Below are 48,385 nucleotides of genomic sequence, written 5' to 3' on the forward strand. Positions count from 1 at the left end.
GGAAGTTAAGCTCTCTAGCGCCGATGGTAGTTGGGACCTTGTCCCTGTGAGAGTAGGACGTCGCCAAGCAACTAAAAACACAAGTCTTTTGACTTGTGTTTTTTTGTATTGTTAAAAAGAATGGGAAAGAAGTAATGGTAATACAAACACGTTGCCCAAGAGTTAATCATATTATATAAGAGATGGGTGTATATTTTTCTGGAAATTGTTAAGGATTAGAAGTATAAAATAGGTTCACTTAAATAGGGAGGGAAGGTTATGAAATTACAAAGTGAAGTTTGTATTGTTTGTGAGACAAAAAGAAAAGAAGGTATATATGTTTATAATAATTTAATATGTTATGAATGTGAAAAGGATATGGTGAATACAGAGACAGATGATCCGAAATATATACATTATTTAAAGCAACTTCGAAAATTAGAAGTATCATATTTTTAAATAGGCATATGCCTATTATTTTTTTTGTTCTGTATAATAGATGGAGAATGAATAATAAGGAAGAGATGTAGATGAATCAAAATCATATGCCTTTATATGAGGCGTTAATCGAGTTTAAAGAAAGAGGGCCGTTATCCTTTCATGTCCCAGGTCATAAGAATGGTTTAAACTTCCCTCAGAAGGCAATAAGAGAGTTTAAAGATATTCTATCTATTGATGTAACTGAGTTAGCAGGACTAGATGATTTGCATAGTCCGTTTGAATGTATAGATGAGGCACAACAATTATTGGCTGAAGTGTATGATACAAAGAAAAGTTATTTTTTAATTAATGGTTCAACAGTCGGGAACTTAGCGATGATTTTGTCTTGTTGTGGGGAACATGATATTGTTCTTGTACAAAGAAATTGTCATAAATCAATTATTAATGGTTTAAAACTAGCGGGAGCAAATCCCATTTTTTTAGATCCATGGATTGATGAAACTTATAATGTACCAGTGGGAGTTCGTAATGAAATTATTAAGAAAGCAATTGGAAAATATCCAAATGCGAAAGCACTCATTCTAACGCATCCTAATTATTATGGTATGGGGATGGATTTAGAGGCAAGCATCGCTTTTGCACATGCACATGAAATCCCTGTTTTGATAGATGAGGCACATGGGGCACATCTTTGTTTAGGAGAACCATTCCCGAAATCAGCGTTAACATATGGTGCAGATATTGTAGTGCATTCTGCACATAAGACATTACCCGCAATGACAATGGGTTCCTATTTACATATAAATAGTCACTTAGTAGACGAAGAGAAGGTTACTACTTATTTAAGTATGCTACAATCTAGTAGTCCATCGTATCCAATTATGGCTTCCTTGGATATAGCACGCTTTACAATGGCGCGTATAAAAGAAGAAGGTCATGGTGAAATTGTTGAGTTTTTACGGAGATTTAAGGAACGGTTACGTTCTATTCCCCAAATCGCCATTTTAGAATATCCGTTGCAAGACGAGTTAAAGGTTACCGTACAAACTCGTTGTCAGTTATCAGGGTACGAATTACAGTCCGTATTTGAAAAGGTCGGTATATATACAGAGATGGCTGATCCGTACAATGTCCTATTTATTTTACCCCTGCAAGCAAATGAGGGGTATATGAAGGTTATAGAGATGATCCGAGTAGCATTGCAACATTATGACGTGAAAGACAAGAGGGAATCTATTCGTTATACTTATAAAGGTGAATTCTCTCCGTTGCCGTATACGTATAAACAACTAGAAAGATATGGAACAAGGATAGTATCTATAGAAGAGGCTGTTGGAATGATAGCGGCGGAAATGGTGATTCCGTATCCACCTGGGATTCCATTGGTTATGTATGGAGAGAGAATTACTTCAGAGCATAAAGAGCAAATTATGTATTTAGAGAGAGCAGGAGCTCGTTTTCAAGGTAATACGAAATATATGAAAGTGTATGATATAGAAAGTAGGTTTTAGGATGAAGGGATTATTTGTAACAATTGAAGGCCCAGAAGGTTCAGGTAAAACAACGTTAATTAAAAGCTTATTGCCATATTTTGAACAAAAAGCACAAAAGGTAATGGCGACAAGGGAACCAGGTGGTATTGCAATTTCTGAGGACATTAGGACGATTTTACATAAACAAGAATATACGATGATGGAAGCACGTACAGAAGCGCTTCTTTATGCTGCTGCGCGCAGACAACATTTAGTAGAAAAAGTTATGCCAGCACTTAATGAGAACTATCTCGTGTTATGTGATCGTTTTATAGATAGTTCTTTAGCATATCAAGGCTATGCAAGAGGATTGGGTATGGATAAGGTATTTGAAATAAATCGTTTCGCAACAGAGGACTGTATGCCTAGTTTAACAATTTATCTAGACATTGAGCCTGAGGTTGGCTTGGCTCGGATTGAAAAAGATGCAGGACGTGAAGTAAATCGACTAGATATGGAAGATATCTCTTTCCATAAACGTGTGCGCGAAGGGTATTTACAAGTTGTAGAACGTTTCTCGGAGCGTATTGTATTGGTAAATGCTGATCAGCCGATGGAAAAACTTATAGAAGAAGTTGTTCAGATTATAGAAGATAAATTGTTATAATAGAAGGAAAGAATGAAATAAGTGAGGTATGCATTATGATGAAGACGTGGGAGCAGCTTTCTGCTATACAACCCATCGGTGTAAAAATGTTGATGAATAGCATTGCAAAAGAGCGTATATCCCACGCTTACTTGTTAGAGGGAGGGAAAGGTACGGGAAAGTTTGCGACAGCAATTCAAATGGCAAAGAGTTTCCTCTGTTCTCAGCGGAATGGAGTAGAGCCCTGTCATGTATGCACAAATTGTAAGCGAATTGATTCAGGTAACCACCCTAACTTACATATTGTAAAACCAGACGGATTATCTATTAAGAAGCAGCAAATTCATGATTTACAAGAAGAGTTTTCAAAAACAGGATTAGAGGCAAATAAAAAGTTATATATTATTGAGCACGCAGATCGTATGACGGCAAATGCGGCAAATACACTTTTGAAATTTTTAGAAGAACCAAGTAGTGATACAACCGCTATTTTACTTACTGAACAAAGTCATCAAATTTTAAATACGATTTTATCTCGTTGCCAAGTTGTTACGTTTAGACCGTTACCTACAGAATCTTTAATTAGAAGATTACAGGAAGAAGGTATTACAGCATCTTTATCGACACTTGCTGCTCAACTCACAAATAGTTTTGATGAAGCTTTAGCTTTATGTAGTGATGAATGGTTTGCACAAGCACGAGCTTTAGTGATAAAATTATGTGAAGCGCTCGAAAAAGATAAAACCTCTATTTTTTTTGTACAAGAAAAATGGGGAAAACACTTTGGAGAGAAAGAACAATTACAGCAAGGGTTAGATATGTTACTCCTTATTTATAAGGATTTACTATATGTTCAACTTGGAGAAGAAGATCGTCTTGTTTTTCATGAGCAGAAAGAGATGTTTGAATCGTTTTCCTATGCTCAGAAGCGCATTGTATCAGCTCTCTTTAATATATTAGAGGCAAAAAATAGAATCAACGCTAATGTAAATGCGCAGCTTGTGTTCGAACAGTTAGTGTTGCGGTTGCAGGAGGGATGACCGTTTTGTATGATGTAGTAGGTGTTCGCTTTAAGAAGGCCGGAAAGGTATATTACTTTGATCCAAATCAGTTCGATATCTCTGAAAATGAGTTTGTTATTGTAGAAACGGTAAGAGGTATTGAATACGGAAAAGTAGTTATTACCAAAAAGCAAGTTGATGAAAACGACGTTGTATTACCGCTAAAAAAGGTTATTCGTATTGCAAATGAAAATGATCGTACCATTGTTGAAGAGAACAAACATGCTGCAAAAGAAGCATATCAAGTCTGTCAGCAAAAGGTAGTAGAGCATAATCTTGATATGAAACTTGTAGATGTAGAGTATACATTCGATCGTAATAAGATTATTTTCTATTTTACTGCGGATGGTCGGATTGATTTCCGCGAACTAGTGAAGGACTTAGCGGCAATTTTTAGAACAAGAATTGAACTAAGACAAATTGGTGTTCGTGATGAAGCGAAGATGCTAGGTGGTATTGGTCCATGTGGTCGTATGCTTTGTTGTTCTACTTTTTTAGGAGATTTTGAACCTGTATCCATTAAAATGGCAAAGGATCAAAATTTATCATTAAATCCTGCAAAAATCTCTGGTTTATGTGGTCGCTTAATGTGTTGCTTAAAATATGAGAATGATGAATATGAGGCAGCAAAGGAACAACTTCCTGATTTAGATCAACGTATACAAACCCCGCATGGTACTGGCCGTGTGATCGGATTAAATATTTTAGAAAGATTAATTCAAGTGGAACTAGTAGACAAGGAACGGATAGTAGAATATACGTTAGATGAGTTAGTGAATAAAGGGGTCGTTTCGAGTCAAACCACAGATTAATGAGGTGGGTGCTTGTGGAGAAAAAAGATATTTTTGAATCGGTTTCTAGTATGGAAGAGCAAATTGGACATTTATACAAACAGTTGGGAGAGTTAAAACAGCATCTTGCAGAGTTGTTGGAAGAAAACCAGCATATAAAAATGGAAAATAACAATTTGCGACACCGTTTTGAAGAAGTGCAGAATAAAGAAAAACAAAAAACTCAAAAGCGTAAAGAAGTGAAGCCGAAGACAGATATTGGTGAAGGCTATGACAATTTAGCGAGACTGTATCAAGAAGGTTTTCATATTTGCAATCTACATTATGGAAGTGTACGTAAAGAGGGAGATTGTTTGTTCTGTCTGTCATTCTTAAATAAAAAGTGAAATTACCTTTCCAATTATAATTGGAAAGGTAATTTTTTATACATGAAATAGGGTAGGTTAAGGGTAAGAAAAGGAGCAGTATATGAATTTATATGAAGATGAACGTTTAGATTACTTATTAGCGCAAGACATGAAGATTATACAAAGCCCATCAGTATTTAATTTTTCTTTAGATGCTGTTTTACTGGCAGATTTTGCATGGGTACCAATTCAAAAGGGGAATTTACTTGATTTGTGTACAGGTAACGCAGTTGTCCCCCTTCTATTAAGTACAAGAACAAAAGGAAAGATTACTGGTGTGGAAATTCAAGAACGCTTATATGATATGGGAGTAAGAAGTGTTCAATATAATGGGCTGGAAGAAAGAATTCACCTCATACATGGAGATTTGAAAGATATGCCAGAGAAACTCGGACGTCATCAATATGATGTTGTTACATGTAATCCACCATATTTTCAAACACCTCAAACTTCAGAGAAAAATATGAATGAACATTTAGCGATAGCTCGTCATGAAATTATGTGTACATTAGAAGATGTTGTATCTGCAAGTAGTCAGTTAGTAAAACAAGGTGGGAAAGTGGCGTTTGTACATCGTCCAGGGCGATTACTCGACATTGTCACATTAATGCGTAAATATAAAATTGAACCAAAGCGTGTGCGATTTGTTTATCCTAAGGTTGGAAAAGAAGCAAATACATTGTTAATTGAAGGAATTAAGGATGGAAATGCAGATTTAAAAATTTTACCACCTCTCGTTGTATATGAGAACAATAACGAATATACAAAGGAGATACGTTCAATTTTATATGGAGAAGAATAAGCATTTTTTTTATGTGGTAGAGTGCTCTGATGGAAGTTATTATGCTGGATATACAAACCATATAGAAAAACGAATACAGACTCATAATAGCGGCAAAGGAGCTAAGTATACACGCGTCAGGCTTCCTGTCGTTTTAAAATATGTAGAGACCCATGATGATAAACGTACAGCTATGCAAGCGGAGTATTACTTTAAGCAATTAACGAGAAAACAAAAAGAGGCATATATGCAAAAAGGAGAACGCTATGTGGCAACAAAAAAGCTTTCAACAAAATGAAAAGGGAGTTTTATATTTAGTACCAACTCCTATTGGAAATTTAGAAGATATGACATTTCGTGCAATCCGAATTTTAAAAGAAGTGGATTTAATTGCTGCTGAAGATACGAGACAAACGAAAAAACTTTGTAATTATTTTGAAATTGAAACACCTGTCACGAGTTATCATGAGCATAATAAAGAAGTAAGTGGAAAGAGAATATTAGAGAAGTTAGAGGATGGAAAGAATGTAGCACTTGTTAGTGACGCTGGTATGCCGTGTATTTCTGATCCGGGTTACGATATTGTTGTTGAGGCAGTAGCTGAGCAATATCATGTAATTCCGCTTCCTGGAGCAAATGCAGCCCTTACAGCATTAATTGCATCCGGTCTTGAAACAAAGCAGTTTTATTTCTATGGTTTCTTGCAGAGAAACAAAAAGGAACGGAAGATGGAGTTAGAAAAGCTTCGTTATGTACAAACTACAATGATGTTTTATGAAGCGCCTCATCGTTTAGATGATACTTTAATTTCGATGCAGGAAGTGTTGGGAAATAGAGAGATTGTATTGTGTCGAGAGTTAACGAAAAAATTTGAGGAATTTATTCGAGGGACAATTCAAGAAGCAATTGAGTGGACGAAGCAAAATGAAGTACGTGGTGAGTTTTGTATTTTAGTAGCTGGTTCAACAGAAGAACCTGCTCCAGAAGAACAATGGTGGGAATCTCTTTCAGTATATGATCATATTGAACACTATATAAATGAAAAAGGTATGAATTCAAAAGAAGCGATTAAAACAGTCGCTAAAGATCGAGATTTGTCGAAAAGAGATGTATATCAAATCTATCATGTCGATAAAAAATAAGCTTCTCATAATTGAGAAGCTTATTTTGCTGTTTCGATATAATCTTGAAGTTCGTTTAAGATTTGCTCAGCGCCTTCTTTGCTTAAGATGATTTTACCTTCAGCTAAAGAAAGGTTACCGTCAGATACTTCACCAGTTACTTGGCAAGTCATGTTTGGTTTATATTTCTTTAAGATGATTTTTTCGTCATCAACATAGATTTCAAGAGCGTCCTTTTCTGCAATACCTAAAGTACGGCGTAATTCGATTGGAATTACTACACGACCTAATTCATCAACTTTACGAACAATACCAGTAGATTTCATAATTTTTTTCCTCCTAAATAAATAGTTTATAAGTTTCGAGTCTATTTTTAGATTCGTCATTTTTCGACAAAATACCCTATGGACATATGATACCAATCATTTACATTTCCGTCAATTCTTAAATTCTATATTTTTTAAAAAGATTTATAGATTTCTTATTTCTTATATATAATAGATTGAGAGGAAATTCCACAATTATTTACAATATTTTCAGAAAAAAATAACAAATTTCAAGTGGAGATTGTATATTTTTTTGAAATATGAGCAATAGATGATAAAGATATCGAGCATTAAGACCCAGAATTCAAAATTAGGTTGGCTTAAAGAAGATAATTGAGATTCGGGCTGCTCGTAAAAGCCCGATTGATGTGGGCTAATAATCAGTGGGGATGAAGAAAAACCCCACTGATTAAAGTTTCACTTTATATATGAGTTTTTGATATACTGTTTATAAATACATATGAGGTTATTCGGGAGGTCCAAAACAATGACAGAGGAAAATAAGTCCTTTTATATTACTACCCCAATTTATTATCCAAGTGGAAAATTACACATTGGACATGCTTATACGACAGTAGCAGGAGATGCAATGGCACGATATAAGCGTATGCAAGGATATAATGTGCATTATTTAACAGGAACTGATGAGCATGGACAGAAGATCCAAAAGAAAGCAGAAGAGTTAAATATTACGCCACAGGCATATGTTGATAATATTGTTGCAGGAATTAAAGAGCTTTGGGAGAAGATGGATATTTCTTATGATGATTTTATTCGTACAACTGAAGATCGTCATAAAGATGTTGTCGAAAAAATCTTTAAGCAATTAGTAGATCAAGGTGACATTTATCTTGATGAATATGAAGGTTGGTATTCTGTACAAGATGAGACGTTCTATACAGAGCACCAATTAGTAGATCCAATTATGGAAGGTGACAAAGTAGTTGGAGGAAAAAGCCCAGATAGTGGTCATGATGTAGAACTTGTTCGTGAAGAATCTTATTTCTTTAGAATGGGTAAATATGTCGACAGACTATTAAAGTTCTATGAAGATAATCCACATTTCATTCAGCCGGAGTCTCGTAAAAATGAAATGATTAATAATTTTATTAAACCAGGATTAGAAGATTTAGCAGTTTCTCGTACTTCATTTGACTGGGGAGTTCGTGTTCCTGGTAACCCAAAACACGTTATTTACGTATGGGTTGACGCATTATCTAACTATATTACGGCGTTAGGTTATGGAACAGCAAATGAAGAGAAATATAAAAAATTCTGGCCTGCAGATGTGCATTTAGTTGGGAAAGAAATCGTTCGTTTCCATACAATTTATTGGCCGATAATTTTAATGGCATTAGATTTACCTCTTCCAAAGAAAGTCTTTGCTCATGGCTGGATTTTAATGAAGGATGGAAAGATGAGTAAGTCAAAAGGAAACGTAGTAGATCCAGTTACATTAATCGATCGTTATGGATTGGATGCATTACGTTATTACTTACTTCGTGAAGTTCCATTTGGATCTGATGGCGTATTTACACCAGAAGGATTTGTGGAGCGTATTAATTTCGACTTAGCAAATGACTTAGGTAATTTATTAAATCGTACAGTAGCTATGATTGATAAGTACTTTAACGGAGAAATCCCTGCATTTAAAGCAAATGTAACAGAATTTGATGAAACGTTAGTAGCGTTTGCACAAGATACTTTGAAAAAAGTAGAAGAAGCAATGGAGAATATGGAGTTCTCTGTAGCGTTAGGATCTATTTGGCAATTGGTTAGTCGTACGAATAAATATATTGATGAAACACAACCATGGGTATTAGCAAAAGATGAGAATGATCGTGAAAAGTTAGCTTCTGTAATGGCTCATTTAGCAGAAGTACTTCGTCAAACAGGTATTATGCTTATGCCATTCTTAACAGTAGCACCAAGCAAGATGTTTGCTCAGCTTGGCCTTACTGATGAGGCTCATAAATCTTGGGAAAGTTTATCTACAATTGGCTGTATTCCAGCTGGAACAAAAGTAGAAAAAGGAAACCCAATTTTCCCTCGTTTAGAAATAGAAGTGGAAGTAGAGTACATTAAAGAACAAATGAAAAGCTCTGCCCCTAAAGTAGAAGAGAAAAAAGAAGAAGAGCCGAAGGCAGAAGAAATTACAATTGATGATTTCTTTAAAGTAGAATTACGCGTAGCTGAAATACTATCTGCTGAACCTGTGAAAAAAGCAGACAAGTTGTTAAAAATTCAACTAGACTTAGGCACAGAAAAGCGTCAAGTTGTTTCTGGAATTGCAAAATTCTATTCGCCAGAAGACCTAAAAGGTAAAAAGGTTATTTGTGTAACAAACTTAAAACCTGTAAAATTACGCGGTGAATTATCGCAAGGTATGATTTTAGCGGGTGAAGAGAATGGCGTATTGTCATTAGCATCAATTGACCAAAATCTACCAAATGGTACAAAAATCAAGTAATTAAGACAAGAAAAGAGATGTTTCACGTGTAACATGTGTGAAGCGTCTTTTTTCTTTTTACATTCTCTATTTTTGCATTAAGATTGTAGTATTGTTATCGTTAAGTTATTAAAGAACTTATTTTTGTAGAATAAACTTGATTTCAATATAAAAGGAGTTATGTATTATGTTGTTTGATACACATTCGCATTTGAATGCAGAGCAATTTGAAGAAGATTTGCAAGAAGTTATTGCCCGAATGAAAGAAGCGGGAGTTACTTATACAGTTGTTGTTGGTTTTGATGAAGTAACGATAAAAAAGGCGATGGAATTAGCTGAAGCTTATGATTTTATTTACGCTGCGGTTGGATGGCATCCAGTTGATGCAATTGACATGACAGAAGAACATTTAGCTTGGTTAGAAGAACTTGCTTCTCATCCTAAAGTCGTTGCACTTGGAGAAATGGGTTTAGATTATCATTGGGATAAGTCTCCAAAAGAAATACAGAAAGAAGTATTTCGTAAACAAATTGCATTAGCGAAAAAAGTGAAATTGCCGATTATTATACATAATCGCGATGCAACTCAAGATATTGTTGATATTCTAGAAGAAGAGAATGCAGCTGAAGTAGGAGGCATTATGCATTGTTTTAGCGGCAGCGTAGAAGTAGCAGAGCGATGTGTTGATATGAACTTTCTAATTTCGTTAGGCGGACCAGTTACATTTAAAAACGCTAAAAAGCCGAAAGAGGTTGCTACGGAGATTCCATTAGAGAAATTGTTAATAGAGACGGATTGTCCATATCTAACGCCGCATCCATTTCGAGGGAAACGAAATGAACCGAGTTATGTAAAACTCGTAGCAGAAGAAATTGCGAATTTAAAAGGTGTTTCTTATGAGGAAGTAGCAGAAATGACAACCAAAAATGCAAAAGCTTTATTTGGTGTTGAATAAAAAAGAATGGGGAAACCTGTTCTTTTTTATTTTGAAAAAACACTAGTAGAAGTGATGAAGAAAATAAATGTGAATGATGAAGTGTTACAATAAGGACAGAGAACAAAGATTTTTCTATTCTATTTTTTAAAATATAAGAATGAGGAAAATAATAATGGAAAAGTCGTCATTTTTTTGTTTTACTAAGTAGAGACGAAACGAGTGTGGAGGCAAGCATGAAAATAAAAGAGATTATCGTTGTAGAAGGTAAAGATGATACAGTTGCGATTAAGCGTGCTGTTGATGCGGATACAATTGAAACGAACGGTTCAGCAATCGGTGATCATGTTATTGAGCAAGTTAAATTAGCGCAGCAAAAAAGGGGCGTTATTATTTTCACAGATCCAGATTATCCTGGAGAGCGTATTCGAAAAATTATTTCTGACAAGGTTCCCGGTTGTAAGCATGCCTTTTTACCGAAGGAAGAAGCGCTTGCTAAAAGGAAAAAGGGAGTTGGGATCGAACATGCTTCTAATGAGTCGATTCGCCGTGCTCTAGAGAATATACATGAAGAAATGGAAGCTTATACAAGTGAAATTAGTTGGAGTGATTTAGTCGATGCAGGCTTAGTGGGCGGAGAAATGGCAAAGAGCCGCAGAGAAAGAATGGGTAAGCTATTAAAGATTGGTTATACAAATGCAAAACAGTTACATAAACGATTACAGATGTTTCAAGTTTCAAAGGAATCATTTGGAGAAGCTTATAAGCAAGTAATACAGGAGGAAAAAAAATGAAGGATATCGCAACGCCAAATCGTACAAAAGACATTGTTGAAAAGTATGGATTTTCATTCAAAAAAAGTTTAGGACAAAACTTTTTAATTGATACAAATGTATTAAATCGTATTGTCGATCATGCAGAAATTGGTTCAGAAAGTGGTGCAATTGAAATTGGACCAGGTATCGGTGCATTAACAGAGCAATTAGCGAAGCGTGCTAAAAAAGTAGTGGCTTTTGAAATTGATCAAAGACTATTACCAATTTTAGATGAGACGTTAGCGCCATATGGTAACGTTACAGTTATTAATAAAGACGTACTAAAAGCGGATGTACATGAAGTATTTAATGAGCAATTTGAAGAAGGGCAAGATGTAATGGTAGTAGCTAACTTGCCATACTATATTACAACGCCAATTTTATTTAAATTGCTTGAAGAAAAGTTACCAGTTCGTGGATTTGTTGTTATGATGCAAAAAGAAGTTGGAGATCGTTTAGCTGCTAAACCTGGAACGAAAGAGTATGGTTCTTTATCGATTGCTATTCAGTATTATACAGAAGTTGAAACAGTTATGACTGTACCGCGTACAGTGTTTGTACCACAGCCAAATGTTGATTCTGCAATTATTCGCCTTCTAAAGCGTCCGAAACCGGTTGTAGAGGTGACAGATGAAACATTCTTCTTTGAAGTAGTACGAGCAAGTTTCGCACAGCGCCGTAAAACTTTGATGAATAATTTATCAAATAATTTAAATGGTTTCCCGAAAGATAAGGAATTATTGGATCGAATTTTAACAGAAGTAGGAATTGATCCAAAGCGAAGAGGCGAAACGCTATCTATTGAAGAGTTTGCAACATTAAGTAATGCATTGGTTCTTCATAAATTATCATAAGAATATGAAAGGGACAGTTCAACTTGAACTGTCCCTTTTGTCACCTTTCTCCCTCTAAATTCATATTTTAAAAACAGGTAAGATGGCCTAATGAGTTTGGAGGTAGGAGAATGGTTTTACATGTTGGAGAATTAGTGGAACGATATTCTCATAAGAGGGATATTCTTTTTCGTATTATAGAAATAAAAGGCGAGATAGCTATATTGTTTGGAGAGGAAATTAGACTGGTGGCGGATGCGCCACTTGAAGATTTAATTAGTATAGATCAACGAGAACATAAAAAAAGGGTGAAGCGTGAGAAAGAAACAATGGAGCGCACGTATCGTTTGTTTCAACAAGATTATGTGTTAATGAAACAAAGGCATGAACATACTTCAACTGGTGGATACACAAGTGAGGTGAATTATTTTCAAATGCCGGGACGTGTATTGCATATAGATGGAGACCCTTTATATTTGCGCAAGTGCTTAGACTTATATAACAAAATTGGCGTTCCTGTACAAGGTATTCATTGTAAAGAAACGGAGATGCATGAAAAAGTAGTAGACTTAATAGATCACTTTCGCCCAGACATTCTCGTTATTACGGGGCATGATGCATATACAAAATCGAAAGGAGTGAAGGGAGATTTAGCGGCATATAGGCATTCAAGGCATTTTGTACAGGCTGTTCGAGAAGTGCGAAAAAAATATCCATCATTGGATCAACTTGTTATTTTTGCTGGGGCATGTCAATCGCACTTTGAGGCACTAATTCGTGCAGGGGCCAATTTCGCTAGTTCACCATCTAGAATTAATATTCATGCACTAGATCCTGTATATGTAGTTGGTAAAATTAGTTTTACTTCATTTATGGAGAGAGTCAATGTATGGGATGTCGTACGTAATACAATTACTGGTGAAAAGGGACTAGGTGGAATTGAAACGAGAGGGATTTTACGAACGGGATTACCTTTTCAACATTACGAAGAGTAAGCAGGGTACATATGTATCTTGCTTTTTTGTATGGAAGGATTTAAATGAATTTGGATAAAAAGAGACAAGAACGTACAGACTACGTAATGATACTTTTACAATATAGTATTTCTTCTATCTATTCAAACGCAAGATGATATTAGCTGTGAATCGAGGTTAATAATTAGGATAGATATATCGTGTTTTAAGTGTTCAATCTAAATTACAGCGAGGTGTAGCGAAGTATATGTCAAAACGTTTAGATGAAATTAAAAGCGAATTAGATCACCATCTTGGACAGCGACTTATGTTAAAAGCAAATAGTGGAAGAAGGAAAACTGTGGAGCAATCAGGTGTACTAGCAGAAACATACCGTTCTGTTTTTGTTGTACAATTGGATCAACAAGAAGATGCGTTGCAACGTGTATCTTATAGTTATGCAGATGTTTTAACAGAGACAGTAGAGTTAACATTTTATGGAGACCCTCATGATGAGGTCATTTTATAATCCGCATATCATTACATATATTTCCACAAATGAAAAGCTATATTATTTTGCATACTAACTATACCGTAGCAAAATAAGGAGGGACTCTGCATTGAGTAGACGAAGAGGTGTCATGTCAAACCAATTTAAAGAAGAGCTAGCAAAAGAGCTTGGCTTTTATGATGTTGTTCAGAAAGAAGGATGGGGCGGAATTCGTGCGAAAGATGCTGGTAACATGGTGAAACGTGCTATAGAAATTGCAGAACAGCAATTAATGAAACGAAACCAGTAGTTGTAAGATACTTTCTATGCTACGGTAGCCGAGGAGACATTCCTCGGCTTTTTGTACTCTAAAAGGTGCCATCATTTTACATAAGTAGTTTCATTCTGAATGCTTTTCGTTATAATTAGGGAAGTGTCATCGTCTTACTATAAATTTATGGTAAAATAAACGATAAAAGATTGAGTACATAGAGTGGGTGAATAGATTGAAGCTACTAGTGAAAGCACCAGCAAAGATTAATCTGTCGTTAGATGTACTGGGAAAAAGACAAGACGGATATCATGAAGTGAAAATGATTATGACAACCATTGATTTAGCAGATCGTCTAGAACTAACGGAATTAGCAGAAGACCGTATTGAAATTTTATCCCATAATCGGTATGTCCCAGACGACCAACGAAATTTAGCTTATCAGGCAGCGAAATTATTAAAAGAGAAGTTTAATGTAAAAAAAGGTGTATCTATTACTATTGAAAAAACGATTCCAGTAGCAGCTGGATTAGCAGGTGGAAGTAGTGATGCAGCAGCGACATTACGTGGTCTTAATAAATTATGGAATTTAGGGCTTACAATTGATGAGTTAGCAGAGCTTGGCGCAGAAATTGGATCAGATGTATCTTTCTGTGTATACGGCGGCACAGCAATTGCCACTGGAAGAGGAGAGAAAATTGAGCATATAAAGACTCCGCCTTCTTGTTGGGTTATTTTAGCGAAACCACATATAGGTGTATCTACTGCTGATGTGTATGGAAATTTAAAGTTAAATCGAGTTACACATCCAAATGTAGATAAAATGGTTGATGTCATAAATTCTGGAGATTATAAAGGGATTTGTGATACTGTTGGTAACGTTTTAGAAGATGTAACATTTGGAATGCATCCTGAAGTTGCACGTATTAAATCACAGATGAAGCGATTCGGAGCGGATGCTGTATTGATGAGTGGAAGTGGTCCAACTGTATTTGGACTTGTACACCATGATTCTCGAATGCATCGCATTTATAACGGATTAAAAGGATTTTGTGAACAGGTCTATGCGGTACGTTTATTAGGGGAGCGAGAAACGCTTGAATAAAGACGTATAATACGTTATGATTTGTTTAGAATATTCGTGATTTGAGGTGAGAGTATGAAAATTAGAAGAAGTACAAGATTAGTCGATATGACTTATTACTTGCTACAAAACCCTCGTCAGCTAGTATCTCTCACTTTTTTTGCTGAAAGGTATCAATCGGCTAAGTCTTCCATTAGTGAGGATTTAGTTATTATTAAGCAAACGTTTGAGCAACAAGGGGTCGGCACATTGCAAACGATACCAGGAGCAGCAGGAGGAGTGAAATATATACCGTATATAAGTGAAGAAGAGGCAGATCTAATTATTGATGAGCTTTGTGGCTTATTTGAAAACCCAGATCGTATTTTGCCTGGCGGTTACTTATACATGACAGATTTATTGAGTAATCCTCGTCATATTAATGGCGCAGGTCGTTTGTTTGCTTCTGTTTTTGCTAGGCAATCAATTGATGCGGTTATGACAGTGGCAACGAAAGGGATTCCACTTGCTTATGCAGTGGCAAATTACTTAGATGTACCAGTTGTAATTGCAAGGAAAGATAATAAGGTAACAGAAGGTCCGACTGTTAGTATTAACTATGTGTCGGGTTCTTCTAAACGAATTCAAACAATGACGTTAGCAAAACGCAGCCTTCCAGAAGGATCGAATGTTTTAATTATTGATGACTTCATGAAAGCTGGTGGAACGATTCAAGGTATGATGAGTATGTTAGAAGAGTTCAAGGCTAATGTTGTTGGTATTGGTGTATTAGTAGAATCCACAGATATTGAAGAACGACTAATTAATAATTTTGTATCATTAATTCGTCTATCGGAAGTTGATGTGAAAGAAAAAACAATTCAAGTGGAAAAAGGGAATTATTCTCTTGCACCATTTGATGAAGGGCTTGTAGAGGCTGAATAAAAGGTAGAGCAGATAGCTCTATCTTTTTTTATTTTATTTTATTTTATTTTATTTTATTTTATTTTATTTTATTTTATTTTATTTATAGATTATAAAATAGATGGACAAACTGCCTTTCGTACACTATTTTTAAAGAGTAAAATAAATAATAAAAGGGTGAAAAGTATGAAAGTTGTTCAAACAAGCAAGGCACCACAAGCGATTGGACCTTACTCACAAGGGATTATTGTAAATAATATGTTTTATAGCTCAGGACAAATTCCATTAACGGAAAATGGGGAGCTTGTAACAGGAGATGTAACAGTACAAACAGAACAAGTATTTCAAAATTTACAAGCGGTATTAGAGGAAGCGGGTGCTTCATTTGATACAGTCGTAAAAACAACAGTATTTTTAAAGGACATGGATGATTTTAATGCTGTGAATGAAGTATATAGCTCTTATTTCTCTACTCATAAACCAGCTCGATCTTGTGTGCAAGTAGCAAAATTACCGAAAGATGTTTCCGTTGAAATTGAAGTAATCGCCCTAGTTAAGTAACCTTTTGTAAGCGATAACCTCCACTAATCTCTATATTCAACTACATTAAAAATTTTTATCTTAAAAATTTTTAAAAAATTAAAGGGAAAATAGAAAATTTGTGGAATTTATACAAATATATCGCTTATTTAGAAAAGGGTGGTGAACACAAGATGGAAGTGACTGACGTAAGATTACGCCGCGTAAACACAGAAGGCCGCATGAGAGCAATTGCCTCTATTACTTTGGACCATGAATTTGTTGTTCATGATATTCGTGTAATTGATGGTAATAATGGATTATTTGTAGCAATGCCAAGTAAACGTACTCCAGATGGAGAGTTCCGTGACATTGCACATCCGATTAATTCTGGTACACGCTCTAAAATTCAAGATGCGGTTTTAACAGAGTATCATCGTTTAGGCGAGTTAGAAGAGGTTGAGTTTGAAGAAGCAGGTGCTTCGTAAAATTCGAATGAAAAGGGCTTTGACGAAAAGCCTTATAATTTTGTAGCAAACTCCTGTAAGCATTTACAGGAGTTTGTTTTTTTTGCTTTATATTTGAAAATTTCATAATTCATTAACATAAAAAGAAGAAACTACTAATTTTTTCAAAATCATTTTAAATAGTATAGCTTATTTCTTAAAAAAGATACTAAAGAGTAAAACATCTTATAAGAATTATGGTAAAATTTAATAGTTAAAATGTGTTTCTTGAAATATATGATGATTTAGGATAATATCTTTAATGGATAAATAGGTTGCGATGGAGGGTCTATATGTCAAACAGATTTGCAGTGATTCTAGCTGCAGGTAAAGGCACACGTATGAAGTCTAAGCTATACAAAGTGCTGCATCCTGTATGTGGAAAACCTATGGTACAACACGTAGTCGATCAAGTATCTCAATTAGGATTGCAGAAACTTGTAACGGTTGTTGGGCATGGTGCTGAAATGGTACAAGAACAGCTAGGAAACGTAAGTGAGTTTGCATTACAAGCAGAACAACTTGGTACAGCACATGCTGTAGATCAAGCTGCAAGTGTACTTGCAAATGAAGAAGGAACAACTTTAGTTATTTGTGGGGATACGCCGCTAATAACTGCTGAAACGATGGAAGCATTACTTCAGCAACATAAAGAAGCGGGAGCAATGGCGACGGTGCTAACAGCGTACATAGAAGAACCTGCTGGATATGGCCGTATTGTTCGTAATGAGAATGGTCATGTTGAAAAGATTGTTGAGCATAAAGATGCAAATGAGAAAGAATTAGCTATTAAAGAAATCAATACAGGTACGTATTGTTTTGATAATAAGGCTTTATTTGCTTCACTTTCTAAAGTTTCAAATGATAACGTACAAGGTGAATATTACCTTCCAGATGTTATTGAGATTTTAAAAAATGAAGGTCATATCGTATCAGCTTATCAAACAGAGCAGTTCGATGAAACGTTAGGTGTTAACGACAGAGTCGCTCTATCGCAAGCGGAAATTATTATGAAAAACCGTATCAACCGAAAGAACATGGTAAATGGTGTTACAATTATTGATCCAAGTAACACTTATATTTCTGCTGATGCAATTATCGGTAGTGATACAGTTCTTCATCCAGGAACAATTATTGAGGGGAACACTGTAATTGGTTCTGATTGTGAAATTGGACCACATACAGTAATTCGTGATAGTGAAATTGGAGATCGTACGACAATTCGTCAATCTACTGTACATGATAGTAAACTTGGTACAGAAGTATCGGTTGGTCCATTTGCACACATTCGCCCAGATTCAGTTATTGGAGACGAAGTACGCGTTGGAAACTTCGTGGAAATCAAAAAAACTGTCTTTGGTAATAGAAGTAAAGCTTCACACTTGAGTTATATCGGGGATGCACAAGTTGGAGAAGACGTGAATCTTGGTTGTGGTTCAATTACGGTGAACTATGACGGTAAGAATAAATTCAAAACTGTGATTGGTAATGGGGTATTTATTGGATGTAATTCAAACCTTGTTGCTCCAGTAACAGTTGAAGATGGTGCTTATGTGGCAGCAGGCTCTACAATTACAGAGAATGTTCCATCAAAAGCATTATCGGTAGCACGTGCACGTCAAGTTAACAAAGAAGACTATGTTGATCAATTGCTGAATAAGAAAAAATCATAATGTGGAGGGTTAATCTAGATGTCGACTCAATATCTAAATTCTAATTTGAAAGTATTCTCTTTAAACTCTAATAAGGAACTTGCTGAGCAGATTGCAAAGCATATTGGAGTAGGACTAGGAAAATGTTCTGTTGATCGTTTTAGTGATGGAGAAGTTCAAATTAACATTGAAGAAAGTATCCGTGGTTGCGATGTATTCATTATTCAATCTACAAGCTTCCCAGTAAACGAACATATCATGGAATTACTTATTATGATCGATGCATTAAAACGTGCATCTGCGAAAACAATTAATATTGTTATTCCTTATTATGGTTATGCGCGTCAAGACCGTAAAGCGCGTTCTCGTGAACCAATTACATCGAAACTTGTAGCAAACTTGCTTGAAACAGCAGGTGCAACTCGTGTAATCACTCTAGATTTACATGCTCCACAAATTCAAGGGTTCTTTGATATCCCAATCGACCACTTAATGGGTGTACCGATTCTTTCTGATTACTTTGAAACAAAAGGTCTTAAAGATATCGTAATCGTGTCTCCTGATCATGGTGGTGTAACTCGTGCAAGAAAAATGGCAGATCGTCTAAAAGCGCCAATCGCTATTATTGATAAGCGTCGTCCTCGCCCGAACGTATCAGAGGTAATGAACATTATCGGTAATATTGAAGGCAAAACAGCGATTTTAATTGATGACATCATTGATACAGCTGGTACAATTACATTAGCAGCAAACGCTCTTGTTGAGAACGGTGCTTCTGAAGTATATGCTTGCTGTACACACCCAGTATTATCTGGCCCAGCAATTGAGCGTATTCAAAATTCAAATATTAAAGAGTTAGTTGTAACGAACTCTATCGTATTACCAGAAGAGAAGAAAATCGACAAAGTACATGAACTTTCAGTTGCTCCATTAATTGGAGAAGCAATCATTCGTGTATACGAAGAAGAATCTGTGAGTGTATTATTCAATTAATTGGATAGAATGAGACGTAACCAATTTTGGTTACGTCTTTTCGTATCGAAAAAAGAAAGTAGTGGTACAAGAATGAAATTGATAGTAGGACTTGGGAACCCAGGTAGAGAATATGAATTAACAAGGCATAATATTGGATTTATGGCCATTGATGAACTTGCGAAGCGTTGGAACATTTCTTTGAATGAACAAAAATTTAAAGGTGTATTTGGTGCAGGGTTTGTTAATGGAGAAAAGGTAATCTTATTAAAGCCGCTAACATATATGAATTTATCTGGGGAAAGTATTCGTCCACTCATGGATTATTATAAAATTGATGTTGAGGACTTCGTTGTTATGTACGACGATTTAGACATTCCTGTAGGTAAATTGCGTCTTCGCATGAAAGGTAGTGCTGGTGGACATAATGGTGTAAAGTCAACGATTTCGCACCTAGGAACACAAGAATTTCAACGTATCCGTATGGGAATCGATCGCCCGAAAAATGGAATGAAGGTAGTCGATTATGTATTAGGACGCTTTACATCTGAAGAGATTCCGGATGTTAACCATTCTATTGAAAAAGCAGCGGATGCATGTGAAGAGTGGCTAAATAAGCCTTTTCTCCAAATCATGAATACTTTCAATAGTTAAAAATGAGATTGGGAATATTTCTCTTTTGTTTTACCCATACTAGTAGTAATTGAATTTTTAGGAGGCTAGTATGGAAGGGTATTATTATTGCAGACACTGCGGAGGTAATGTAGGCTCCATTAACGCAGAAAAAGTATATAGCGACGTTTTATTTCAACTAACAGAGCAAGAAGTAGTAGAGATGATTCATTTTCATGAGAATGGAAATATATATATAAAAACAATTTGTGAATCGTGTCAAGAAACGCTCGCATCTTATCCTGAGTATTATGAGTATGAAAAATTTCTGCAATAAAATGTTGTCGCTTTGGCATGTCCAAAGCATTTTTCTGTTTTCCTTTTCCAAAATATTTGCATAAAATAGAATGACTTGCTCTTTATGTTGAGAGGAGTTTTAAAAATGATAGGTTTATTAGAGCAATTTTATAAAAATGAAGAGATACAATCGGTTATTAATGGATTAGAAGATGGGTTAAAAGAACAACTTATATCAGGGATGGCAACGTCTTCTCGTTCATTATTAATGGCGGCTTTATATAAAAAAACAAAAAAATCACAATTAATCGTTACACATAACTTATACCAAGCACAAAAAGTACATGAAGATTTAGTGGCGTTACTTGGTGAAAAAGATGTGTGGCTATATCCAGTGAATGAACTGATAGCATCGGAAATTGGGGTTGCAAGTCCAGAATTGAAGGCGCAACGTATAGAAGTGTTAAATCGCTTGGCTGCGGGAGAGAATGGAATCATTGTAGCGCCAGTGGCAGGATTGCGTAGATTTTTACCAATAAAAGAATTGTGGAAGCAAAAGCAAGTTGAAATCAATCTAGGGCAAGAGATTGATTTAGATGCGCTCTTGCATACTTTACATCATATTGGCTATGAACGTAAGTCGATGGTAGAAGCTCCAGGAGAGTTCAGTTTGCGCGGGGGAATATTAGATATTTATCCTTTAACTGAAGAACTACCATTTCGTATTGAATTTTTTGATACAGAAGTCGATTCTATTCGATTATTTGATGTGGATGAACAGCGTTCTCAAGGTAAAAAAGAAAGCGTTAGGTTTGGTCCGGCAACAGAGTTTTTATTTTCACAGGAAGAATTAAAATCAGGAATTCAGCATCTTGAAGAAGGTTTGACTAAGACGATGCAAAAACTTTCTGATGATAAACTAAAGACTACAGTGCTTGAGACGGTAAGTCATGAAATTGAGATGTTGAAAAACGGGCAAAGTATAGAACAGATGTTTAAATACTTATCTATTTTCTATAAAGAACCTGCTAGTCTGATAGATTATTTACCAGAAGATGGTGTTGTAATTTTAGATGAGATTTCCCGTATTCAAGAAACAGCATCACATCTTGAAACAGAAGAGGCGGAATGGTATATATCACTTCTTGGTGAAGGAACAATTATTCAAGATTTATCTTTCTCTCACGCATTTGAGGGGTTTCTTCATCATAAAAAAAGAAGTTTTGTATATTTAACGTTATTCTTGCGTCATATCGCACACACACATCCGCAAAATATTGTAAATGTAACATGTAAAACAATGCAAGATTTCCATGGACAGATGAATTTGTTAAAAACAGAAATTGATAGATGGAATGAAGGGCATTTTACGACTGTTGTACTTGGAACAGATGATGAACGTGTGAAGAAATTACAACATATTTTAAGTGATTATGATATTGAGGCAGATATTGTAGAAGGCACAGATATCTTATTGCCTGGAAGGCTACAAATTGCTGTAGGTGATTTACATGCAGGGTTTGAAATGCCGATGCAAAAGCTTGTTGTCATTACTGAAAAGGAGCTTTTTCATAAGAAAGTTAAAAAATCACAACGTAAACAAAAGTTATCGAATGCTGAACGTATTAAAAGTTATTCGGAATTAAAAGTTGGAGATTATGTAGTTCACGTAAATCATGGTATAGGTAAATTTTTAGGTATTGAGACATTAGAGATTAATGGTGTTCATAAAGATTATTTAAATATTAAATATCAAGGTAATGATAAGTTATACGTTCCAATTGAACAAATTGATCAAGTCCAAAAATATGTAGGGTCTGAAGGTAAGGATCCGAAAGTTTACAAATTAGGTGGAAATGATTGGAAAAAGGTTAAAACGAAAGTTGAAAAATCTGTACAAGACATTGCGGATGACCTAATTAAACTATATGCTGAGCGCGAAGCTTCAAAAGGCTATGCATATACGCCAGATACGGCAGAACAACAAGAGTTCGAATCATCTTTCCCATATCAAGAGACAGAGGATCAGTTACGTTCTATTGACGAGATTAAAAAAGATATGGAACGCGGACGCCCGATGGATAGGCTCCTTTGTGGTGATGTAGGGTATGGAAAGACGGAAGTGGCTATTCGTGCGGCATTTAAAGCAATTATGGATGAAAAACAAGTTGCAATTTTAGTACCGACAACGATTCTTGCGCAGCAACACTATGAAACAATTCGAGAGCGTTTTCAAGATTATCCAATCAATATAGGATTATTAAGTAGATTCCGTACGAGAAAACAACAAAATGAAACGATTAAGGGCTTAAAGGATGGCACAATAGATATTGTAATCGGAACACATCGTATTTTATCTAAAGATGTCACTTATAAAGATTTAGGGCTTCTTATTATTGATGAAGAACAAAGATTTGGTGTAACGCATAAAGAAAAAATTAAACAATTGAAGGCGAATGTTGACGTATTAACATTAACGGCAACTCCGATTCCGCGGACGCTTCATATGTCTATGCTTGGTGTGCGCGACTTATCTGTTATTGAGACACCGCCAGAAAATCGTTTCCCAGTCCAAACGTATGTAGTAGAGTATAATCCAGCATTAATGCGAGAGGCGATAGAGCGAGAGCTTGCAAGAGGCGGTCAAATTTACTTCCTATATAACCGTGTAGAGGATATTGAAAGAAAAGCAGATGAAATTTCGATGTTAGTTCCAGATGCTCGCGTAACGTACGCACATGGGAAAATGAACGAAAGTGAATTAGAGTCTGTTATGCTATCATTTTTAGAAGGACAGCATGATGTTCTTGTAAGTACAACAATTATTGAGACGGGTGTAGATATTCCGAACGTAAATACGTTAATTGTATTTGATGCAGATCGTATGGGGTTATCACAGTTGTACCAGCTTCGTGGGCGTGTTGGACGTTCTAATCGTGTTGCATATGCATACTTTGCCTATAAACGTGACAAAGTGCTGTCAGAAGTTGCAGAGAAGCGTCTGCAAGCAATTAAAGAGTTCACAGAACTTGGATCTGGTTTCAAAATTGCGATGAGAGATTTATCTATTCGTGGAGCAGGTAATTTGTTAGGAGCAGAACAGCATGGGTTTATTGATTCTGTCGGATTTGATCTATATTCTCAAATGTTAAAAGATGCAATTGAACAGCGAAGAGGAACAGATGGGGCTGAAAATACAGTTAATGTTGAAATTGACTTAGAGGTAGATGCATATTTACCAGATGCTTATATTTCAGATAGTAAGCAAAAAATTATGATGTATAAACAATTTAGAGGTGTTTCTGCAATTGAGGATATTGAAGAATTGCAGGAAGAAATGATCGATAGATTCGGTGATTACCCACAAGAAGTTGGTTATTTATTACAAATTGCAAATATTAAAGTGTTGGCAATGAAAGAACAAATTGAGTTAATTAAGCAGAATAAATTTGAAGTAACATTCCTGTTTTCTGAACAAGCAAGTCAAAATATTGATGGTGGAAAATTATTCATGCTCGGAAATAGTTTTGGGCGTATGATCGGTCTAGGAATGGAAGGATCACAATTGAAAATTGTTATGAAAACAAATGGCTTAGAGACATCGAAGTGGTTAACAATTGCTGAAAATTTATTAAAAGGCTTACCAGATGTGAAAAAAGAAGTAATAAATGCCTAAAATAAGATAAAAAAATACAATTCGACGTGCATAGAAGAACTAATGTGTAAAATACTATGTCTAACAGTTGGTGATTTTTACATGAACAGGTAAATTCACCACTTTGATCATCAGTAGAAAGTGAGGCAGCATTAGAATGAAAGCAACTGGAATCGTACGTCGAATTGATGATTTAGGCAGGGTAGTAATCCCAAAGGAAATTCGTAGAACTTTACGTATTCGAGAAGGAGACCCACTAGAAATATTTGTTGATCGCGATGGAGAAGTAATTTTAAAGAAGTATTCTCCAATTAGTGAACTAGGTGATTTTGCAAAGGAATATGCTGAGGCTTTATATGACAGCTTAGGACATAATGTGCTTGTCTGTGACCGAGATTCTATCATCGCAGTATCAGGCGTATCGAAAAAAGAATACTTAAATAAAAGTGTTGGCGATCTAATCGAAAAAACGATGGAAGAAAGAAAGTCTGTTATTATGACGGACGAAAGTGATATTTCCATTATCGATGGTGTAACAGAAAAGGTTCATTCTTATACAGTTGGACCGATTGTTGCAAACGGAGACCCAATTGGAGCCGTCATTATTTTTTCAAAAGAAGCTATTATAAGCGAAATCGAGCATAAAGCGGTTAATACTGCTGCCAGTTTCTTAGCGAAACAAATGGAACAGTAAGGGTATATTGATTTTAGAAGTAGCAATCTTTCCTAATTATGATCTTTCTTTTTGAGAAATCAATTATTTGGAGATATATGTATATTGAATGAAGGTAGCGCTTTGCTACCTTTTTTCGTTGAATATTTTTAACGTGTAGGGACCTAGTATTACCCGTGGTGGTAAGGGATTTTGTACTTTTCTTTATGATATAATACGAGAGGTGAGAATAGAAAAAGGAGTTTTCTTGTATGGAAGCGAAGAAGTATCAAGCCTTTTGGCGTGGGGCTATTATATTAACGATTGCAAGTTTTGTTACAAAAGTATTAAGCGCTTTTTACCGTATTCCATATCAAAATATAGCAGGGGATATTGGTTTTTATATTTACCAACAAATTTACCCGTTTTATGGATTTTGTTTAATTTTAGCTACTTATGGGTTTCCTGTTATCATTTCAAAAATGGTTGCAGAACGACTAGAGTGGGGAAAACAGAAAGAAGCAGAAGAAATTATTTGTGTATCTTTTTGGTTTTTATTAGGAATTGGTTTTATAGGTTTCTTTACATTGTTTTTTGGGGCCGAAACAATCGCGATAGCTATGGGCGATATGCACTTAGATAAGTTGCTACGTGTTATTTCGTTTTCGTTCTTATTGATGCCGTTTTTGTCTGTAGCAAGAGGGTATTTTCAAGGGTTCAATAATATGATGCCAACGGCTGTTTCGCAAGTAATAGAACAAACAATTCGAGTTTCTATTATTGTATTTTTATCGCTATTCCTAATTGCTCACGGATTTGATTTATATACAGTTGGTGCAGGGGCTATGTTAGGCTCAATTGCGGGTGGACTTATTGGGATTATTGTACTTATGTTGTATATGCGTCGAGATTTTCGTTCCATATTTTTTAAACGTGTAGCGAGAATTAAGGGTAAAAGGAAGATAATTAAAATCCTTTTTTGGCAGGGGTTAGCGATTTGTGTTAGTAATTTAGTGCTTATTTTTATACAGATGGCTGATTCAATGTCCTTGTACACTTTACTTATTGGTGCGGGAGAACAGGCTGAAAGTGCAAAAGTATTAAAGGGTGTTTATGATAGAAGTATTCCGCTAATGCAATTAGGTACTGTTGTGACGACTTCTTTCTCGTTATCACTTATTCCAATTATTACAGCGGCGAAGGAAAGAGGAGATCTTTCCTTTATTCAAGAAAAGGTAAAGTTAGCAATGAAAATAACATTTGTTATTGGATTTGCAGCAGCTATTGGACTAACTTGTATTATTCAACCTACGAATATTATGTTGTTTGAAAATAGTGATGGATCAGATGTTTTATCTATTTTATCTTTATCTATTTTATTTAGTTCATTGTCAATTACGACGGCTTCTATTTTACAAGGGTTGGGACAAACATTTAAGCCAGCATTATTTGTTGTATTTGGAGGTTGCTTAAAGTTAGCGTTAAATTATATATTCATGCCTTATTTTGGTGTGAAAGGGGCAGCCTTAGCGACTTTATGTGCGTTAATCATAATTTCTGGACTAAATAGTTTGTTGCTTATGAGAGCTGTATCAGGGTCACTTATCAATAAGCGAAATATGTTAGGTGTAGTAATTAGTGGTATCTGTATGGGATTTGTATTAATGATGTTCACGCGTGTGTTGCAGATGTCTGGATTAGTAATTGATACGGAACATAGAGCGAGCGCGACGCTTGAAGCGTTGTTAGGTGTAGCCATCGGCGGATTGACATATATGTTTTTTATTTTAAAATTACGTGTATTTACAAAAAAAGAATTAGGAACTGTTATGAAACAAGAGAAAAAAGAAGGTTCATTGAAGAAGAGTGGATAGAGGTGACAGGTTGTGAGTGGAATCATTACTGTTTTAGGTTTAGGTGCTGGTGAATTAGATCAGCTAACGATGGGTGTATATCGAAAAATAAAAGAAGCAGATCATCTGTTTGTTAGAACGAAGGAACATCCAGTTATAGAAGAATTGGAGAAAGAAGGCATACAATATACGGCTTTTGATGCTGTATATGAAGCACATGATACGTTTGAAATTGTATATGAAACAATTGCGAATAAATTGCTAGAACAAGCTGAAGGTACAGAAATTATCTATGCGGTTCCGGGGCATCCACTTGTAGCAGAAAGAACAGTTCAGCTATTGTTGGAAAAAGGAGACGTTTCAAATGTTGAAGTGCGAATTGAGGGTGGACAAAGTTTCCTTGATCCTATGTTTGCAAGCCTAAAAATTGATCCGATTGAAGGATTTCAATTACTTGATGCTACATCATTTGAAAGAGGGCAATTAGAATTACGTCAACATTTAATCTTTTGCCAAGTATATGATGCATTCGTTGCATCTGATGTGAAATTAACATTAATGGAGATGTTGCCAGATGATTATGAAGTGTATATCGTAACAGCTGCAGGAACTTCATTTGAACAAGTAAAGAAGGTACCGTTGTACATGTTAGATCATGAAACGGAATTGAATAATTTAACAAGTGTGTACGTGCCACCTGTTCAGGAGCGTGCGTCCTTGTATCAACAGTTTGATGTTCTTAGAGAAATTATTGCAGACCTGCGTGGTCCAAATGGTTGTCCGTGGGATAAAAAGCAAACGCATCAATCATTAAAGAAATATTTAATTGAGGAAGCTTATGAGGTGTTGGAAGCAATTGATGAAGAGGATGATGATCACTTAGTAGAAGAATTAGGTGATATATTATTACAAGTTATGCTTCATGCTCAAATCGGAGAAGATGAAGGTTGGTTCTCTATAGATGATATCATTCGAACTCTATCTGAAAAAATGGTTCGTCGTCATCCACATGTATTTGGAAATACGGATGTAAACAATGCGGATGAAGTGATTGCCAATTGGGAAGAAATTAAAAAACAAGAAAAAGGATTCGTGAAAGAATCTGTTTTAAATGGCGTTCCTAAAAGTTTGCCGCAGTTACTACGCGCCTTTGAAATTCAGAAGAAAGCTGGTAAGGTTGGATTTGATTGGGTTGATGTGCAGCCGATGATAGAGAAAGCTTTGGAAGAATGGCAAGAGTTCCAACAAGAAGTTACAAACATGGATGAGGAAAAGATGCTAGGTGAGTTTGGTGATTTACTATTTGCATTTGTTAATATAGCCCGTCATTACAAAATAGATCCAGAAGAGGCGTTACGTTCAACTAATGAGAAATTTACTGGTCGTTTTTTATACATGGAGGCAAAAGTAGCTGAAATGAATAAAGAGATGGAAGATTTATCATTAGAACAGTTAGATGTTTTATGGGAAGAAGCGAAACAAACAGAGCGTTAATAGGGGGATTTGATATGCGTCTAGATAAGTTTTTAAAAGTGTCACGTTTAATTAAAAGAAGAACATTAGCGAAAGAAGTAGCTGATCAAGGAAGAATATCTATTAATGGTCAAGTGGCAAAAGCGAGTTCTGATGTGAAAGTAGCTGATGAATTAACAATTCGTTTTGGTCAAAAAATAGTGACTGTAAAAATAAATGAATTGAAAGAAACAACTAAAAAAGAAGATGCAGCAAATATGTATAGCTTAGTTCGTGAAGAAAAAGTAAAAGCGGAAGAAGGCTTGTTCTAAAATCATGTATCCCCTCATACATTACTATTAGCTAGTAAAAACCTATGGGGGGATTTACGTGAATAATGGTTACTCACCTACGTCTTCTAATCAACAAAATGTTTCTGTAGAACATGACATTATTATGCGTGGCAGGCGTATAATTGATATTACCGGTGTGAAGCAGGTAGAGAGTTTTGATAGCGAAGAGTTTTTGCTAGAGACCGTAATGGGTTTTTTAACGATTCGTGGTCAAAATTTACAAATGAAAAATTTAGATGTAGAAAAAGGTATTGTGTCGATTAAAGGGAAAGTTAATGAGATGCTGTATATTGATGAAAATCAAGGGGAAAAAACTAAAGGTTTCTTTAGTAAGTTGTTTAAATGAGTCTAACAATTCAGTTGTATACAATGCTTTCAATGATTGGAATGGGTGCTTGGATTGGAGCGTCTTTAGATACATATCAACGTTTTTTAAAGCGCCAAGAACGTAAACGTTGGCTTGTATTTATACAAGATATATTATTTTGGATTGTCCAAGCATTATTCGTCTTTTATGTATTGCTTCTCGTAAATGAAGCTGAACTACGTATATATGTGTTTTTGGCATTGTTATGTGGTTTTGCGGCATATCAAAGCTTACTGAAAGCACTATACATGAAGCTGTTAAATTTTCTCATCTATATTTTTATGCAAACAACATATTTTTTTGTTCGAATTATACAGCTACTCATGATAAAACCTGTTATTATTATAGCGCAGCTATTTATTGCATTTATATTATTCTTATTTCGTATACTGCTTTCAATTGGACATGTGTTATGGAAAATTGTGATTTGGATATTACTTTTCATATGGAAAGTTTTTTTCTGGCCTGTTCGATTTATTGCTTCGCTCATATGGAAACTTCTCCCTAATCGTGTTAAACTTTTTATAGTGAAACATATAGGGTTCCTGCAATATATAGCAAAATTGAAGGGACATATCTTCCAAATATGGGAGCGTATAAAAAAGAAGTTAGGGGGACCTCGGAAATGAGGGAACTGAGACAAAGAACAATCGAAAAACAGAGTCCAAATCCTGTTAAAGAGCATATAATACAAACGGATGAGAACAGGAAGCGACTTTATCGCCGTTTAGCGGTTTTTCTTGTCTTTACTTTTACAATTATTGCGAGTATTAGTGTAACGTTTTATCAACAAAACAGTTCCATTAAAGCAAAAGAAGCAAAAGTTAAGGACATGAAAAAAGAACTGGATTCATTAACGAATAAAGAAAAAAGTCTAAAAGACGAAGTTCAAAAGTTAAATGATGAAGAGTACGTATTAAAGATTGCTAGAAGGGATTATTTCTTCTCTGGTAAAGGGGAGATAATTTTTCCTGTTTCGAAGTAGAGTATGTCTTATTGACACTATATTTTAGGATTATATATAATAAAGTAAAATTTGACTTTTTAACCACTAAGGAGGAGCATTTTTTTTATGTCAATCGAGGTAGGCAGCAAGTTACAGGGTAAAGTAACAGGTATTACAAATTTTGGGGCTTTTGTGGAGCTGCCAGAAGGCTTAACTGGTCTTGTTCATATTAGTGAAGTTGCTGATAACTATGTAAAAGATATTAACGATCACTTAAAAGTGGGCGACCAAGTAGAAGTAAAAGTTATTAATGTTGAAAAAGATGGAAAGATTGGTTTATCTATCAAAAAAGCGAAAGAACGTGAAAAAACAGAAGGAGATCGTCCACGCGGTGAATACCAACGCGGTGGTGATCAACAACGTTCTGGACGTCCACAACGTAATAATCGCTCTTTCAACAGAGATAATCGTGGTGGCGGTAACGACCGAGCTCCAAAAGAAACATTTGAGCAAAAGATGGCACGCTTCTTAAAGGATAGTGAAGATCGTTTAACTTCTTTAAAGCGTAACACAGAGTCTAAACGTGGTGGCCGTGGCGCACGTCGCGGATAATAAGGCCGTTTAGTTTTTAACATATAGAGAGGTACCCAGAGTGATGGCTCAGGGTGCTTTTTTATATGTGAAAATATATTTTAAAAAAGTTTTCAAGATGTGTTGACTTTAAATAATATCTGATGTAAGATACTAATTGTCCGTTAAATACGACGACATGGCGGTGTAGCTCAGCTGGCTAGAGCGTACGGTTCATACCCGTGAGGTCGGGGGTTCGATCCCCTCCGCCGCTATATTTATTTTAACGGCCCGTTGGTCAAGTGGTTAAGACACCGCCCTTTCACGGCGGTAACACGGGTTCGAATCCCGTACGGGTCATCTAAAAAGATCATGCAAATTTGCATGATCTTTTTTTGTTAAATGGATTAAGACATACAACACTTCTACAAAATCACCCTATATTTTCTGAATATTTAATTAAAAAATCAAGGATAACTTACATACCGTGTATATCTGTAGAGTTATTTCGAATAAAAAGTCGAACGATTATAAAAGTGAAAACTGTTGTTTTGACAAAAATCCCAACAATCATCTTTTATAATGACAGTAATTAAACTATGCAGGTGGTGTTAAAAATATGCCTAAAGCAGGAAGGAATACTATGAATACAAGTGCATTGGCAATGAATGAGAGTCAGCTTGGAGGAATAAAGTGGACGAGTAAGTTGCGAATGAAATTCGAACAAGTTTTCTTTAGATGGGGATTTATTATTGTTGTTATTGGTTTTCTTTTGGGAAGAGCATATATATTAACAAATATTTTACCGTTTGCACTACCGTTTTTTGCTGCTGTTTATGTTATGAAGCGGGATAAGATGCCGCTAGCATTTTTAGCTCTAATGGGAGGAGCTCTTTCAGTCTCGATAGATAATTTGTTTTTTACTTTTGCATCTATCTTTACTTTCTTCATTTATAATATCTTCTTTAGTAGATTTACACGTAAAACCGTTGGACTTGTTCCATTTCAAGTATTTATCTCCGCATTAACCGCACACTTAGTTGTTGTATATTTTGCGCAACAAACTGTCACCATGTACGATTTACTCGTTAGTACCATTGAGGCTGGGCTTAGTTTCGTATTAACTATGATATTTTTACAAAGTGTCCCGCTTTTAGTGGAAAGGAAAGGAAAGCAACAGGCGTTAGAGACGGAAGAAATTGTTTGTTTGATTATATTACTAGCATCTGTTTTAACGGGTACAACAGATTGGTTTGTATATGATGCTTCTATTCAACATATTTTTACAAGGTATTTAGTACTAGTATTTGCATTTATTGCGGGTGCTGCTACAGGATCTACAGTGGGGGTAGTAACAGGATTGATATTAAGTTTAGCAAATGTGTCTAGTTTGTCTCAGCTTAGCCTTCTCGCTTTTTCTGGATTACTTGGTGGGTTGTTAAAAGAAGGGAAGCGTTTAGGTGTTAGTTTAGGTTTATTAATAGGGACAAGCTTAATCACATTATATGTAGACAAGCAGACAAATATTGTAACAACTTTAATTGAGTCAGGTGTAGCGATTGCTATCTTCTTATTAACGCCAAAGCTTGTTTTGGATCGTATTGCTAAATTTATGCCAGGTACACAAGAGCATTCGCAAGATCAACAACAATATTTAAGAAGGATGCGTGATGTTACAGCGAACAAAATCAACCAATTCGCAAATGTATTTGCTGCTTTATCTAATAGTTTTTCTGTATATGGGTATGTAGAGGAAGAAGATAAAGAGACAGAAGCAGATTTGTTTTTGAGTACAATTACTGCGAAAACATGTCAAACGTGCTTTAAAAAGGATCAATGCTGGGTAGTGAATTTCGATAAAACGTACGATTATATGAAACAAATAATGAATGAAACGGAAGAAGGAACCCTGCAACATAATCGTAAATTAGTTCGTGAGTGGGATAAGCATTGTGTGAGAGGGAAAAAAGTGACGGATTTAGTAGCGGGTGAATTAGATCACTTCTATGAGGGACAAAAATTGCGAAAACAAATGAAGGAAAATCGTAGAATAGTAGCGGAGCAACTATTAGGTGTATCAAAGGTTATGGAAGATTTTGCTAAGGAAATACAACGAGAGCGTGAAAATCATCAAGTGCAGGAAGAGCAGATTATGCAAGCGTTCCGTGATTTTGGTGTCGAAGTAGAGCATGTTGATATTTATTGTTTAGATAGAGGAAGTATTGATATTGAAATGTTGATTCCAGTTGCATCTAATGAACATGGTGAATGTGAAAAGTTAGTTGCACCGATGCTTTCGGATATCCTTAAAGAAAATATTGTCGTTAAACATGAAGAAAAGTCTTCTTATCCGAATGGCCACAGTTTAATATCATTTGGTTCGGCGAAGACGTATTCTCTTGATACAGGATTGGCTACAGCCGCAAAAGGCGGTGGGTTTGTTTCGGGTGACTCTTATGCGATGATGGATTTAAGTGTTGGTAAATACGCACTTGCGATTAGTGATGGTATGGGTAATGGGCAAAGAGCTCATATGGAAAGTAAGGAAACGGTGAAATTATTACAAAAAATACTCCAATCGGGTATTGATGAAGAAATAGCTATTAAGTCTATCAATTCAATTCTTTCTTTGAGAACGACAGAAGAGATGTTTACAACATTAGATTTAGCTATGGTAGATTTGCGGGATGCGAGTGCTAGGTTTTTAAAGATTGGATCAACCCCGAGTTTTGTTAAACGCGCGAATAATATTTTGAAAATTGAAGCAAGTAATTTGCCGATGGGAATCATCGAAGATGTTGAAGTTGATGTGGTGGGTGAACAATTAAAAACGGGCGATATCCTTATTATGATGAGCGATGGGATTTTTGAGGGCGCGCAGCATGTAGAGAATCATGAATTATGGATGAAGCGGAAAATTAAAGAATTGCAAACCGAAGACCCGCAAGAAATTGCTGATATCATTATGGAAGAAGTGATTCGCTCTTGTGATGGTTATATAAATGATGATATGACTATTGTGGTGGCAAAAGTGAAGAAAAATATGCCGAAGTGGGCTACGATTCCGATTGTAGGAATGCAGGCGCAGTAAAATATAAGTGGAATGTTTATCTATAATTTGATTTTAAAAACCTAGGTGAATACCTAGGTTTTTTTGTGGGAAAAGGTAATGTTATTGATTTTATGAATATACACGGAGGATGTAAGATAAAAATGTAATTTTTGTATATCTTTTTTTTGCACAATGTTTGTAAAAGTTGTACCATTATAGACAAGGTAACTAACGTTGCTGTTCTTGTTTAATGAAAGGTGATTGCGAAGTTGAAAGATACATTTGTTGAAAAAGTAGATGACTTTGTAAAGCAGCATGATGTATTAAAGAATGATTCAACAATTGTTGTGGGAGTTTCTGGTGGTCCTGACTCGTTAGCCCTTTTATATTATTTATTAGAAAAAAGAGCGGAAAAACAGTTGGAAATTGTAGTAGCTCATGTAGATCATATGTTTAGAGGTGATGAATCTCATGAGGATTTACAGTTTGTGCAGGACCTTTGTGAAGAACTGGGAATTATTTGTGAAACGATAAGGATTAATGTATCACAATATCAACAGCAATACGGAATGAATGCACAGGTTGCTGCTAGAGAATGCAGATATGCATTTTTGGAAAGAATAATGAAGAAATATGATGCAAGATATGTTGCTCTTGGACATCATGGAGATGATCAAGTCGAGACAATTTTAATGCGTCTTGTAAGAGGGAGTACTCCGAAAGGATATGCAGGAATTGCAGTGAAGCGTCCTTTTCATAATGGATATTTAATTAGGCCGTTACTTGGGGTAACGAAGGAAGAAATTGTTGATTACTGTAATAAGCTAAATTTAATTCCACGTATAGATCCGAGTAATAAAAAGGAAGTATATACAAGGAATCGATTACGTAAATATGTCCTTCCTCACTTAAAAGAAGAAAATCCACAAATGCATGAGAAATTCCAAAAATTTAGCGTGCAGATGCAAGAGGATGAGGCTTATTTGCAGGAATTAGCTTTTGAGAAAATGAATAAAGTAATTACAAAAAAAAGTGATAAACAAATTAGCTTATCAATTCCTGCCTTTGAATCCATGTCTATGCCTTTACAAAGAAGAGGGATTCAACTAATATTAAACTATCTTTATGAATATAAGATTCCATCTTCTCTTTCTTCTATACATATTGACAAGGTGATTGAGTTTTTTAAGCGGACACAACCTTCAGGTTCACTTGATTTTCCAGGTGATTTGAAAATTGTTCGCACATACGAGGAGTGTAGCTTTAGATTTAAACAAGAAATTGTCTCTCCTTTTTTGCAAGATTTATCAGTACCCGGGACCATTACACTATTGAACGGGGATGAATTTGTAACAGAGGTGAGCGAAGATATACCAAGTAACATGAATGAAACAGTATTTGTTGCTAAGTATAATGATATATCATATCCACTTCGTATTCGTTCTAGGGAAAATGGAGATCGCATGTCAATACAAGGTATGGATGGCACGAAAAAGATAAAAGCTATTTTTATCGAAGCGAAAGTACCAAAAGAAAAAAGAGAAGAATGGCCGGTCGTTTGTGATGCAAGTGGGAACATTATTTGGGTACCCTTGTTGAAGCGATCTGCATTTGCAATTTCGAAAGAGATGGCAAAGAAGGGTAAATATATGATTATTCACTACAAAAGCAAGGAGTCTTCCGGGAGGATAATGAAATGATGAATCAAGATATCGAAAAAGTATTAATTTCTGAAGAACAAATACAAGAAAAGGTGCGCGAACTAGGTGCAGTTATTGCAGAGGATTATAAAAACACAGTACCTCTTGCAATTGGTGTATTAAAAGGCGCAATGCCATTTATGGCAGATTTATTAAAGAGAACAGATACATATCTTGAAATGGATTTTATGGCTGTATCTAGTTATGGTCACTCTACAGTTTCAACAGGCGAAGTGAAAATTTTAAAAGATCTTGATACTTCTGTAGAAGGTCGCGATATTTTAATCGTCGAAGATATTATTGATAGTGGTCTTACACTAAGCTACTTAGTAGACTTATTCAAATATCGTAAAGCGAAGTCTGTAAAAATTGTTACATTATTAGATAAGCCAACAGGCCGTAAGGTTGATCTGAAAGCGGATTATGTTGGATTTACTGTTCCACATGAATTTGTAGTAGGATATGGATTAGATTATAAAGAGCAGTACCGTAATCTTCCTTATGTAGGCGTATTAAAACCAAGCGTTTACTCAAATTAATTAAATACAGGCTTTACAATTGTATAGGAAAGTTTTTCTATGTTACGATTTACTATAGTGTTTATGCCGTGAGAGGAGGTTAGGAATGAATCGTATCTTCCGTAATACCATCTTTTATTTACTGATATTCTTAGTAGTAATTGGAATCGTGAGCTATTTTAATGGTTCGACACAAAAAACGACATCAGTTAGCTACGACAAATTCATTACTAAACTAGAAAGCGGTGAAGTGCGTAATGTGCAACTTCAACCGAAAAATGGTGTATTTGAGGTAAAAGGACAATTCAATAACTCTAGCCAAGGAGAACAATTTGTTACTTATGCACCAAATACTGAGGAATTACAAAAGAAAATCAATGATAAAGCGAAAGGTGCCGAAGTTAAGTATCAACCAGCAGAAGAAACAAGTGCTTGGGTAACATTCTTTACTTCAATCATTCCGTTTGTCATCATCTTCATTTTATTCTTCTTCTTATTAAACCAGGCTCAAGGCGGCGGTAGCCGTGTTATGAACTTCGGGAAAAGTAAGGCGAAGTTATATAATGATGAAAAGAAAAAAGTTCGTTTCAGAGATGTTGCTGGGGCGGATGAAGAGAAACAAGAACTTGTCGAGGTAGTTGAATTCTTAAAAGACCCTCGTAAGTTTTCTGAAGTTGGTGCCCGTATTCCAAAGGGTGTCCTATTAGTTGGACCTCCAGGTACAGGTAAAACTTTATTAGCACGTGCTGTTGCAGGTGAGGCTGGCGTTCCATTCTTCTCTATCAGTGGTTCTGACTTTGTAGAGATGTTTGTCGGTGTCGGTGCATCACGTGTACGTGATTTATTTGAAAATGCAAAGAAAAATGCTCCTTGTATCATTTTCATTGATGAAATTGATGCAGTAGGTCGTCAACGTGGCGCAGGTCTTGGTGGTGGTCATGATGAGCGTGAGCAAACATTGAACCAGTTACTTGTTGAAATGGATGGATTCGGTGCAAACGAAGGTATTATTATCATTGCTGCGACAAACCGTCCAGACATTCTTGACCCAGCGTTATTACGTCCAGGTCGTTTTGACCGTCAAATTACAGTAGATCGTCCAGATGTAAATGGCCGTGAAGCTGTACTGAAAGTACATGCGCGTAATAAACCGCTTGATGAGCATATTAATTTAAGAGCAATTGCGACTCGTACACCAGGATTCTCTGGTGCGGATCTTGAAAACTTATTAAACGAAGCTGCTTTAGTAGCTGCACGTCGAGATAAGAAGAAGATTGATATGAGTGATATCGATGAAGCAACGGATCGTGTTATTGCAGGTCCAGCTAAGAAAAGTCGTGTTATCTCTGAAAAAGAACGTAATATCGTTGCTTTCCATGAAGCAGGCCATACTGTAATTGGTGTTGTTCTTGATGAAGCTGATGTCGTTCATAAAGTAACAATTGTCCCTCGTGGTCAGGCTGGTGGATATGCGGTAATGCTTCCGAAGGAAGATCGTTACTTCATGACAAAGCCAGAGTTACTTGATAAAATCACTGGTTTACTTGGTGGTCGAGTAGCTGAGGAGATTGTATTTGGTGAAGCAAGTACAGGTGCTCACAACGATTTCCAACGTGCAACTGGTATTGCAAGACGTATGGTTACGGAATTCGGTATGAGTGATAAGCTTGGACCGATGCAATTTGGTAGCTCACAAGGTGGTCAGGTATTCTTAGGAAGAGACTTCCATTCAGAACAAAACTACAGTGATGCAATCGCACATGAAATTGATGTGGAAATGCAAACAATTATTAAAGAATGTTATGCTCGTGCGAAACATATTCTTACTGAAAAACGAGATAAGCTTGATATTATCGCGAAAACGTTACTTGAAGTAGAAACATTAGACGCAGAGCAAATTAATCATTTATATGATTATGGCAGATTACCTGAGCGTCCAACATCTTCAGATGATGTGAAAGTAAACATCAATATGAAGAAAGACGATGAAGATAAAGAAGATAAGTAAGAAATGAAGGAGTGACTATCGTCACTCCTTTTTTGTTTGTTAAGATTTTTGTTAATTACTATTAAGGGCTTAGTGGATAAAGTAATTTAAGTAAAACTAGTATTAAAAATTGAAATAGAGAGCAATCTTTTTGTAAAATGATGAGGATAGGAAAGCTGATTATATAAGTATGTGTGATATGATGTTTTTATAAGTTTTATACATACTACACAAATATAGATTAAATAAGATAAGTGGTGAGAATATGATTTTTGTATTGGATGTAGGGAACACAAATGCTGTACTAGGCGTGTTTGAAGAGGGGGAACTTCGTCAGCATTGGCGCATGGAAACAGATCGTCATAAGACAGAAGATGAATATGGAATGCTTGTAAAACAGTTACTTGATCATGAGGGTCTTTCGTTTGAAGATGTGAAAGGTATTATTGTGTCTTCAGTCGTACCACCAATTATGTTCGCTTTAGAACGTATGTGTGAAAAATATTTTAAAATTAAACCGCTTGTAGTAGGGCCTGGAATAAAAACGGGGCTAAATATTAAATATGAAAATCCACGTGAAGTAGGCGCAGATCGAATTGTAAATGCAGTAGCGGGAATCCAATTGTATGGAAGTCCACTTATTATTGTTGATTTTGGTACGGCTACTACATATTGTTATATTAATGAAGAAAAGCATTATATGGGTGGAGTTATTACGCCAGGAATTATGATTTCAGCAGAGGCTTTATATAGTAGGGCAGCAAAACTTCCTCGTATTGAAATTACAAAACCGAGCAGTGTTGTTGGGAAGAATACAGTAAGTGCGATGCAATCAGGTATTCTTTATGGTTATGTAGGACAAGTGGAAGGTATTGTTAAGCGTATGAAAGAAGAAGCTAAACAAGAACCGAAAGTTATTGCAACAGGTGGATTGGCGAAATTAATTTCAGAAGAATCGAATGTAATTGATATTGTAGATCCATTTTTAACGTTAAAAGGCTTGTATATGTTATATGAGCGTAATGCAAATTTACAGCATGAGAAAGGTGAATAAATAAGTATGAAAGATTATTTAGTAAAAGCGTTAGCGTTTGATGGAGAAGTACGTGCGTATAGTGTACGTACAACGAATACAGTAAGTGAGGCACAAAGACGTCATGATACATGGAGGACAGCTTCGGCGGCACTTGGTCGTTCTTTAACTGCAGGTACAATGATGGGTGCGATGTTAAAAGGTGATCAAAAGTTAACGATTAAGGTAGAAGGTAATGGTCCGATTGGCCCTATCTTAGTAGATGCTCATGCAAATGGGGATGTACGTGGCTACGTAACGAATCCACATGTTGATTTTGAAGGAACGGAACAAGGGAAATTACGTGTATATCAAGCGGTAGGTACAGAAGGGTTTGTAACAGTAATTAAAGATATTGGTATGCGTGAGCCGTTTATCGGTCAATCTCCAATCGTTTCGGGAGAACTAGGGGAAGATTTCACGTATTATTTCGCAGTTTCTGAGCAGACGCCTTCTTCTGTTGGTGTGGGTGTACTTGTAAATGGAGATGACAGCGTATTAGCGGCGGGTGGATTTATCCTTCAAATTATGCCGGGCGCACAGGAAGAAACAATTTCATTCATTGAAGATCGTTTGCAAAAAATCCCGCCTGTATCAACATTGATCGAACAAGGTCTTTCTCCAGAAGAGCTACTATATGCAGTCCTTGGAGAAGATAAAGTAAAAGTATTAGAAACAATGGATGTTCAATTTAATTGTACGTGCTCACGTGAACGTATTGAGAGTGTGTTAATTAGTTTAGGTAAAACAGAGTTAGAGCAAATTCGTGAAGAAGAAGAAGAAACAGAAGTTCATTGTCATTTCTGTAATGAACGATACAAGTTCTCTAAAGAAGATATTACAAATTTAATTGAGAATTTGTAATAAGGGGATTAACCCTCCGAATAGATTGACAAACAGGGAATTTTCTGACAAAATCTAAATATAGATAAAACCAATAAAAATACTCGGTGTTAGGAGTGACAGGAATGCGAGTGGCACAATCAGTTTCAGAATTAATCGGGAAAACGCCGATCGTTAAGTTGAACCGCATCGTAGAATCAGACAGCGCAGATATATACTTAAAACTAGAATTTATGAATCCAGGGAGTAGCGTTAAAGATCGTATTGCACTAGCTATGATTGAAGATGCTGAAAAAAAGGGATTGTTAAAAGAGGGCGATACAATCATTGAGCCAACAAGTGGTAACACAGGGATTGGTTTAGCGATGGTAGCGGCTGCTAAAGGATATAATGCAATTTTAGTAATGCCAGAAACAATGAGTATTGAGCGTCGTAATTTATTACGTGCTTACGGTGCTGAATTAGTATTGACTCCAGGTCCTGAAGGGATGGGTGGAGCAATTCGTAAAGCGACTGAATTAGCGAAAGAGCATGGCTACTTTATACCACAACAGTTCAAAAACCAATCAAATCCAGAAATTCACCGTTTAACAACAGGTCCAGAAATTATTGAACAAATGGGCGACCAATTAGATGCGTTTATTGCAGGTATTGGTACAGGTGGAACGATTACTGGTGCTGGTGAAGTGCTGAAGGAAGCGTATAAAGATATTAAAATTTATGCAGTAGAACCTGCAGATTCACCAGTATTATCTGGGGGGAAACCAGGTCCACATAAAATCCAAGGAATTGGGGCGGGATTTGTTCCGGAGACGTTGGATGTAGAAGTATATGATGAAATTATTCAAGTGAAAACAGAGCAAGCATTTGAATATGCGAGAAGAGTGGCTAAAGAGGAAGGTATTTTAGTTGGTATCTCTTCAGGCGCAGTTATTTATGCAGCAACAGAAGTTGCGAAAAAGTTAGGTAAAGGGAAAAAGGTACTTGTTATTATCCCGAGTAACGGTGAACGTTATTTAAGTACACCACTTTATCAATTTGAATCATAATTAAATGCGATTGAAAAAGCATCCTTGAAAAAGGATGCTTTTTCTTTTTGGATTGGAAATAGGAAAAGAGTGAATGACTAGAAAACTTCATGTAAAATAAGAGGTAGTATAATTAAATTATTTTCACTAGCCTTCGAGTATAATCAATCTCTATATAAATAACTTATGTAGTTGGAGCTGGTTCATCTAAGAGGGTGGGATAAAAGAAGACGGGGTGTTGATATGCAACGAAGAAAATCTTTAGCGCTTTCTATTCCATATCAGTTAGATTTCTTTAAGCAATATAAATTTCTTTCTCAGGATAAGCCGCAACATATTTTGCTGGAAAGTGGACGTGGCGGTCGTTATAACATAGTGGGTTTAAACCCGGTAGCGGTAATCCAAGGGAAGGGTGAAAAGTTACATATAAGTGAAAGCGGTAAGGAAACAATAAAAAGAGGGAATCCATTAGATTTAATGCAAGAATATATGGAGAAATGGAAAACAGACTACAATCCAGAGTACCCGCCTTTTCAAGGTGGTGCAATTGGCTACTTTAGTTATGATTGTATCCGTTATATCGAAAAACTCCCTTCTCTTGCAGAGGATGATCTGAATATACCCGATATATACTTTTTATTATTTGACGATGTGTTTGTCTATGATCAAAAAGAAAAGCTATTGTGGATTATTACACATTATGTAGATAAGCGTGCAGAAGCAGAAGAACGTTTAAATGAATGGAAGGATCTTTGGGTGGCAGAAGTGCCTGAAGTGACTATGCCGTTTGAACGTCCTAAAAAGAAAAATGAAGCGGTTGCCTTTACAGAAACAGGCTTTATGAAGGCAGTTGAATGTATTCAAGAATATATTGGAGCGGGTGATGTGTTCCAAGTAAACTTGTCGACTAGACAAGAAAGAACTTTACAAACGCATCCACTAGAAATTTATACAAGTCTTCGTGAAATTAATCCATCTCCATATATGGGTTACCTGGAGCTTGGGGATTTTCAAATTGTTAGTGGATCGCCAGAGTTGTTAATTAAGAAACAAGGAACTGAAGTAAGTACAAGACCAATTGCTGGAACGAGATCTAGAGGCGCGGATGAGCAAGAGGATGAAGAATTAGCAAGAGAATTAATTGAGAACGAAAAAGAAAGAGCAGAGCATGTAATGCTTGTGGATTTAGAAAGAAATGATTTAGGGCGTGTTTGTAAATATGGCACTGTAGAAGTAGATGAATTTATGGTAATTGAGAAATACTCACATGTTATGCATATTGTTTCTAATGTGCGTGGTGAGGTGGAAGAAGATAAAGATGCTTTTGATTTAGTGAAGGCTGTATTCCCTGGTGGAACAATTACTGGTGCCCCGAAAATACGTACAATGGAAATTATTGAGGAATTAGAACCTGTTCGCCGAGGGATTTATACAGGTTCAATCGGTTGGATTGGTTATTCTGGAGATACAGAATTGAATATTGTAATTAGAACACTTCTTGCTAAAGATGGAAAAGCTCATGTACAAGCGGGGGCGGGAATTGTAATTGATTCAAATCCGGAAAACGAATATAAAGAGTCGTTAAAAAAGGCGATTGCTTTATGGCGTGCAAAAGAACGTAGCGAAGAAACGGTTAGGTGAGAGAAATGATATTAATGATTGATAATTATGATTCTTTTACATTTAATTTAGTGCAGTTTCTTGGAGAACTTGGACAAGAGCTCGTTGTTAAACGTAACGATGAAGTGACGATTTCAGATATCGAGAATATGAAACCAGATTTTCTAATGATTTCTCCAGGTCCATGTAGTCCTAATGAAGCGGGGATTAGTATGGAAGTTATTAAATACTTCGCGGGGAAGATTCCGATTTTTGGAGTTTGTTTAGGGCATCAATCTATTGCACAAGTGTTTGGTGGAGAGGTTGTTCGTGCAGAACGATTAATGCATGGGAAAACTTCGCTTATGCATCATGATGGAAAGACGATTTTTTCGGATATTCCTAATCCGTTTACTGCGACGCGCTATCATTCCCTTATTGTTAAGAAAGAGACGTTACCAGATTGCTTAGAGGTAACATCTTGGACGGAGGAAGGGGAAATTATGGCACTTCGTCATAAGACATTGCCGATAGAGGGTGTGCAATTCCATCCGGAATCTATTATGACTTCTCATGGGAAAGAGTTATTGCAGAATTTCATTCGTAAATACAGTCCAAGTGCGACATTATGTTAATTTACGTAAATGGTCAGTATGTAGAAGCAAGTGAAGCGAGAATTTCTCCTTATGATCATGGTTATTTATATGGTCTTGGAGTTTTTGAAACGTTTCGTATTTATAATGGTCATCCTTTCTTATTGGATGATCATTATGACCGTTTAATAGAGGCGCTGGATACATTGCAAATTAAATGGACAATGACAAAAAATGATGTGATGCTTATTTTGAAAGATTTACTCGCTAAGAATGAATTGAAGCATGCATATGTACGTTTTAATGTATCGGCAGGTATAGATGAAATAGGATTACAAACGGAAATATACGAAGAGCCTTCGGTTATTGTTTTTATAAAACCTTTAACAGCTTCAGGAGATGTAGTAGAAAAAGAAGGTGTTATTTTAAAACAAGTGCGAAATACACCGGAAGGGACATTTCGCCTGAAGTCTCATCACTATTTAAATAATATTTTAGGTAAGCGTGAAATTGGAAATGTTGTGAGCAAGGAAGGTATTTTCCTTACTGAAGCAGGTTATGTTGCAGAGGGTATTGTTTCGAATCTATTTTTTGTGAAAGGTGATGTTTTATATACACCTTCGTTAGAGACAGGTATTTTAAATGGTATCACTCGTGCGTTTATTATAAAGAGTGCTGAAGAATTAAATATAGAAGTAAAGGAAGGTTTCTTTACAAAAGATGAGCTACTTTCAGCGGATGAAGTCTTCGTAACAAACTCCATTCAAGAAATTGTTCCGCTTTATCGTATAGAAGCGCAGGATTTCCCGGGTAAAGTAGGAGTGGTTACAAAAAGTTTAATGTACCTTTATGGAATGCAAAGAGAGAAATTATGGAGCAGAAATGAATTACGAAGAGGAGATGTGTAGTTTGAAGTGGGATTATGATTTACGCTGCGGCGAATATACATTGAATTTAAATGAAAAGACATTAATTATGGGGATTTTAAATGTAACACCAGATTCGTTTTCTGATGGTGGGAGTTACAACGAGGTAGATGCTGCGGTACGTCACGCAAAAGAAATGCAAGGTGAAGGTGCTCATATTATTGATATTGGTGGCGAATCTACTCGCCCAGGTTTTGCTAAAGTATCAGTAGAAGAAGAAATAAAGCGAGTCGTCCCGATGATTCAAGCAGTTTCAAAAGAAGTAAAATTACCTATATCTATCGATACATATAAAGCTGAAGTTGCAAAACAAGCAATTGAGGCTGGTGCTCATATTATTAATGATATTTGGGGGGCGAAGGCGGAGCCGAAAATTGCTGAAGTCGCAGCCCATTATGATGTACCCATCATTTTAATGCATAACCGTGATAATATGAATTATCGTAATTTAATGGCGGATATGATTGCTGATTTGTATGACAGTATTAAAATTGCTAAAAATACTGGTGTGCGAGATGAGAATATTATTTTAGATCCAGGTATCGGTTTTGCTAAAACACCGGAGCAGAACTTAGAGGCGATGCGTAATTTAGAACAGTTAAATGTGCTAGGTTATCCGGTTCTCTTAGGTACTTCGAGAAAGTCCTTTATTGGGCACGTATTAGATTTGCCAGTAGAGGAACGCCTTGAGGGAACGGGAGCTACTGTTTGTCTTGGTATTGAAAAGGGCTGTGAGTTTGTTCGTGTCCATGATGTGAAAGAAATGGCGCGTATGGCTAAAATGATGGATGCGATGATTGGTAAGGGGGTAAGGTAATTGGATAAAATTTATATCCATGATATGGAATTTTATGGTTATCATGGTGTGTTTCCAGAGGAGAATAGATTAGGTCAGAGATTTAAAGTTGACTTAACGGTGGAGTTGGATTTAAAGCGTGCAGGGGAAAGTGATGACTTAGAGCATTCTGTCAATTATGGAGAGCTTTTCGAATTATGTAGAAAAGTTGTTGAGGATAGAAAGTATAAGCTTGTGGAGAGTATCGCTGAAAATATTGCTGCAGATATATTAAAGCAATATAAAAGGATTTCACGGTGTACAATTAAGGTGATTAAACCAGATCCGCCGATACCGGGCCATTATCGCGCTGTAGCAGTAGAAATTACGAGAGAACGTCCATGAATAATATAGCGTACATTGCATTAGGGTCAAATATTGGAGAGCGTTATACGTATTTAACTGAAGCCATTCAGTTTTTAAATAAAAGTCCGTATATTCAAGTTGATGATGTTTCGTCAGTGTATGAAACTGATCCAGTTGGCTATACTGACCAAAGTTGTTTTTTAAATTTAGTTATAAAAATTTCTACCAATTTATCACCGCAAGAATTATTGAAAGTAACACAAAAAGTAGAAAATGACCTAGGAAGAAAAAGGGAAATTAGGTGGGGGCCGAGGACTATCGACCTTGACATTTTACTTTATAATCAAGAGAATATTGAAGCAGAGAATCTTATTGTTCCGCATCCGCGGATGTTCGAAAGAGCTTTTGTTATCGTTCCGTTGTTAGAGATTAATCAAGATATAAAACAAAACATTTCACGTTCACAAGTAGAAGAAATGAAAAGGCGAGAGGGAGTAACGGTATGGAAGCAGAAAAATGGGGAAGACGCATTCGTGCTTTTCGAAAGCTAAAAGGCTACACGCAAGAAGGTTTTGCTAAAGAATTAGGGGTATCAGTATCTGTTTTAGGTGAAGTTGAGAGAGGGAATCGATCGCCTTCTCAAGATTTTGTAGTAGAAGTTGCTAAGGCGTTAAATGTTTCGATAGATGAATTAATGCCAAAGTGACTGTGCAGGAAGGAGTAGGTTGATTGTTAAAGATTGCAAATATTGAGATGAAAAATCCGGTTGTATTAGCACCGATGGCGGGAGTGTGTAACTCTGCATTCCGTTTAACAGTTAAAGAATTTGGTGCAGGTTTAGTTTGTGCTGAAATGGTAAGTGATAAGGCAATATTACTGAATAACAAAAGAACATTAGATATGTTATATATTGATGAGAGAGAAAAACCATTAAGTTTACAAATTTTCGGTGGAGAGAAAGAAACGCTTGTAGATGCTGCGAAATACGTAGATAAATATACGACAGCAGACATTATTGATATTAATATGGGTTGCCCAGTACCGAAAATCGTTAAATGTGATGCGGGGGCAAGGTGGCTTCTAGATCCAAATAAAATATACGAAATGGTAGCAGCGGTTGTAGATGCTGTTGAAAAGCCGGTTACGGTTAAAATGCGTATCGGTTGGGATGAAGAACATATTTTCGCAATAGAAAATGCTAGAGCTGTTGAGCGTGCTGGCGGACAAGCTGTGGCGGTTCACGGACGTACGCGAGTGCAAATGTATGAAGGGAAAGCAGATTGGGATATCATTAAACAAGTAAAGCAAGCTGTGAATATCCCGGTTATCGGAAATGGTGATGTCGAAACACCGCAAGATGCGAAGCGTATGCTTGATGAGATTGGTGTAGATGGTGTTATGATTGGTCGTGCAGCTCTTGGGGATCCATGGATGATTTATCGTACGGTAAAGTATTTAGAGACAGGTGAATTAATGCCGGAACCAACAGTCCGTGAGAAAATTGATGTATGTATGTTGCATCTAGATCGTCTTATCGATTTAAAGAACGAAAATGTTGCTGTAAGAGAGATGAGAAAGCATGCGGCTTGGTATTTAAAAGGTGTTCGTGGTAATGCGAGTGTGCGTAATGGTATCAATACTTGCAACACGCGTGAAGACCTTGCGAATGTATTAGGTGCATTTGTAGAAGAAGTAGAGGCGAAACAACAAACAATTTACGTTGGTTAATAAGGAGGACGGAGAAGATTGACATTCTTCTACACACTTCCTATAATTACGTGAAAGAAAGAAGAACTGCCAGTTAGTTGCTGGCAGTTTTTCTAGTTGAGTAGAAAATGCTATACTGTATATATTGTAAAAATTAATAGAGCTGGAGTGATATCAATATCATGGATAACATGAACCACGAAGAATTAAACGACCAATTGCTTGTTCGTCGTGAAAAGTTACATAATTTACGTGAGCAAGGAATCGATCCGTTCGGTAAACGATTTGAACGCACAAATTCAACAACCGACTTAGTAAGTCTATATGGAGAATTCTCTAAAGAAGAATTAGAAGAGAAGGAAATCACGGTTTCTATCGCTGGTCGTATTATGACAAAACGCGGTAAAGGAAAAGCTGGATTCGCACACATTCAAGATTTACACGGACAAGTTCAAATTTACGTTCGTAAAGATACTGTTGGAGATGAAGAGTACGAGTTATTTACGACAGCAGATTTAGGTGACTTAGTAGGTATTGAAGGTAAAGTGTTCAAAACAAACGTTGGAGAACTTTCAGTAAAAGCAACAGGATTTACGCTTTTAACGAAATCTCTTCGTCCATTACCGGATAAATACCATGGATTAAAAGATGTTGAACAACGATACCGTCAACGTTACTTAGACTTAATTACAAGTATGGAAAGTCGTGAAACATTTGTTACTCGTAGTAAAATCATTCGTGAAATGAGAAGATATTTAGATGACAACGGTTATCTTGAAGTAGAAACGCCTATGATGCACGCGATTGCGGGTGGAGCATCTGCTCGTCCTTTCACTACGCATCATAATGCGTTAGATATGGAATTATATATGCGTATCGCAATTGAACTTCATTTAAAACGTCTTATTGTGGGCGGATTAGAAAAAGTTTATGAGATCGGCCGTGTATTCCGTAATGAGGGTGTATCAACTCGTCATAATCCTGAGTTTACGATGATTGAATTATATGAAGCGTACGCTGATTATAATGATATTATGAAACTAACAGAAAATATGGTTGCTCATATTGCGAAAAAAGTATTGGGTACAACAACGATCCAATATGGTGATTATGAAATTAATCTAGAACCAGAATGGACACGTCTTCATATGGTAGATGCAATTAAGCAACACTCTGGAGCGGATTTCTGGACTCCGATGAGTGTAGAAGAAGCGCGTGAGCTTGCAAAAGAACATAATGTAGAAATTAAGGATACAATGGAAGTTGGTCATATCATTAATGAGTTCTTCGAGCAAAAAGTAGAAGATAAATTAATTCAACCAACATTTATTTACGGTCATCCGGTAGAAATTTCGCCACTTGCGAAAAAGAATGACGAAGATCCACGATTCACAGATCGTTTCGAGTTATTTATCGTTGCACGTGAACATGCAAATGCATTCACTGAGTTAAACGATCCAATTGATCAAAAAGAACGTTTTGAAGCTCAATTAAAAGAGCGTGAGCAAGGTAATGACGAAGCTCACATGATGGATGATGATTATATCGAAGCTCTTGAGTACGGTATGCCTCCTACGGGTGGATTAGGAATCGGTATTGATCGTCTAGTTATGTTATTAACAAATGCACCATCTATTCGTGATGTATTATTATTCCCTGCTATGCGTCATAAACAAGACTAAGCTTTGGAGATTTCTCCAAAGCTTTTTTTATTTGAGTATGAGTTGCGTGGGTATAATAGATCTTGATGGTGCGAGAAATTATATTTATATAGAAGAAATGTGCTGTTTTTATACTTTTTTACTAAGTTAAAAATTTTATTAGAAAAACTATTGCATTTTAATAATTAAACTGGTATATTTATATCCGTTGCCACGAAAGGTAACAAGCAAAACAAACGAAAAACAACTTATTGAAAAAAGTTGTTGACGAAAATATAACAAAATGTTATATTGATAAAGTCGCTTGTGAGCGACAACGTAGTTCTTTGAAAACTGAACGAAACAAACAACGTGAAACGTCAATTTTTATTTTTAGATGCTAGACAAACTAACTT

Annotated in this window: 50 protein-coding genes and 2 tRNA genes; 51 read left to right on the plus strand and 1 reads right to left on the minus strand. The window is 36.0% G+C overall.

Translation table 11 applies throughout. The features are described 5' to 3' along the window. The first annotated feature begins 258 nt into the window (after positions 1 to 258). From AC1Q8L_RS29290 to rsmI, 9 genes are all read left to right on the plus strand, one after another. Positions 259 to 438 (plus strand): sigma factor G inhibitor Gin, encoded by a 180-nt coding sequence (locus AC1Q8L_RS29290; RefSeq protein ID WP_000776279.1) that lies wholly within the window; start codon positions 259 to 261, stop codon positions 436 to 438. Between the two features lie 71 nt (positions 439 to 509). Then, positions 510 to 1,931, plus strand: coding sequence for an aminotransferase class I/II-fold pyridoxal phosphate-dependent enzyme (locus tag AC1Q8L_RS29295; RefSeq protein WP_001073004.1), 1,422 nt, complete (start codon positions 510 to 512; stop codon positions 1,929 to 1,931). 1 nt (position 1,932) lies between these two features. After that, a complete protein-coding gene (tmk, locus tag AC1Q8L_RS29300; protein WP_000677220.1) occupies positions 1,933 to 2,559 on the plus strand; it encodes a dTMP kinase in 627 nt (208 codons plus the stop codon). A 35-nt stretch (positions 2,560 to 2,594) separates the two neighbouring features. Next, positions 2,595 to 3,578, plus strand: coding sequence for a DNA polymerase III subunit delta' (gene holB / locus AC1Q8L_RS29305; protein ID WP_000978578.1), 984 nt, complete (start codon positions 2,595 to 2,597; stop codon positions 3,576 to 3,578). 5 nt (positions 3,579 to 3,583) lie between these two features. After that, entirely contained in the window at positions 3,584 to 4,411 is an 828-nt protein-coding gene (locus AC1Q8L_RS29310; RefSeq protein WP_000272429.1) for a PSP1 domain-containing protein, read from the plus strand. A gap of 14 nt (positions 4,412 to 4,425) precedes the next feature. Further along, the gene (gene yabA, locus AC1Q8L_RS29315) at positions 4,426 to 4,776 is read left to right on the plus strand and encodes a DNA replication initiation control protein YabA (protein WP_000412063.1); all 351 of its coding nucleotides are present in this window, start codon (positions 4,426 to 4,428) and stop codon (positions 4,774 to 4,776) included. An 82-nt stretch (positions 4,777 to 4,858) separates the two neighbouring features. Next, entirely contained in the window at positions 4,859 to 5,599 is a 741-nt protein-coding gene (locus tag AC1Q8L_RS29320) for a tRNA1(Val) (adenine(37)-N6)-methyltransferase (RefSeq protein WP_001055355.1), read from the plus strand. Beyond that, positions 5,586 to 5,876 carry a GIY-YIG nuclease family protein gene (locus tag AC1Q8L_RS29325; RefSeq protein WP_000414350.1) on the plus strand — a complete coding sequence of 97 codons (291 nt, stop codon included), beginning with the start codon at positions 5,586 to 5,588 and terminating at the stop codon, positions 5,874 to 5,876. The genes AC1Q8L_RS29320 and AC1Q8L_RS29325 overlap by 14 nt, the downstream gene beginning before the upstream one ends. Beyond that, the gene (gene rsmI / locus AC1Q8L_RS29330; RefSeq protein WP_000267824.1) at positions 5,845 to 6,720 is read left to right on the plus strand and encodes a 16S rRNA (cytidine(1402)-2'-O)-methyltransferase; all 876 of its coding nucleotides are present in this window, start codon (positions 5,845 to 5,847) and stop codon (positions 6,718 to 6,720) included. Before AC1Q8L_RS29325 ends, rsmI begins: the two co-directional genes overlap by 32 nt. Before the next feature lie 20 nt (positions 6,721 to 6,740). Here the strand turns inward: rsmI and abrB are convergent, their stop codons facing one another. After that, positions 6,741 to 7,025 carry a transition state genes transcriptional regulator AbrB gene (gene abrB, locus AC1Q8L_RS29335; RefSeq protein WP_000843036.1) on the minus strand — a complete coding sequence of 95 codons (285 nt, stop codon included), beginning with the start codon at positions 7,023 to 7,025 and terminating at the stop codon, positions 6,741 to 6,743. Positions 7,026 to 7,512: 487 nt separating this feature from the next. Here abrB and metG point away from each other — a divergent pair, with 487 nt between their 5' ends. From metG to lysS, 42 genes are all read left to right on the plus strand, one after another. Next, positions 7,513 to 9,495, plus strand: coding sequence for a methionine--tRNA ligase (metG, locus tag AC1Q8L_RS29340; RefSeq protein WP_000134130.1), 1,983 nt, complete (start codon positions 7,513 to 7,515; stop codon positions 9,493 to 9,495). A 166-nt stretch (positions 9,496 to 9,661) separates the two neighbouring features. Continuing rightward, positions 9,662 to 10,429, plus strand: coding sequence for a TatD family hydrolase (locus AC1Q8L_RS29345; RefSeq protein ID WP_000895840.1), 768 nt, complete (start codon positions 9,662 to 9,664; stop codon positions 10,427 to 10,429). 215 nt (positions 10,430 to 10,644) lie between these two features. Then, the gene (gene rnmV / locus AC1Q8L_RS29350) at positions 10,645 to 11,202 is read left to right on the plus strand and encodes a ribonuclease M5 (protein ID WP_000692837.1); all 558 of its coding nucleotides are present in this window, start codon (positions 10,645 to 10,647) and stop codon (positions 11,200 to 11,202) included. After that, positions 11,199 to 12,077 carry a 16S rRNA (adenine(1518)-N(6)/adenine(1519)-N(6))-dimethyltransferase RsmA gene (gene rsmA, locus AC1Q8L_RS29355; protein WP_000651548.1) on the plus strand — a complete coding sequence of 293 codons (879 nt, stop codon included), beginning with the start codon at positions 11,199 to 11,201 and terminating at the stop codon, positions 12,075 to 12,077. Before rnmV ends, rsmA begins: the two co-directional genes overlap by 4 nt. Before the next feature lie 110 nt (positions 12,078 to 12,187). Continuing rightward, positions 12,188 to 13,051 carry a sporulation peptidase YabG gene (gene yabG, locus AC1Q8L_RS29360; RefSeq protein ID WP_000242868.1) on the plus strand — a complete coding sequence of 288 codons (864 nt, stop codon included), beginning with the start codon at positions 12,188 to 12,190 and terminating at the stop codon, positions 13,049 to 13,051. 226 nt (positions 13,052 to 13,277) lie between these two features. Next, positions 13,278 to 13,538 (plus strand): biofilm formation stimulator Veg, encoded by a 261-nt coding sequence (gene veg / locus AC1Q8L_RS29365; protein ID WP_000044346.1) that lies wholly within the window; start codon positions 13,278 to 13,280, stop codon positions 13,536 to 13,538. A 91-nt stretch (positions 13,539 to 13,629) separates the two neighbouring features. Beyond that, positions 13,630 to 13,809 (plus strand): acid-soluble spore protein SspF, encoded by a 180-nt coding sequence (gene sspF, locus AC1Q8L_RS29370; protein WP_002094215.1) that lies wholly within the window; start codon positions 13,630 to 13,632, stop codon positions 13,807 to 13,809. Positions 13,810 to 14,005: 196 nt separating this feature from the next. Then, positions 14,006 to 14,875: a 4-(cytidine 5'-diphospho)-2-C-methyl-D-erythritol kinase gene (gene ispE / locus AC1Q8L_RS29375; protein ID WP_000772104.1), complete on the plus strand. Its 870-nt coding sequence runs from the start codon at positions 14,006 to 14,008 to the stop codon at positions 14,873 to 14,875. 54 nt (positions 14,876 to 14,929) lie between these two features. After that, positions 14,930 to 15,778, plus strand: a complete 849-nt coding sequence (gene purR, locus AC1Q8L_RS29380; protein ID WP_000702467.1) for a pur operon repressor — start codon at positions 14,930 to 14,932, stop codon at positions 15,776 to 15,778. A 165-nt stretch (positions 15,779 to 15,943) separates the two neighbouring features. Continuing rightward, positions 15,944 to 16,318, plus strand: coding sequence for a RidA family protein (locus AC1Q8L_RS29385; protein ID WP_000869823.1), 375 nt, complete (start codon positions 15,944 to 15,946; stop codon positions 16,316 to 16,318). A gap of 152 nt (positions 16,319 to 16,470) precedes the next feature. Then, a complete protein-coding gene (gene spoVG, locus AC1Q8L_RS29390; RefSeq protein ID WP_000454041.1) occupies positions 16,471 to 16,764 on the plus strand; it encodes a septation regulator SpoVG in 294 nt (97 codons plus the stop codon). A 311-nt stretch (positions 16,765 to 17,075) separates the two neighbouring features. Continuing rightward, positions 17,076 to 18,455 carry a bifunctional UDP-N-acetylglucosamine diphosphorylase/glucosamine-1-phosphate N-acetyltransferase GlmU gene (glmU, locus tag AC1Q8L_RS29395; RefSeq protein ID WP_000071039.1) on the plus strand — a complete coding sequence of 460 codons (1,380 nt, stop codon included), beginning with the start codon at positions 17,076 to 17,078 and terminating at the stop codon, positions 18,453 to 18,455. Between the two features lie 18 nt (positions 18,456 to 18,473). After that, the gene (locus AC1Q8L_RS29400; protein ID WP_000107420.1) at positions 18,474 to 19,427 is read left to right on the plus strand and encodes a ribose-phosphate diphosphokinase; all 954 of its coding nucleotides are present in this window, start codon (positions 18,474 to 18,476) and stop codon (positions 19,425 to 19,427) included. A gap of 72 nt (positions 19,428 to 19,499) precedes the next feature. Next, positions 19,500 to 20,060: an aminoacyl-tRNA hydrolase gene (pth, locus tag AC1Q8L_RS29405; RefSeq protein ID WP_000767702.1), complete on the plus strand. Its 561-nt coding sequence runs from the start codon at positions 19,500 to 19,502 to the stop codon at positions 20,058 to 20,060. A gap of 70 nt (positions 20,061 to 20,130) precedes the next feature. Continuing rightward, positions 20,131 to 20,355 carry an anti-sigma-F factor Fin family protein gene (locus AC1Q8L_RS29410; RefSeq protein WP_000399438.1) on the plus strand — a complete coding sequence of 75 codons (225 nt, stop codon included), beginning with the start codon at positions 20,131 to 20,133 and terminating at the stop codon, positions 20,353 to 20,355. Between the two features lie 105 nt (positions 20,356 to 20,460). Then, entirely contained in the window at positions 20,461 to 23,991 is a 3,531-nt protein-coding gene (gene mfd, locus AC1Q8L_RS29415) for a transcription-repair coupling factor (RefSeq protein WP_000579684.1), read from the plus strand. Between the two features lie 136 nt (positions 23,992 to 24,127). Further along, complete coding sequence (gene spoVT, locus AC1Q8L_RS29420) at positions 24,128 to 24,664, plus strand: stage V sporulation protein T (RefSeq protein ID WP_000648306.1); 537 nt, start codon at positions 24,128 to 24,130, stop codon at positions 24,662 to 24,664. Between the two features lie 230 nt (positions 24,665 to 24,894). Then, on the plus strand, positions 24,895 to 26,496 hold the full coding sequence (locus AC1Q8L_RS29425; RefSeq protein ID WP_000387594.1) for a putative polysaccharide biosynthesis protein: 1,602 nt from the start codon (positions 24,895 to 24,897) through the stop codon (positions 26,494 to 26,496). 12 nt (positions 26,497 to 26,508) lie between these two features. Then, positions 26,509 to 27,969, plus strand: coding sequence for a bifunctional methyltransferase/pyrophosphohydrolase YabN (gene yabN, locus AC1Q8L_RS29430; RefSeq protein WP_000014278.1), 1,461 nt, complete (start codon positions 26,509 to 26,511; stop codon positions 27,967 to 27,969). A 14-nt stretch (positions 27,970 to 27,983) separates the two neighbouring features. After that, positions 27,984 to 28,259, plus strand: coding sequence for an RNA-binding S4 domain-containing protein (locus AC1Q8L_RS29435; RefSeq protein ID WP_001234876.1), 276 nt, complete (start codon positions 27,984 to 27,986; stop codon positions 28,257 to 28,259). A gap of 58 nt (positions 28,260 to 28,317) precedes the next feature. After that, entirely contained in the window at positions 28,318 to 28,626 is a 309-nt protein-coding gene (gene yabP, locus AC1Q8L_RS29440) for a sporulation protein YabP (RefSeq protein ID WP_001059104.1), read from the plus strand. Further along, on the plus strand, positions 28,623 to 29,276 hold the full coding sequence (gene yabQ / locus AC1Q8L_RS29445) for a spore cortex biosynthesis protein YabQ (RefSeq protein ID WP_000059781.1): 654 nt from the start codon (positions 28,623 to 28,625) through the stop codon (positions 29,274 to 29,276). The genes yabP and yabQ overlap by 4 nt, the downstream gene beginning before the upstream one ends. Then, positions 29,273 to 29,632: a cell division protein DivIC gene (divIC, locus tag AC1Q8L_RS29450; RefSeq protein ID WP_001208739.1), complete on the plus strand. Its 360-nt coding sequence runs from the start codon at positions 29,273 to 29,275 to the stop codon at positions 29,630 to 29,632. The genes yabQ and divIC overlap by 4 nt, the downstream gene beginning before the upstream one ends. An 87-nt stretch (positions 29,633 to 29,719) precedes the next feature. After that, positions 29,720 to 30,205: a S1 domain-containing RNA-binding protein gene (locus AC1Q8L_RS29455; RefSeq protein WP_000021451.1), complete on the plus strand. Its 486-nt coding sequence runs from the start codon at positions 29,720 to 29,722 to the stop codon at positions 30,203 to 30,205. A 159-nt stretch (positions 30,206 to 30,364) separates the two neighbouring features. Further along, positions 30,365 to 30,438 (plus strand) — tRNA-Met (locus AC1Q8L_RS29460). A 13-nt stretch (positions 30,439 to 30,451) separates the two neighbouring features. Further along, a tRNA-Glu gene (locus AC1Q8L_RS29465) sits at positions 30,452 to 30,523 on the plus strand. Between the two features lie 259 nt (positions 30,524 to 30,782). Next, positions 30,783 to 33,254 carry a stage II sporulation protein E gene (gene spoIIE / locus AC1Q8L_RS29470; protein ID WP_001123550.1) on the plus strand — a complete coding sequence of 824 codons (2,472 nt, stop codon included), beginning with the start codon at positions 30,783 to 30,785 and terminating at the stop codon, positions 33,252 to 33,254. A gap of 230 nt (positions 33,255 to 33,484) precedes the next feature. Further along, positions 33,485 to 34,915 carry a tRNA lysidine(34) synthetase TilS gene (tilS, locus tag AC1Q8L_RS29475; RefSeq protein ID WP_000655457.1) on the plus strand — a complete coding sequence of 477 codons (1,431 nt, stop codon included), beginning with the start codon at positions 33,485 to 33,487 and terminating at the stop codon, positions 34,913 to 34,915. Continuing rightward, the gene (hpt, locus tag AC1Q8L_RS29480; RefSeq protein WP_000981846.1) at positions 34,912 to 35,454 is read left to right on the plus strand and encodes a hypoxanthine phosphoribosyltransferase; all 543 of its coding nucleotides are present in this window, start codon (positions 34,912 to 34,914) and stop codon (positions 35,452 to 35,454) included. The genes tilS and hpt overlap by 4 nt, the downstream gene beginning before the upstream one ends. Before the next feature lie 85 nt (positions 35,455 to 35,539). Then, positions 35,540 to 37,441, plus strand: coding sequence for an ATP-dependent zinc metalloprotease FtsH (gene ftsH, locus AC1Q8L_RS29485; protein WP_001079669.1), 1,902 nt, complete (start codon positions 35,540 to 35,542; stop codon positions 37,439 to 37,441). Positions 37,442 to 37,685: 244 nt separating this feature from the next. Then, positions 37,686 to 38,474, plus strand: coding sequence for a type III pantothenate kinase (locus AC1Q8L_RS29490; RefSeq protein ID WP_000578365.1), 789 nt, complete (start codon positions 37,686 to 37,688; stop codon positions 38,472 to 38,474). 6 nt (positions 38,475 to 38,480) lie between these two features. Continuing rightward, a complete protein-coding gene (gene hslO / locus AC1Q8L_RS29495; protein WP_000656367.1) occupies positions 38,481 to 39,356 on the plus strand; it encodes a redox-regulated molecular chaperone HslO in 876 nt (291 codons plus the stop codon). A gap of 104 nt (positions 39,357 to 39,460) precedes the next feature. Beyond that, positions 39,461 to 40,384, plus strand: coding sequence for a cysteine synthase A (gene cysK, locus AC1Q8L_RS29500; RefSeq protein ID WP_001261712.1), 924 nt, complete (start codon positions 39,461 to 39,463; stop codon positions 40,382 to 40,384). A 222-nt stretch (positions 40,385 to 40,606) separates the two neighbouring features. Then, positions 40,607 to 42,004, plus strand: a complete 1,398-nt coding sequence (gene pabB, locus AC1Q8L_RS29505; protein WP_001189705.1) for an aminodeoxychorismate synthase component I — start codon at positions 40,607 to 40,609, stop codon at positions 42,002 to 42,004. Positions 42,005 to 42,009: 5 nt separating this feature from the next. Beyond that, on the plus strand, positions 42,010 to 42,597 hold the full coding sequence (gene pabA / locus AC1Q8L_RS29510) for an aminodeoxychorismate/anthranilate synthase component II (RefSeq protein WP_000602297.1): 588 nt from the start codon (positions 42,010 to 42,012) through the stop codon (positions 42,595 to 42,597). After that, positions 42,591 to 43,463: an aminodeoxychorismate lyase gene (gene pabC / locus AC1Q8L_RS29515; protein ID WP_000909883.1), complete on the plus strand. Its 873-nt coding sequence runs from the start codon at positions 42,591 to 42,593 to the stop codon at positions 43,461 to 43,463. The genes pabA and pabC overlap by 7 nt, the downstream gene beginning before the upstream one ends. Further along, positions 43,438 to 44,298, plus strand: a complete 861-nt coding sequence (gene folP, locus AC1Q8L_RS29520) for a dihydropteroate synthase (RefSeq protein ID WP_002094216.1) — start codon at positions 43,438 to 43,440, stop codon at positions 44,296 to 44,298. The genes pabC and folP overlap by 26 nt, the downstream gene beginning before the upstream one ends. Beyond that, a complete protein-coding gene (gene folB, locus AC1Q8L_RS29525; RefSeq protein ID WP_000358069.1) occupies positions 44,299 to 44,661 on the plus strand; it encodes a dihydroneopterin aldolase in 363 nt (120 codons plus the stop codon). After that, on the plus strand, positions 44,658 to 45,173 hold the full coding sequence (gene folK / locus AC1Q8L_RS29530) for a 2-amino-4-hydroxy-6-hydroxymethyldihydropteridine diphosphokinase (RefSeq protein ID WP_001059456.1): 516 nt from the start codon (positions 44,658 to 44,660) through the stop codon (positions 45,171 to 45,173). The genes folB and folK overlap by 4 nt, the downstream gene beginning before the upstream one ends. Beyond that, positions 45,125 to 45,328 (plus strand): helix-turn-helix domain-containing protein, encoded by a 204-nt coding sequence (locus tag AC1Q8L_RS29535; RefSeq protein WP_000387030.1) that lies wholly within the window; start codon positions 45,125 to 45,127, stop codon positions 45,326 to 45,328. Before folK ends, AC1Q8L_RS29535 begins: the two co-directional genes overlap by 49 nt. Before the next feature lie 23 nt (positions 45,329 to 45,351). After that, positions 45,352 to 46,350, plus strand: coding sequence for a tRNA dihydrouridine synthase DusB (dusB, locus tag AC1Q8L_RS29540; RefSeq protein WP_000912249.1), 999 nt, complete (start codon positions 45,352 to 45,354; stop codon positions 46,348 to 46,350). Positions 46,351 to 46,511: 161 nt separating this feature from the next. Then, a complete protein-coding gene (lysS, locus tag AC1Q8L_RS29545; RefSeq protein WP_000369686.1) occupies positions 46,512 to 48,011 on the plus strand; it encodes a lysine--tRNA ligase in 1,500 nt (499 codons plus the stop codon). Positions 48,012 to 48,385: the final 374 nt, after the last annotated feature.

This window comes from Bacillus sp. GW823-FHT06A11 (genome assembly GCF_058795355.1).

What these genes read in the sequence shown, in the direction of transcription:
- AC1Q8L_RS29290 (WP_000776279.1), top strand. Translation starts at nt 259, where the DNA reads ATGAAATTACAAAGTGAAGTTTGTATTGTTTGTGAGACAAAAAGAAAA.
- AC1Q8L_RS29295 (WP_001073004.1), top strand. Translation starts at nt 510, where the DNA reads ATGAATCAAAATCATATGCCTTTATATGAGGCGTTAATCGAGTTTAAA.
- tmk (WP_000677220.1), top strand. Translation starts at nt 1,933, where the DNA reads ATGAAGGGATTATTTGTAACAATTGAAGGCCCAGAAGGTTCAGGTAAA.
- holB (WP_000978578.1), top strand. Translation starts at nt 2,595, where the DNA reads ATGATGAAGACGTGGGAGCAGCTTTCTGCTATACAACCCATCGGTGTA.
- AC1Q8L_RS29320 (WP_001055355.1), top strand. Translation starts at nt 4,859, where the DNA reads ATGAATTTATATGAAGATGAACGTTTAGATTACTTATTAGCGCAAGAC.
- AC1Q8L_RS29325 (WP_000414350.1), top strand. Translation starts at nt 5,586, where the DNA reads ATGGAGAAGAATAAGCATTTTTTTTATGTGGTAGAGTGCTCTGATGGA.
- rsmI (WP_000267824.1), top strand. Translation starts at nt 5,845, where the DNA reads ATGTGGCAACAAAAAAGCTTTCAACAAAATGAAAAGGGAGTTTTATAT.
- abrB (WP_000843036.1), bottom strand. Translation starts at nt 7,025, where the DNA reads ATGAAATCTACTGGTATTGTTCGTAAAGTTGATGAATTAGGTCGTGTA.
- metG (WP_000134130.1), top strand. Translation starts at nt 7,513, where the DNA reads ATGACAGAGGAAAATAAGTCCTTTTATATTACTACCCCAATTTATTAT.
- AC1Q8L_RS29345 (WP_000895840.1), top strand. Translation starts at nt 9,662, where the DNA reads ATGTTGTTTGATACACATTCGCATTTGAATGCAGAGCAATTTGAAGAA.
- rnmV (WP_000692837.1), top strand. Translation starts at nt 10,645, where the DNA reads ATGAAAATAAAAGAGATTATCGTTGTAGAAGGTAAAGATGATACAGTT.
- rsmA (WP_000651548.1), top strand. Translation starts at nt 11,199, where the DNA reads ATGAAGGATATCGCAACGCCAAATCGTACAAAAGACATTGTTGAAAAG.
- yabG (WP_000242868.1), top strand. Translation starts at nt 12,188, where the DNA reads ATGGTTTTACATGTTGGAGAATTAGTGGAACGATATTCTCATAAGAGG.
- veg (WP_000044346.1), top strand. Translation starts at nt 13,278, where the DNA reads ATGTCAAAACGTTTAGATGAAATTAAAAGCGAATTAGATCACCATCTT.
- purR (WP_000702467.1), top strand. Translation starts at nt 14,930, where the DNA reads ATGAAAATTAGAAGAAGTACAAGATTAGTCGATATGACTTATTACTTG.
- AC1Q8L_RS29385 (WP_000869823.1), top strand. Translation starts at nt 15,944, where the DNA reads ATGAAAGTTGTTCAAACAAGCAAGGCACCACAAGCGATTGGACCTTAC.
- spoVG (WP_000454041.1), top strand. Translation starts at nt 16,471, where the DNA reads ATGGAAGTGACTGACGTAAGATTACGCCGCGTAAACACAGAAGGCCGC.
- glmU (WP_000071039.1), top strand. Translation starts at nt 17,076, where the DNA reads ATGTCAAACAGATTTGCAGTGATTCTAGCTGCAGGTAAAGGCACACGT.
- AC1Q8L_RS29400 (WP_000107420.1), top strand. Translation starts at nt 18,474, where the DNA reads ATGTCGACTCAATATCTAAATTCTAATTTGAAAGTATTCTCTTTAAAC.
- pth (WP_000767702.1), top strand. Translation starts at nt 19,500, where the DNA reads ATGAAATTGATAGTAGGACTTGGGAACCCAGGTAGAGAATATGAATTA.
- AC1Q8L_RS29410 (WP_000399438.1), top strand. Translation starts at nt 20,131, where the DNA reads ATGGAAGGGTATTATTATTGCAGACACTGCGGAGGTAATGTAGGCTCC.
- mfd (WP_000579684.1), top strand. Translation starts at nt 20,461, where the DNA reads ATGATAGGTTTATTAGAGCAATTTTATAAAAATGAAGAGATACAATCG.
- spoVT (WP_000648306.1), top strand. Translation starts at nt 24,128, where the DNA reads ATGAAAGCAACTGGAATCGTACGTCGAATTGATGATTTAGGCAGGGTA.
- AC1Q8L_RS29425 (WP_000387594.1), top strand. Translation starts at nt 24,895, where the DNA reads ATGGAAGCGAAGAAGTATCAAGCCTTTTGGCGTGGGGCTATTATATTA.
- AC1Q8L_RS29435 (WP_001234876.1), top strand. Translation starts at nt 27,984, where the DNA reads ATGCGTCTAGATAAGTTTTTAAAAGTGTCACGTTTAATTAAAAGAAGA.
- yabQ (WP_000059781.1), top strand. Translation starts at nt 28,623, where the DNA reads ATGAGTCTAACAATTCAGTTGTATACAATGCTTTCAATGATTGGAATG.
- divIC (WP_001208739.1), top strand. Translation starts at nt 29,273, where the DNA reads ATGAGGGAACTGAGACAAAGAACAATCGAAAAACAGAGTCCAAATCCT.
- AC1Q8L_RS29455 (WP_000021451.1), top strand. Translation starts at nt 29,720, where the DNA reads ATGTCAATCGAGGTAGGCAGCAAGTTACAGGGTAAAGTAACAGGTATT.
- spoIIE (WP_001123550.1), top strand. Translation starts at nt 30,783, where the DNA reads ATGCCTAAAGCAGGAAGGAATACTATGAATACAAGTGCATTGGCAATG.
- hpt (WP_000981846.1), top strand. Translation starts at nt 34,912, where the DNA reads ATGATGAATCAAGATATCGAAAAAGTATTAATTTCTGAAGAACAAATA.
- ftsH (WP_001079669.1), top strand. Translation starts at nt 35,540, where the DNA reads ATGAATCGTATCTTCCGTAATACCATCTTTTATTTACTGATATTCTTA.
- AC1Q8L_RS29490 (WP_000578365.1), top strand. Translation starts at nt 37,686, where the DNA reads ATGATTTTTGTATTGGATGTAGGGAACACAAATGCTGTACTAGGCGTG.
- hslO (WP_000656367.1), top strand. Translation starts at nt 38,481, where the DNA reads ATGAAAGATTATTTAGTAAAAGCGTTAGCGTTTGATGGAGAAGTACGT.
- cysK (WP_001261712.1), top strand. Translation starts at nt 39,461, where the DNA reads ATGCGAGTGGCACAATCAGTTTCAGAATTAATCGGGAAAACGCCGATC.
- pabB (WP_001189705.1), top strand. Translation starts at nt 40,607, where the DNA reads ATGCAACGAAGAAAATCTTTAGCGCTTTCTATTCCATATCAGTTAGAT.
- pabA (WP_000602297.1), top strand. Translation starts at nt 42,010, where the DNA reads ATGATATTAATGATTGATAATTATGATTCTTTTACATTTAATTTAGTG.
- pabC (WP_000909883.1), top strand. Translation starts at nt 42,591, where the DNA reads ATGTTAATTTACGTAAATGGTCAGTATGTAGAAGCAAGTGAAGCGAGA.
- folP (WP_002094216.1), top strand. Translation starts at nt 43,438, where the DNA reads ATGAATTACGAAGAGGAGATGTGTAGTTTGAAGTGGGATTATGATTTA.
- folK (WP_001059456.1), top strand. Translation starts at nt 44,658, where the DNA reads ATGAATAATATAGCGTACATTGCATTAGGGTCAAATATTGGAGAGCGT.
- AC1Q8L_RS29535 (WP_000387030.1), top strand. Translation starts at nt 45,125, where the DNA reads ATGGAAGCAGAAAAATGGGGAAGACGCATTCGTGCTTTTCGAAAGCTA.
- lysS (WP_000369686.1), top strand. Translation starts at nt 46,512, where the DNA reads ATGGATAACATGAACCACGAAGAATTAAACGACCAATTGCTTGTTCGT.